Annotated in this window: 46 protein-coding genes (1 of these 46 only partly in view); 23 read left to right on the top strand and 23 right to left on the bottom strand. The window is 48.3% G+C overall.

All coding sequences use genetic code 11. The features are described 5' to 3' along the window. Positions 1–489, top strand: the 3' portion of a protein-coding gene (locus ACJJJA_RS15990; protein ID WP_252082408.1) for a class I SAM-dependent methyltransferase. It extends 129 nt beyond the left edge of the window; 489 of the gene's 618 nt are visible here — the last part of the coding sequence; its start codon lies beyond the left edge, outside the window; its stop codon occupies positions 487–489. Here the strand turns inward: ACJJJA_RS15990 and ACJJJA_RS15995 are convergent. From ACJJJA_RS15995 to gloA, 8 genes are all read right to left on the bottom strand, one after another. Next, on the bottom strand, positions 424–1533 hold the full coding sequence (locus tag ACJJJA_RS15995) for a prenyltransferase/squalene oxidase repeat-containing protein (RefSeq protein WP_444902737.1): 1110 nt from the start codon (positions 1531–1533) through the stop codon (positions 424–426). The genes ACJJJA_RS15990 and ACJJJA_RS15995 overlap by 66 nt on opposite strands. Next, on the bottom strand, positions 1530–2282 hold the full coding sequence (locus tag ACJJJA_RS16000; RefSeq protein ID WP_444902738.1) for a class I SAM-dependent methyltransferase: 753 nt from the start codon (positions 2280–2282) through the stop codon (positions 1530–1532). Before ACJJJA_RS16000 ends, ACJJJA_RS15995 begins: the two co-directional genes overlap by 4 nt. Continuing rightward, positions 2282–3625, bottom strand: a complete 1344-nt coding sequence (locus ACJJJA_RS16005; protein WP_444902739.1) for a glycosyltransferase family 4 protein — start codon at positions 3623–3625, stop codon at positions 2282–2284. Before ACJJJA_RS16005 ends, ACJJJA_RS16000 begins: the two co-directional genes overlap by 1 nt. Positions 3626–4225: 600 nt before the next feature. Beyond that, complete coding sequence (locus ACJJJA_RS16010; RefSeq protein WP_252082416.1) at positions 4226–5611, bottom strand: glutamine synthetase family protein; 1386 nt, start codon at positions 5609–5611, stop codon at positions 4226–4228. 123 nt (positions 5612–5734) lie between these two features. Then, positions 5735–7141, bottom strand: a complete 1407-nt coding sequence (locus ACJJJA_RS16015; protein ID WP_286036970.1) for an aspartate aminotransferase family protein — start codon at positions 7139–7141, stop codon at positions 5735–5737. Between the two features lie 339 nt (positions 7142–7480). Beyond that, positions 7481–8152, bottom strand: a complete 672-nt coding sequence (locus ACJJJA_RS16020) for a GntR family transcriptional regulator (RefSeq protein WP_252082419.1) — start codon at positions 8150–8152, stop codon at positions 7481–7483. Beyond that, complete coding sequence (locus tag ACJJJA_RS16025; RefSeq protein ID WP_444889820.1) at positions 8149–9255, bottom strand: hypothetical protein; 1107 nt, start codon at positions 9253–9255, stop codon at positions 8149–8151. Before ACJJJA_RS16025 ends, ACJJJA_RS16020 begins: the two co-directional genes overlap by 4 nt. 60 nt (positions 9256–9315) lie before the next feature. Next, positions 9316–9756: a lactoylglutathione lyase gene (gloA, locus tag ACJJJA_RS16030; RefSeq protein WP_444902740.1), complete on the bottom strand. Its 441-nt coding sequence runs from the start codon at positions 9754–9756 to the stop codon at positions 9316–9318. 77 nt (positions 9757–9833) lie between these two features. Between gloA and ACJJJA_RS16035 the strand changes: the two genes are divergently transcribed. The 3 genes from ACJJJA_RS16035 (at position 9834) to ACJJJA_RS16045 (ending at position 12989) form a co-directional block, all read left to right on the top strand. Beyond that, complete coding sequence (locus ACJJJA_RS16035) at positions 9834–11003, top strand: hypothetical protein (protein WP_444902741.1); 1170 nt, start codon at positions 9834–9836, stop codon at positions 11001–11003. A gap of 127 nt (positions 11004–11130) precedes the next feature. Continuing rightward, a complete protein-coding gene (locus ACJJJA_RS16040) occupies positions 11131–11877 on the top strand; it encodes an aspartate/glutamate racemase family protein (RefSeq protein ID WP_444902742.1) in 747 nt (248 codons plus the stop codon). 401 nt (positions 11878–12278) lie between these two features. After that, positions 12279–12989, top strand: a complete 711-nt coding sequence (locus tag ACJJJA_RS16045) for an SIMPL domain-containing protein (protein ID WP_444902743.1) — start codon at positions 12279–12281, stop codon at positions 12987–12989. 60 nt (positions 12990–13049) lie between these two features. Here ACJJJA_RS16045 and ACJJJA_RS16050 read toward each other — a convergent pair whose 3' ends face one another. Next, positions 13050–14411: a metal-dependent hydrolase family protein gene (locus tag ACJJJA_RS16050; protein ID WP_444902744.1), complete on the bottom strand. Its 1362-nt coding sequence runs from the start codon at positions 14409–14411 to the stop codon at positions 13050–13052. 90 nt (positions 14412–14501) lie between these two features. Between ACJJJA_RS16050 and ACJJJA_RS16055 the strand changes: the two genes are divergently transcribed. Further along, positions 14502–15113 carry a glutathione S-transferase family protein gene (locus tag ACJJJA_RS16055; RefSeq protein ID WP_444902745.1) on the top strand — a complete coding sequence of 204 codons (612 nt, stop codon included), beginning with the start codon at positions 14502–14504 and terminating at the stop codon, positions 15111–15113. Between the two features lie 135 nt (positions 15114–15248). On the opposite strand, the gene ACJJJA_RS16060 is transcribed toward ACJJJA_RS16055, so the two are convergent. Both ACJJJA_RS16060 and ACJJJA_RS16065 read right to left on the bottom strand, forming a co-directional pair. Then, a complete protein-coding gene (locus ACJJJA_RS16060) occupies positions 15249–18068 on the bottom strand; it encodes a M16 family metallopeptidase (protein WP_444902746.1) in 2820 nt (939 codons plus the stop codon). Between the two features lie 250 nt (positions 18069–18318). Continuing rightward, positions 18319–19407, bottom strand: a complete 1089-nt coding sequence (locus ACJJJA_RS16065) for a Glu/Leu/Phe/Val dehydrogenase dimerization domain-containing protein (RefSeq protein ID WP_444886761.1) — start codon at positions 19405–19407, stop codon at positions 18319–18321. Between the two features lie 350 nt (positions 19408–19757). Between ACJJJA_RS16065 and ACJJJA_RS16070 the strand changes: the two genes are divergently transcribed. The 4 genes from ACJJJA_RS16070 to ACJJJA_RS16085 all read left to right on the top strand — a co-directional run bounded on the left by ACJJJA_RS16070 (position 19758) and on the right by ACJJJA_RS16085 (position 24472). Further along, a complete protein-coding gene (locus ACJJJA_RS16070; protein WP_444902747.1) occupies positions 19758–21725 on the top strand; it encodes a VacB/RNase II family 3'-5' exoribonuclease in 1968 nt (655 codons plus the stop codon). Between the two features lie 116 nt (positions 21726–21841). Then, on the top strand, positions 21842–23314 hold the full coding sequence (locus ACJJJA_RS16075) for an aminoacyl-histidine dipeptidase (protein ID WP_444902748.1): 1473 nt from the start codon (positions 21842–21844) through the stop codon (positions 23312–23314). Between the two features lie 296 nt (positions 23315–23610). Further along, positions 23611–24123: a hypothetical protein gene (locus tag ACJJJA_RS16080; protein ID WP_444902749.1), complete on the top strand. Its 513-nt coding sequence runs from the start codon at positions 23611–23613 to the stop codon at positions 24121–24123. A gap of 55 nt (positions 24124–24178) precedes the next feature. Next, positions 24179–24472 (top strand): YceK/YidQ family lipoprotein, encoded by a 294-nt coding sequence (locus tag ACJJJA_RS16085; protein WP_353505491.1) that lies wholly within the window; start codon positions 24179–24181, stop codon positions 24470–24472. Positions 24473–24619: 147 nt separating this feature from the next. On the opposite strand, the gene ACJJJA_RS16090 is transcribed toward ACJJJA_RS16085, so the two are convergent. The 3 genes from ACJJJA_RS16090 to ACJJJA_RS16100 all read right to left on the bottom strand — a co-directional run bounded on the left by ACJJJA_RS16090 (position 24620) and on the right by ACJJJA_RS16100 (position 27557). Next, positions 24620–25522, bottom strand: a complete 903-nt coding sequence (locus ACJJJA_RS16090) for a polysaccharide deacetylase family protein (protein WP_444886764.1) — start codon at positions 25520–25522, stop codon at positions 24620–24622. Between the two features lie 5 nt (positions 25523–25527). Beyond that, complete coding sequence (locus ACJJJA_RS16095) at positions 25528–26400, bottom strand: GNAT family N-acetyltransferase (protein ID WP_444900273.1); 873 nt, start codon at positions 26398–26400, stop codon at positions 25528–25530. Positions 26401–26474: 74 nt separating this feature from the next. Beyond that, positions 26475–27557 (bottom strand): bile salt hydrolase, encoded by a 1083-nt coding sequence (locus tag ACJJJA_RS16100; RefSeq protein WP_444902750.1) that lies wholly within the window; start codon positions 27555–27557, stop codon positions 26475–26477. Positions 27558–27999: 442 nt separating this feature from the next. Here ACJJJA_RS16100 and ACJJJA_RS16105 point away from each other — a divergent pair, with 442 nt between their 5' ends. The 5 genes from ACJJJA_RS16105 (at position 28000) to rdgC (ending at position 32554) form a co-directional block, all read left to right on the top strand. Next, positions 28000–28398: a VOC family protein gene (locus ACJJJA_RS16105; RefSeq protein ID WP_444900271.1), complete on the top strand. Its 399-nt coding sequence runs from the start codon at positions 28000–28002 to the stop codon at positions 28396–28398. A gap of 424 nt (positions 28399–28822) precedes the next feature. After that, a complete protein-coding gene (locus ACJJJA_RS16110; RefSeq protein WP_444902751.1) occupies positions 28823–29923 on the top strand; it encodes an alpha/beta hydrolase family protein in 1101 nt (366 codons plus the stop codon). A 90-nt stretch (positions 29924–30013) separates the two neighbouring features. After that, a complete protein-coding gene (locus ACJJJA_RS16115) occupies positions 30014–30517 on the top strand; it encodes a hypothetical protein (RefSeq protein ID WP_444902752.1) in 504 nt (167 codons plus the stop codon). Positions 30518–30527: 10 nt separating this feature from the next. Next, positions 30528–30866 (top strand): hypothetical protein, encoded by a 339-nt coding sequence (locus ACJJJA_RS16120; RefSeq protein ID WP_444902753.1) that lies wholly within the window; start codon positions 30528–30530, stop codon positions 30864–30866. 695 nt (positions 30867–31561) lie between these two features. After that, a complete protein-coding gene (gene rdgC, locus ACJJJA_RS16125) occupies positions 31562–32554 on the top strand; it encodes a recombination-associated protein RdgC (protein ID WP_444884256.1) in 993 nt (330 codons plus the stop codon). A gap of 104 nt (positions 32555–32658) precedes the next feature. Here the strand turns inward: rdgC and gnd are convergent, their stop codons facing one another. Beyond that, on the bottom strand, positions 32659–34179 hold the full coding sequence (gene gnd / locus ACJJJA_RS16130; RefSeq protein ID WP_252082477.1) for an NADP-dependent phosphogluconate dehydrogenase: 1521 nt from the start codon (positions 34177–34179) through the stop codon (positions 32659–32661). Positions 34180–35312: 1133 nt separating this feature from the next. On the opposite strand from gnd, the gene ACJJJA_RS16135 reads away from it, so the two are divergent. Next, positions 35313–35795 carry a PraA/PraB family alkane oxidation protein activator gene (locus ACJJJA_RS16135; protein WP_444884255.1) on the top strand — a complete coding sequence of 161 codons (483 nt, stop codon included), beginning with the start codon at positions 35313–35315 and terminating at the stop codon, positions 35793–35795. Positions 35796–36111: 316 nt separating this feature from the next. On the opposite strand, the gene ACJJJA_RS16140 is transcribed toward ACJJJA_RS16135, so the two are convergent. Then, entirely contained in the window at positions 36112–39123 is a 3012-nt protein-coding gene (locus tag ACJJJA_RS16140) for a TonB-dependent receptor (protein WP_252082482.1), read from the bottom strand. A gap of 609 nt (positions 39124–39732) precedes the next feature. Next, positions 39733–40248, bottom strand: a complete 516-nt coding sequence (locus ACJJJA_RS16145; protein ID WP_252082484.1) for an RNA polymerase sigma factor — start codon at positions 40246–40248, stop codon at positions 39733–39735. Between the two features lie 786 nt (positions 40249–41034). On the opposite strand from ACJJJA_RS16145, the gene ACJJJA_RS16150 reads away from it, so the two are divergent. From ACJJJA_RS16150 to ACJJJA_RS16175, 6 genes are all read left to right on the top strand, one after another. Continuing rightward, the gene (locus ACJJJA_RS16150) at positions 41035–42507 is read left to right on the top strand and encodes an alpha/beta hydrolase (RefSeq protein WP_444902754.1); all 1473 of its coding nucleotides are present in this window, start codon (positions 41035–41037) and stop codon (positions 42505–42507) included. 119 nt (positions 42508–42626) lie between these two features. Continuing rightward, complete coding sequence (locus ACJJJA_RS16155) at positions 42627–43721, top strand: PaaI family thioesterase (protein WP_252082487.1); 1095 nt, start codon at positions 42627–42629, stop codon at positions 43719–43721. 144 nt (positions 43722–43865) lie between these two features. Continuing rightward, positions 43866–44399, top strand: a complete 534-nt coding sequence (locus ACJJJA_RS16160; RefSeq protein WP_252082489.1) for a DUF2058 domain-containing protein — start codon at positions 43866–43868, stop codon at positions 44397–44399. A gap of 8 nt (positions 44400–44407) precedes the next feature. Further along, positions 44408–44965 (top strand): DUF1415 domain-containing protein, encoded by a 558-nt coding sequence (locus tag ACJJJA_RS16165; RefSeq protein WP_252082491.1) that lies wholly within the window; start codon positions 44408–44410, stop codon positions 44963–44965. 30 nt (positions 44966–44995) lie between these two features. Further along, on the top strand, positions 44996–45556 hold the full coding sequence (locus tag ACJJJA_RS16170) for an endonuclease dU (protein ID WP_444902755.1): 561 nt from the start codon (positions 44996–44998) through the stop codon (positions 45554–45556). 269 nt (positions 45557–45825) lie between these two features. Next, positions 45826–46335, top strand: coding sequence for a 6-carboxytetrahydropterin synthase (locus tag ACJJJA_RS16175; protein WP_444900263.1), 510 nt, complete (start codon positions 45826–45828; stop codon positions 46333–46335). 123 nt (positions 46336–46458) lie between these two features. Here the strand turns inward: ACJJJA_RS16175 and ACJJJA_RS16180 are convergent, their stop codons facing one another. Next, on the bottom strand, positions 46459–46941 hold the full coding sequence (locus ACJJJA_RS16180) for a hypothetical protein (RefSeq protein WP_444902756.1): 483 nt from the start codon (positions 46939–46941) through the stop codon (positions 46459–46461). A 242-nt stretch (positions 46942–47183) separates the two neighbouring features. Next, complete coding sequence (locus ACJJJA_RS16185) at positions 47184–47669, bottom strand: hotdog fold domain-containing protein (protein WP_444886779.1); 486 nt, start codon at positions 47667–47669, stop codon at positions 47184–47186. A gap of 493 nt (positions 47670–48162) precedes the next feature. Here ACJJJA_RS16185 and ACJJJA_RS16190 point away from each other — a divergent pair, with 493 nt between their 5' ends. Beyond that, positions 48163–49080 carry a haloalkane dehalogenase gene (locus tag ACJJJA_RS16190; protein ID WP_444886780.1) on the top strand — a complete coding sequence of 306 codons (918 nt, stop codon included), beginning with the start codon at positions 48163–48165 and terminating at the stop codon, positions 49078–49080. Positions 49081–49169: 89 nt separating this feature from the next. Here ACJJJA_RS16190 and ACJJJA_RS16195 read toward each other — a convergent pair whose 3' ends face one another. Continuing rightward, the gene (locus ACJJJA_RS16195) at positions 49170–51254 is read right to left on the bottom strand and encodes a neutral/alkaline ceramidase (RefSeq protein ID WP_444902757.1); all 2085 of its coding nucleotides are present in this window, start codon (positions 51252–51254) and stop codon (positions 49170–49172) included. Between the two features lie 767 nt (positions 51255–52021). Here ACJJJA_RS16195 and ACJJJA_RS16200 point away from each other — a divergent pair. After that, complete coding sequence (locus tag ACJJJA_RS16200; RefSeq protein WP_444902758.1) at positions 52022–55129, top strand: cellulose binding domain-containing protein; 3108 nt, start codon at positions 52022–52024, stop codon at positions 55127–55129. A 63-nt stretch (positions 55130–55192) separates the two neighbouring features. Here the strand turns inward: ACJJJA_RS16200 and ACJJJA_RS16205 are convergent, their stop codons facing one another. The 3 genes from ACJJJA_RS16205 to ACJJJA_RS16215 form a co-directional block, all read right to left on the bottom strand. Then, positions 55193–55609, bottom strand: coding sequence for a nuclear transport factor 2 family protein (locus ACJJJA_RS16205; RefSeq protein WP_444902759.1), 417 nt, complete (start codon positions 55607–55609; stop codon positions 55193–55195). Further along, entirely contained in the window at positions 55606–56955 is a 1350-nt protein-coding gene (gene pcaB, locus ACJJJA_RS16210) for a 3-carboxy-cis,cis-muconate cycloisomerase (protein ID WP_444902760.1), read from the bottom strand. The genes ACJJJA_RS16205 and pcaB overlap by 4 nt, the downstream gene beginning before the upstream one ends. 235 nt (positions 56956–57190) lie before the next feature. Beyond that, the gene (locus ACJJJA_RS16215; protein ID WP_444902761.1) at positions 57191–57436 is read right to left on the bottom strand and encodes a hypothetical protein; all 246 of its coding nucleotides are present in this window, start codon (positions 57434–57436) and stop codon (positions 57191–57193) included. Positions 57437–57671 lie beyond the last annotated feature (235 nt).

Raw genomic sequence — 57671 nt, forward strand, 5'->3', positions numbered from 1 at the left:
TGCGGGAAGTCCACAATCTACTTAGCCTCAGCCTGCAAACTAACCGACAGTGTCGTGTTTGCCGTGGATCACCACCGCGGCTCCGAGGAGCATCAACCGGGTGAGGAATACCACGATCCCGATTTGTTTGACCAAAAAGCCAACCTAATGGACAGCTTCCGAACCTTTCGAGCCAATATGAGAGCGGCCGAACTGGAAGACTGGGTTGTGCCCGTGGTAGCTCCCTCCTCGGTGGCCGCGCGCCACTGGAATACCCCACTGGGCCTGGTATTTATCGACGGAGGCCACTCCCTTGAAGCGGCACTGACCGACTACCGCAGCTGGTCCAGGCATATTGTGCCAGGCGGCTACCTGGCCATTCACGATATATTCCCCGACCCCGCCGATGGCGGCCAAGCCCCCTATGACATTTACAAGCTCGCTCTAGCTTCCGCTCAATTCGAGCTGGTCGAAACTGTCGACACCCTGGGCATCCTTCGCCGTATCTGAAGGCAGGCACACCGAGGTAAACAAACCGCTCGCCGGCGTCAGGTTGGCGAGTGCATCTGCCGCAAGCAGCATCGCACCCACGGTCCAGGTGGTTTTCTCCTCGGGCCAAACCGCCTGGTCTCGATAGACATATCCAGTCCAGTAGCCACCATCGCTGTCCTGCCAGCGGTGCAGGCCGCGATAAATGATCTCCGCACGTGCCCGCTGCCCCGAGGCCAATAGGGCCATAGTCAACTCGCAGGATTCCGCCACGGTCACCCAGGGCTCATCATTGACACAACGGCAACCCAAACCGGCCACCACAAACTCATCCCAGCGCTGCTGCAGTCGAGCACGCGCAGCTTCGCCTGTAAATGCGCCTGTGAGCACAGGGTAAAACCAATCCATGGAAAAACGTGCCTTGCTCTCCCAGGTACGGTCAAAACGCTCGGGTTTACTCTGTAGAGCCTCACCTAATGCCGTGCGTCCCCGCACCCATTCCGGTCGAGCCACCCCCAACACACTGGCAATATTGATCGCGCACTCAAGGCTTTTAAAAACTGAGGCACAGCCGGTAATCAGGGCATCCTCTTTAGGCTGTCCCCCGGCATCCACAGCCCAGTGAATTTCACCGTGTTCAGTCTGAAGACCCAGGACAAAATCGATAGCGCGCTCAACCATCGACCAGTACTGCTGTAGAAAACCTTTGTCGCCACTGATCAGGAAATAGTGCCAGACCCCAGTGGCTACGTAGGCGACAAAATTAGTCTCCCGGCGCTCACCGTTATCGATCTCTCCATCTTTATAAGCCGCCCACCAGCTGCCATCCGGCAATTGAATATCCGCCAACCAGCGATAGGCTTTCTCCGCGGCACCAAATTCTCCGGCGATAGCCAATCCCATGGCCGCCTCAACATGATCCCAAGGATCGGCATAGTGCCCTTTAAACCAGGGGATTGAGCCATCGGGTAATTGCTGGGAAAGGATGTAGGCTGCGCTATCACGCACAAAACCTACGGGGAAAAGGCTTGTACTCTTTTTGGGGGGCAATACCGTTTCACTCATGGGTTCACCTCCCCTGCCAAACCCAAGGGCTCAGGCGCCGGCTGCTCCGCTTTCACAAAGTAGAGCGCGACACTTTTCCCCAAAAGAGGATTCAACAGCTTTTCAGCCACACGTGTGAGTGCGGGCCGCTTCATCAAGTCCCACACTAACAAGCGATGGTAAGCTTTCACCAAGCGGTTATCTGGTTTATCCCAAAACAGACATTTCAACCACCAATAGGGCGCGTGCAGTGCGTGCGCCTTGTGCCGAGCGAAATGGCGATGTCCCAGAGCTTCAATACTCTGACGCAGCTCCCGCTCACGGAAAATACGAATATGCCCCCCCTCCACCTGATGATACGCATCGCTAAGCTGCCAGCAGACCCACTCGGGAAAATACGCCGGCACAGTAGCGGCAAAGATACCTGAGGGTTTCAATACACGGTCAATTTCTGCGAGAACCGCTTTGTACTCATGAATGTGCTCCAATACCTCGGAGCAGATCACCACATCGAATGTGGCGTCGGCAAACGGCAGCTGCAAACCATTGGCAACCCCAAGTAACAGGCGCCCTTTGGCGTGTTCAGAATTATTAAAAGGCTCTGCCCGCTCATTGGCGGTACACACATCATCTAGGCACAGATCGATGCCGTATACATCCACCTCATCAGTGATCATCAAATGAATGGAGTGACGCCCCTCGCCACAGCCCAGGTCCAAAACTTTTTGTCCCGGGCGAAGGTTCAGGTGTTGCGGATCTACAGTAATCATTAAGCAGCCTCCGCACCGCTAACATCTGTATCGACTAAGCCCGTTTCGTTCTGCTGTTGCACCACAGACTCGCCAAGTATTTCCCGGTAGTAAGCCACCAGGTTCGATGCCGCCAAACTCCAACAGAACTTATTTTCGATACGCGCCCTGCCTTGAGCGCCCATATCCGCTTGCAAAGATTCATCCGCCAGAACACGACCAAGGGCCTCCGCCAGCGCATTACTGTCACCGGCCGGGACGACGATGCCGGCGTCGCCGACAACTTCTGGCAGCGCACCTCCATCACTGGAAACCACCGGGGCCCCACAGGCCATCGCCTCACCCGCAGGCAAGCCAAACCCTTCATACAGTGATGGGCAGGCCACAACTGTTGCACTGCGGTAGTGGTTCACCAATTCTTCATTGGAAATCCCAGACACAAACTGTACAGCATCTTGCAGGTTCAACTTCTGCAACAGCTTTTCGGTAGCGCCACCTTTGCGCAAACGACCAACCACCAATAGCTCCAGCTCAGGAAAGCGCTCACGCAATCCGGCCATAGCCTGAAGTAAGACTCCAAGCCCTTTGAGCGGCTGGTCCGCCGAAGAGGTCGTCATAATGCGCAAGGGTTGGCGTTGCACCTTGTTATCGGGGCTGAAGATCTCTGTGTCGATACCGTTATAGATCAAGTGTATTTGCTCCGGCGCCACCCCGAATTGTTCGATGATGTCCCGCTCTGACTGGCGCGATACCGTGACAATATGGCGCAACTTCCTCGAAACCTTGATTTGCATATTCAGGAAGTTGTGCCAACGTCGCACCAACAAACGAAAGCGCCAGTCCGGCGCCGCATCTAGGGCTAGCTGGCGATCGCGGGTAATGGGATGGTGAATAGTGGCAACAACTGGGAGGCCGCTGCGCTCGATATCCAACAGCCCATAGCAAAGCGATTGGTTATCGTGAACTATGTCGTATTGGTGACCATGCTGACGTAAGTATTTACGCACGCGACGACCAAAAGTATATGGCTCGGCAAAACCGCCGGTCAGTTTACTCAACCATTCAAAGAAGTCTGCCCAAGAGAGCAGATGTTTTGGTCTAAGGGCACGGCTGGGTTTTTCTACTTCATAGAGATTGAGTCCGGGCATCTTGATCAAGTTCACCCGCTCATCCAGCTCTGGGTAGGGCTGGCCGGATATCACATCGACCGAATGGCCGGCATCAACCAGAGCCTTACTCAAGTAACGGAGATAAATTCCCTGGCCACCACTGTGCGGATGACTGCGATATCCCAGTAGACATATTTTTAGTGGCCGTGTCTCGCTAGCCATTGGACCGTCTGCACAATTTCCCAAGGCGGTCATAGATTCCCCATCTGCTTGTTCTGAGACCCACACTCATTAATCAAAAAGGCAGCGCCCTGCTGTGAAGCCTGGCTATAGCAATCGACCAATCCGGGGCTCTACGCTGATAAAGCGGAAGAATACACTGGCGGGGAAATGACTGCTAGGCAGAAGTAATCCACTCTCTTGGCCAGTCTGCCCTTCCGCGTGGCTTCTGAAGCCAAATAAAGTACGCGGCGAACTTCTATCAAATACATTATCGGCCGATGAACTACACCAGATCTCTGCGCTGCACATACCCCATTTAAAAATATTTTTGCCTGCGCCAGGTTTACTCTCAGCCCGTCATCAGAGGCAGAATGAATAGAAAGAAAAGTGTGACAAGAGTTTTTTGGCAAAAGAGCTGAGAAAATAGCCTATGTATTTATTTTTGACCGGCAAAAAAATGCCCGCCAAAAGGCGGGCCAGGTTTCTCGAACACACTTTCAGGAGGAGAGTTTCAAGTACGTTACGCACTTAAATTTAGGTATAGCAGAGTATCGATCTCTCCTGTATTCCTGCCGGCATTCCTGTCGTAAAAGCCGTTCAGTATTTATGCCGCCGGTACACGAGAAACCGTGATTAAACCCGATGCAAATAACTTTGGTATTCCACATCGGTAACTCGAGCGCCAATCTCCGCCATCTCCTGACGCTTCAGCATAAGGAAAAGTTCGACAAACCGAGGATCGAGATATTCTCTCCACAAGGCACTCTTATCAAAGCGCTTAAGTGCCCCACTCCAGGTATTGATCAGTTGCTCGCTTTGCACCTGATAGGCATCGCCTTCAACCGGATCGGGAGCTTGTAACTGGTTCTCAATTCCGTGGCAGACACCGGCCAAAATACCCGCCAACACCAAGTAGGGATTCACATCGGCACCGGCAATGCGGTGTTCGATACGACGAGCCTCGGGATTACTGGCTGGTACTCGCAAAGTGGTGGTTCGGTTGTCGTAGCCCCAGCACAGATTCAGCGGCGCGTGAGAACTCTCTTGGAAGCGGCGGTAGGAATTGCTGTGTGGCGCAAAGAAAGCCATCGCATCATTGGCGGTTGCCAACATACCTGCCGCTGCCTGACGCAGCAGCTCGGAGCCCTCTTCACTGCCATCATCAAAAACATTTTTACCATGACTATCAATCAAACTCATATGCACGTGCATACCGTTGCCAGCCTGATCCCCAAAGGGTTTAGCCATAGTGCTTACACGGAAGCCGTGGCTGCGCGCCACGCCTTTCAGAAGGCGCTTAAATAACAGAGTTTGATCCGCCACCTTGACAGGATCGGCACTGTGCAACAGGTTAATTTCAAACTGACCGGGCGCACACTCTGAAAGCACTGAATCAGCTGGAATACCCTGCTCCTCACAAGCGGCACGCACATCGGCAAAAAAGTGACGCTGCGCGTTCAGCTCAGACAAATCATATACATCGGTAGAGGGCACCAGTTCGGCATCGTTGTCGCTGACTGGGCGCGGGCGCGCCAAGTGATCAACGTCATCGCGCAACAAATAGAATTCCAATTCGGTGGCACAGACTGCGGTATAACCGAGCTTCTGCAGGCGATCCACCACCCGCTGCAGCTGGGCACGTGGATCGGCATAGAGTGAAGAGCCATCCGCCTCGTGCAACTGCATATGCAGCTGTGCTGTTACCTCCCGGTGCCAGGGCGCCAGACTGATCGGCGATACCGGCAGACAAACACCATCACTGTCACCACTGGCAAACACCAGAGGGCTATCTTCAATATCCCGCCCCCAGATATCCAGGCTGACAGCGCTACGGGGCATTTGCAGGCTTCCCTTCAGCAGCTTCTCCGCCGCCTCTGCTGGTAGCCATTTGCCACGGGGGACACCATTGATATCGAACATAAAGCCTTCAATCCACTTTAGGTCCGTGTGCTCTGCCAGGAATTTGCGCGACTGCTCCAACAGCTCTGGTTGGGCAGTAAATTCTTTTTCTTGTGACATAAGTTGCCTGAGGTAATCCTGTCAAACCGCAGAAGCGGCCCAGGGCGGTCACCTGCATTCTCCGTTGACGGATAGTGGGTGACAGCCTTGCGCCGCTTCCAAAAAAGGGGCTAGACCCCGAGTTTACGCTAGAGCTTTAGCGGTGTCGTCAAGCGCGCGATGCGCTTTTTCCACAAGCTCATCCACCTGCTCAGTGGTAATAATCAGTGGCGGCGCAATCACCATGGCATCACCCACGGCACGCATGACCAAACCGTGCTTGATACTCAGATCACGACATACGCCACCGGCAGTGCAGTCATCATCAAAGCGGGCGCGGCTGGCCTTGTCTTTCACCAGCTCCAAAGCGCCGACCATACCCAGGCTGCGCGCCTCACCAACGATGGGGTGCTCTGCCAACTCTGCCCAACGTTTGGCAAGGTAAGGGCCAGTCACATCGCGCACATTCTCGATAATCTTCTCATTGCGCAGGATATTAATAGTGGCCAGGCCTGCCATACAGGCCGCGGGGTGCGCAGAGTAGGTGTAGCCGTGAGTAAATTCCCCGCCCTTGCTCTTGATCACATCAGCAACGCGATCACCTACCATGGTACCGCCGAGAGGGAAATAACCATTGGTCACCGCTTTGGCGAAAGTCATCAGGTCCGGCTTGAGGCCGTAATAATCTGCACCAAACCATTCACCAGTGCGCCCAAAGCCGAATATCACCTCATCCATCACCAACAGAATGTCGTATTGATCCAATACTTTCTTCACTTCTGGCCAGTAGGTTTCCGGCGGAATGACCACACCACCTGCACCCTGGATAGGTTCGGCAATAAAGGCGGCCACTTTCTCAGGGCCCAGCTCCTGGATTTTTTCGTCGAGGCTGCGCGCGGCTTGAATACCGAACTCCTCTGGGGACATTTCCCCGCCCTCAGCAAACCAGTAAGGCTGCTGTACGTGTTCAATGTAATCCAGCGGCTGGAACTGCTTGTGCATACCGCTCATACCACCCAGGCTGGCACCGGCGATGGTGGAGCCGTGATAACCATTTTTGCGGGAAATCACAATGCGCTTCTCGGGCTTGTCCTGCAGATCCCAGAAACGGCGAATCAGGCGCAAATTGGTGTCATTCGCCTCAGAACCGGAGCCGGTGAAGAACACATTGCTCATACTGGCGGGAGTTACTTCTGCCAGGGCATCTGCCAGCTCGATAGATGGCACGGTAGTGCACTGGAAGAAACTGTTATAGAACGGCAGGGTATTCAGCTGCTCATAGATTGCATCGCTAATTTCCTTACGGCTATAACCCAGGTTGCAGCACCACAAACCAGACATGCCATCCAGTAGACGATTACCATCGATATCGGTGATATAAGCGCCTTCAGCACTGGTGATCACCCGGGTGCCCTGTTGCCCCAAGTCATTGAAGTCAGTAAAGGGGTGCAGCAGGTGCTCGCGGTCGTGTTGTTGCAGCTCACTTTTGTTCATATTTCGCTCCTGGCTTTGCTCTGGGGGCTCTCCACAGCACCGGACGAGAGCCCGCATGCATCGAATGAGTCATCCCGCAATTGATCACCTACCCTCCGGAGCCCATTAACGTGCCTTGCCGGACAGGGTATTGCTTCCAAAATTTGTGATCACATTCTAGTGGCGAGACTGACGGAAGCGCAAGATCTATCTATGCCTCAGGGTAACAATAGGGTCCAGAACCGCAGTTACCCTTAGCTTGTAGAAAATCCTGACCTGAAATTGCGGCAACAAGAACCCTTACAACAGGGATACGTGAAGACTCTCACAGTGACCTATCAAGATGGCTAAAAAGGTCGGGCTTGTTGGCCTGGGCTGGCTCCTATAAATATGGCTGTAAAAGCGCCTGCCCAAGCCCTAGAGTAATTCTTCGGCGGGAATTGAGCCGAGCCCCTCCTCAATATCCTGACGAATAGCAAGGCGCACTCGCGCCACATCGCCATCGGCAATCGCACCAAGCAGGTCCTCGTGACGGTCCGGCAACTCTTGTACACCGAAGCGCTGGAACACCAGGTGCTGCAAGGGAGCTGTTTGCAGCCATAGGCTCTCTATCAGCGAGAGGATGATATGGGGATGCCCCAGGCGATAGAGGGTAAAGTGGAAATCGAGATTGGCCGTCACATACTCCTCGATATCCTTCTCTCTGAGCGCTTTAGTGACTCGAGCATCTAGCTGTCGTAACCGCTCGAGGGCCCCCCGTCCTACAAAGGGCAGCGCCTGCTCTGCGGCCTGACACTCCAGCGCAACCCGTGCCGCACAAATCTCTGCGAGCTTTTCTGGCGTCATGGTGGGCACAGTGACACGGCGGGTATCAGACAGCTCTAGCGCTCGCTCCGAGGTCAGGCGCCGCAAGGCCTCACGGACAGGCATCGGGCTGCAATTCAAGTCCGCCGCCAAACCCCGGATAGTGACCGGGTGCCCCGGCAAAAACTTGCCACGCAGAATGGCATCTCGCACCTGAAAATACACACGCTCCTGGGTAGTGCGAAACTCCTCCTGCGGAGGGCTAAATTCCGGTGCCATCTTCATGCGGCCCCAACCTGTTGCAACTTGTGGGGCAAATCATCGGAACCCACTTCGATAAGATGATCTGCTACCCGGCCGGTCTGCCAGATTTCATAAAAGTCGTCTGCCACCTGCCGGCTCATTTCCACCACTTTTTTCCAATAGCGCACACGCTCATCCGAGGGCATCTTATAAAAGTCGTTGCGATCCGGGATCTTGCCAAATGGTAATCGCTCCACAAACCCCGGCGACGGTGCGATCAGTAGTGTCGACATCATGGCATCGCCACGCACACGTCGCCAGGACAACCCCTTGTCGAACCAACCGGGCACCATAAACGGGAAGAAATGCGGGTAGAGCACTAATCCACGTGGATGGCTGAAGCGCAAATCAAAGTGGTAGTCTGTAATCCCGCCATCGCGATAATTTCCCAAGGGTGCGCCAGCCGGGTTGCGCACACCCGCCATTACCAGTGGTATAGAACCACTGGCGAGCACCACCTCACGGACATTCTCCGGAGTGAGGGGGGCATTCGCCGTACTCAGATTGCCAAACTTCACAGTGGCCTGGGCCCGGGAGTGAAACACTACGCGCTCCCAGAAGGCTTTAAGGCTATGTCTGGAAACCGCATTGACCAACGCAGACGTAAAGAGCGCCGGGGCCAGAATAGCTCGCTTTTCACTTGCCAGGGGGCCACGCCCACGCGCTGTCACGAAGTGACTCTGCCACAAGGGATTCTCCACCACCTCGCGCGCACCACTTTCCCCTAACACTTCCTGAAGAATCGCGCCACCCGTCGCCGTAATCTCAGCCGGGGTAGGCTTGGTATCGCCGTAGCTCTGGTGAATATACCCATATTCCAGACGTTCCAGCGCCGCCAAAGGATTCTCCATGGCGTAGCACATATTGCGAAAACTACCGATTGATGAACCCAGCGTCGCAATAGGCTCACTGCGACCTTTGAAAAAAGCCCCCATAAGAACCCGATCCAGCTGACTGATAACCAGCCACTTGGGGCCCCCAGAAGCTCCCACCAAGGTTGAGAACTGCCCTTGATGTAATCCCTCCTCGCGAACCCTACGCGCCGCTTTGGCGCCGGCCAGTAAAATGCAACTGCGGTTCTTCACATAAATTCCTTATCAATTTACCTAAAAGCCAAAGTCAAATGAGAGCCTTGCCAGGGCCAATTACCACTCGCCGCTGTTCTCCATCGACTTCCAGGGTTCCCTCGGTTCCAGGGGCTCGCCATTTTGTAACAGTTCAATTGAGATACCGTCCGGCGAACGGAAAAAGGCCATATGGCCATCGCGAGGGGGACGATTGATCGTAACCCCCGCATCCATCATTCTCTGGCAGACGGCGTAGATATCATCCACTCCATAAGCCAGGTGGCCGAAGTTTCGCCCGCCACTGTAGGACTCCGAATCCCAGTTGTAAGTGAGTTCCAGCGTGGGCGCTTTATACTGGCGAGCACTATCGACATCCTCAGGGGCCGCAAGATATACCAGGGTGAAACGCCCTTTGTCATAATCTTTGCGATGTACCAACTGCAAGCCCAACTTCTCACAGTAAAACTTTAAGGATTCTTCCAGGTTGGCCACACGGACCATTGTGTGCAGGTATCTCACCCTCTACTCCTTCCTGTTGCCAGGATCTACAATCGCGGGGAATAATAAATAATTCAGCTTCGCCTCGCGAAAAGCAAATGTATAAAAAATTCTATCGTGCATTTTCTCAAGCACCCAGCGGCAGCCCATCCTCCATGCTGCACATGGCCTGTCACTCCCACCATTACTGGCCCGATGTGACCTTGGAGGCAGTCCAACAATACTGGCAGGATGCGGCACTGCTCGCCGATGACAAGTGGGGACCTATTTTCCAGGAAAAAATACCCGCCTGGCAAAGTGCCGTCGCGCGAACACTAAACCTCCCCGACGCTTCTCAAATAGCTATTGCCCCCAATACCCACGAGCTTGTCTACCGGCTACTTAGTGCCTTTCCCATCACTGAACCCCTGCATATCCTCACTACAGATGGAGAATTTTACAGCTTCACCCGCCAGCTGCAGCGGCTGGAAGAATTGCCCAACATACAAGTAACCCGTATACCCAAACACCCCTTCTCCACCCTGGCAGAGCGCTTTGAGCAGGAACTGCATACGGGAGACTACCAACTGGCTTATGCCAGCCTGGTGTTTTTCGATTCTGGCGTGGTATTCCCCGACCTATTGCGAATCGTCGAGCAGAAGCCAACCCAAACCCAGTTTGTAGTCGACGGTTACCATGGGTTTTTTGCCCGCCCAATCGACCTGAGTGGTATTGCTGACAAAGCATTTTTTACTGCCGGCTCGTATAAATACCTGGGTGCCGGCGAAGGGCTGTGTTTTATGAGCATTCCTCGCAACTACTCCCTACGACCACTAAATACCGGCTGGTTTGCCGAAATTGCGGAGCCTGAAAATCGCCGTGGCCATGTCAGCTATGCGGACAACTGGCTGAGATTTGCCGGGGCAACTATGGATTATTCCTGCCTGTACAAGGGTCTTTCCATTTTCGATCTATTCCGACGCGAAGGTATCACCGTAGATAAAATCCACCGCTATGTCCTCAATGCCCAAAGCCGCTTCCTGAACACAATGGACAAAAACAGCCACCCTCTACTCAACCGGGAGCGCCTAATTCACCACGACCTGAAGGAGGGCCATGGCCACTTTTTCACGTTCGATTGCGGCACAACAGAAAACTCAGAAAAGCTACAAAAAGAGCTGAAAGCCCGAGCAGTCCTTTGCGACAGGCGCCAACATCTACTGCGCCTGGGCTTTGCTATCTACCATGACGAAAATGAAACTTATCAGCAGGTTTTTGACTCCCCCTAAATAAATTCGCGGGCACTGTTATGCTGATTAACAGGCTAAGCCAGCCGGCAGCCTCTATTGTTCAATACTTTGATCCATACTTTTGCGGACGATGTAACCTTAAAAGCGGGAGAGTCCGGACCTAATCATGAAGCTGCTTCTCCTCAACCCAAATACCACAGAATCTATGACGTCACTAATGGCGGGCGCCGCACAAAGGGTTGCATCTCCGCGCACCAAAATCGTAGCGACCACCGCCAAGATCGGCTTTCCTTATATTTCGAGCCGGGTCGAGGCCGAAATTATCGCTAGTGATATCCTCGAGACAATTGCTGAACACCACACACAGGTAGACGCAGTCATCATCTCTGCATTCGGGGACCCAGGTCTCATTGGTGCGCGTCAGTTATTCGACATTCCCGTGATCGGTGTTGCCGAGGCGGCAATGCTGACCGCTTGTGCACTTGGCCAGCGCTTCTCGATAGTCACATTTAGCGATAGTTTGGCGGACTGGTTTCGTGATGGTGTGCTGCGTGCCGGTCTCGAAAATCGCTTCACCGGCATTCGCCTACCTAGCGAGTGTTTCCAATCAATCGAAACTGTACAGGAAGAGCTTAGCGAGAGCTTGGTTCAGCTCGTAGAAGAAGCTGCATATACTGACCGGGCAGATGTCGCCATCCTCGCTGGAGGACCGCTCGCCGGTCTTGCCACAAAGATTTCTGACAGGCTGCCGATTCCTGTGGTCGATCCAGTCCCTGCCGCTGTCGTGCAAGCAGAGGGTCTTGTACGGCTCAACCCAGGTATTGCCCGCGCAGGTGGTTTCGCCCGTCCGCCCGCGAAAGACACATTGGGCCTCCCCGATAGCCTCTCCAGGCGAATAGAGCACACTGACTGAGTCTTCTTCCAAGACTTCCTTATAATCTCTACTCTCCCGATAGCTCTAGCTCAAAGAATTACGGAGGTTGGATTTAGCCAGCCAGATACAGCCTGCGATTAAGTATCCTAAAAACGAATGCAGCCACGTGTTTCTAACAGACGTCGATACCTTCTTCTCCTGAGTTTTGTTTTCTCCCAAGAAAGATGAAACTTATCAGAAGAAATTTAGCTCTGATTAAGCTGGCAGCACTTTCCCGGCCAGGTGGCAAGCCAATATTGCCAAGCAGCTTGTCTACAGCTCCCCGATGATCCGTTATGCTGACCTTCTTGCTCAGCTACGGTTCAGAAAGGCACTGATAGTATTTGGCGCCTAATGCATCGGAGTGATGCCAAATCCATAGCGATTGATAAGGAAAAATCATGAAGTTAGTAAAATTCTCGACAATCACAGTACTTACTCTGCTTATCGCCGCTTGCGGAAATGGGCAGGCTCCCTCCGAACGGGGAACCCTGGTCTCTATTGCGGCTCAAGGTGAGGCAAGACAGGCTCCCGATGTTGCCAATTTGTCTGTAGGCGTGGTAACTGAGGCAGACGACAGCAAACAAGCCATGCAAGATAATGCCGAACAAATGGCTACGCTAATGAAAGCGATTAAGAAAGCCGGTATTGCCAAGAAAGATATTCAAACCAGCGGCGTCAGTCTTTCTCCCCGCTACCATTATCAGAGAGATCAGAAGCCCAAAATCGTCGGCTATACTGCGCGAAATACCCTCAACATCAAAGTGCGCAAATTGGGTGAGCTGGGAGGTGTACTGGACGACCTCACCGCCGCCGGGGCCAACCAAATTAACGGTCCCAGCTTTGAGATTGGCGAGCCAGAACCAGTAAAAGCTGAGGCTCGCGAAAAAGCCCTATTGGATGCCCAGGAGCGCGCGACTATTTACGCTAAAGCACTGGGCATGAAGGTTCGTCGAATCGTGAGTATTTCTGAACAGGGTAGCGGCGGCATGCCCCGCCCTATGATGTTAAGGGGCCAGATGGAGTCAATGAAAGACAGTGCTTCAACCCCTATAGCCCCTGGTGAGACTACCGTAACTGTCAATTTGGACCTGGTCTTCGAGCTGAAATAATCAATTGCTTCTATACCGGCCCCGCAATTCTATGCGGTGCCGGTATTCTACTCACAACTGTCAACCATTCCCCTCATGCTCCAGAAATACCTCCACTGCCGGCTCGCTGGGGTATTTGAAAACCTTGCCTTCCTTCATGACAAACTGCACCCGTTGCAATTCGGAGATATCCTCCAGAGGGTTTCCTGCAACCGCAATGATGTCCGCGAGTTTGCCCTCGCTGATACTGCCAAGCTCGTCTTGAATCTGCAGTAATTGTGCGGCATTCCAGGTTGCAGAGCGGATGGCGTCGGCAGGAGTCATTCCCCCCTGTACCATCAAGACAAATTCCCGTGCATTCTCTCCATGCCGGGTCACACCGGTATCGGTCCCAAAGGCAATTTTAACTCCGCGTTTATATGCCTTGGAAAAAGTCTCTTGCATTAGAGGCCCCATAGTGGCGGCCTTAGGACGAACAATTTCGGGCAAAAAACCATCGATCGCAGATTTCTCAGTTACCCACTCTCCGGCCATCAAAGTCGGAACAAACCAAGTGTTGTTCCTACGCATGAGATCCATCACCTCTTCATCCATGTAGGTGCCGTGCTCAATGGAGTTCACACCGGCGCGAATAGCTCGAATCATGCCTTCCTTGCCATGGGCATGCACCGCCACGGTAAAGCCATAATCTTTGGCAGTGGCAACAATTGCCTCCAACTCATCCTGCATAAATTGTGGATTTTGCCCACTTTTGGCAACGCTCAGCACCCCGCCAGTAGCAGTGATTTTGATGAGGTCTGCACCATCCTTATAGCGCTGACGAATCGCCTTGCGCGCGGAAATAGGCCCATCCACAACACCATCGGCCGGACTGAGATTCCCTACTAAGTCATGGCGGCGACCATTCGTGGGATCAGCGTGACCACCGGTGGTTGCGATAGATTTTCCCGCAGTGTAAATCCTCGGTCCCTCAATAGTGCCTGCTTCAATCGCTCGCCGCAGACTGACGGTAACATTATCGTGATCACCCAGATTGCGGATGGTGGTAAAGCCCGCCTGCAAGGTACGGCTGGCCGCATCGACACCGCGCAGAGTGAAATCTGCCGGATTCCAGGTATAAGATTCCGTATAAGCACGAGGACCAAACTCATAAGTGAGGTGGCTGTGCATATCCATCAACCCTGGAAGCACAGTGTAATTGCGCAAGTCGACAAGAATTTCTCGCTCCCGCTTGGCAAACCCTTTTTGTACGGATTCAATACGGCCATCCACAATATGAATGGTGCGATTCTCTAACAGTTTTCCATTACTGCTATTGAAGAGTTTCCCCGCATAAATAGCGAGTTCTTCAGCAGTAGCCTGCTGGCAAAACAGACCGGCAAAAACAGCCAGCGCCGTGACTGTGCGGCGAAAGAAGCAGCCTCTCTTGGAACTTGTGGTCATTGTCGTCACCAGTAAGTCTCTTTTAGATTTGTAATGTTTTTATGGACAGCTGCTCAATTTAACGCAATCGCCGAGGCGAGAGGAAGCCCTATGAAGATCTATGAGTTTGCAAGCGCCCCCAATTGTCGTCGAGTTCGCATGTATCTTGCGGAAAAAGGCATCGAAGTTGAATTTACCCATGTAGATATTACCAAGGGCGAAAACCTCAGCCCCGAATATCGCAGTAAAGATATCAACAAGAAAGTTCCCGTATTGGAACTGGATGATGGCGCTTATATCTCTGAGTCCGTAGCGATTCAACGATACTTCGAAGAACTACACCCGGAGCCGGTACTCTTTGGCCGCGATGCAAAAGAAAAAGCCCTAGTGGAAATGTGGAATCGCCGTGCCGACTTCAACTTAATGTTTCCAGTAGGAATGTGCTTCCAACACGTTTCTGGCTTTTTCAAAGACCGCATGAACGTCTATCCTGAATTCGGCGAGGATTCGGGTAAACGCGCGATAAAATTTATGGGGGCCCTAAACGACCACCTCTCTGATCATGAATTTCTGGTTGGAAATTATTTTTCAGTAGCCGATATCAGCATGGTGTGCAGTCTCGATTTTGGCAAAGTACAGAATCTACGCCCGGATGCCGAAAAACACCCCCACCTGATCCGCTGGCGTGAGCAGCTCAAGCAGCGCCCAAGCTTCAAGGCCTGAGGTAAATTTCTGAAAAACTATTCGGAATAGCCTGTCCAGTGGAGGGTATCAGGTTTTGAAAAAAACCACTAAACGCCCATAAAAAACGCCCCGGTTTATAAGAAACCGGGGCGTTTTTAGTATGACATCAATTTTTTATTGATCTTTTGCGGGCAGTACCTCTACAGGACCAATATCCAGGGCTTCAACCTCTCCCTTAATCTTTTCCAGATCGCCAACAATGACCCAAGTAAATTGATCTGGTGCAAGAAACTCTTGCGCAGAGGACTCTACCTGCTCCTTATTCAAAGCGGCCACCCTTTGGGGATAATCAGCAATGTATTCTTCCGGCAAGCCTTTTTCCACCTGCCAGTTGATACTGGACAATAACTGCCCTTTGGTTTGGAAGCGTGCACTCTGTTTTAGCACTTCATCGTTTCGATAGTCCTCCAACTCCTTCTCGGTAATGGGGCGGTCAGTCAAATACTCTTGATATTCTTTGATTAATTCCTTGATGGCCGGGGCTGTTTTATCGGTCTGCACTGGGGCAAACAGAATGTAAGGCCGCTGACCTTCCGTATCCATGGAAACCGCTCGGGCGCCGTAGGACCAATGCTTGTCTTCACGCAGGTTCATATTAACCCGCGAGGTAAACTTACCAGCGATCGTATTGGCCATCGCATCAAAAGCTTCAGCACCCTGCGGCTGCCAAGGCGGCATCACCAATCCAGCCATGATGAAACTTTGCTGGGCGCCTGGACGATCCAGGAGGTAAACCCTGGCCTTTTCCGGACGCGCCACCTTGGCCACATCAATTTGTGGCAACTCCTCTTTAGGCGCTTTCCAGCCACCCAGAGTTTCATTGAGGAGCGGTTCGATCTCTTTTTCTGTTACATCACCAACAATGGTGAGAGTGGCGTTATCGGGACGCACCCAGGTATTCTGGAAGTTCACCAGATCTTCGCGAGTGATCGACTTAATGCCTTCAGGTGTGCCAGAGCCGGTCAAGGGGGCGCCATAGGGATGCTCGTTACCAAAGAGCAGTGGCGGTAACTCACGCAGTGCCAATCCCTGGGGTTGTGCCTTTTCCTGGGCGATGGCATCCAGGCGATTGGACTTTACCCGCTCGAGATCGGACTCGGGGAAACGGGGCTCGGTAACCACCTTGGAAAATAACTCCAGTGAGGGTTTCAACTGTGACTTAAGGGCACTCATACTGATGGAGTTGTAATCCAAACCACTGCCACCACCAATACTTACCCCTAGCTCCTCAGCTCTGGCGCTAAACTCCAGGCTATCGAGATTGCCGGCGCCCTCATTCAACATTTGTGCCGCAACTGAAGCGAGCCCGGGTTTACTTTTGTCTGCTGAGGCACCACTGCGAAATTGCAGATTCATCAACACAACCGGCGTATCGTGGCGCTCAGCCAAAACAACCCGAAGACCATTTTTCAGGGTAAAGTTCTGCTGCTTAGGTAACTCCAACTCTACATTTTTATCCACCTCCGGGAGCTTACTGCGGTCTGCCCCCTCGGCGGCTGCAGTAAACTGCTGCTGAGGCTGGATAATCAAAGTGTAAGAGTCATCTTTCAGCCACTGCTCTGCTACATCCTGCACCTCACGAGCGGAAACCTTGGCATACTCTTCAACACCCTTCAGAAGTGCGCCGGGATCGTCATAGTAAAATTCCGAACGGGCGAGGATATCGCTCTTACCACCAAAGCCACCGGTTTTTTCCAATCCTTTTACCAGGCTGGCGAATTCACCCTGCTTAACCCGGCGCAGCTCTTCTGCGCTGACGCCGTTTTTAGCAAACTGCTGCAACTCTTTATCTAAAAGCTTTTCCACTTTATCGACAGACTGCCCCGGCTTCACATCCACCACAATAATCAGCTGACCTGCCAACTGGCGACCGTAGTAAAAAGCACTCACACTGGTTGCTACTTTTTCATCCCGAACCAATCGGCGATATAACAAGGAATTTTTACGATTTGCCAGCAGCGAAGTCATCAGCTCCAGGGCATGCTCTTCCTCACTACCAATGGCGGGGACATTCCAAACCTTGTAAATACGGGTTTGCGGTACTTGGTCGTGAACAACTTCGCGCTTTTTCACCTGGGTGGGTAACTCCCAGTTTTTGATTCGAGGTTGCACTTTAGTACTGGGAATATCAGCAAAATATTTGCGCGCCTTGGCCATCGCCTCATCAACACTGATATCACCGGCAATAACCAGGGTAGCGTTGGCGGGTTGATAGTGATCTGCAAACCACTTCTTTACATCTTCAAGGCTGGCATTATCCAGGTCTTCCATGGAACCTATAGGTGTCCATGAATAGGGGTGATCCGCAGGGAAGGTACTTTTGGCAATAATGTCAAAAGCCTTGCCGTAGGGCGCATTCTCTCCCTGGCGCTTCTCGTTTTTCACCACTCCGCGCTGCTCATCCAGCACCTCCTGGGTAATAGCGCCTTGGAAGTGGCCCATCCGGTCAGACTCCATCCACAGAGCCATATCCAGAGCCCCCTTGGGAACTGTGGCAAAGTAATTGGTGCGATCGTTACTCGTGGTGCCGTTCATATCGGTAGCACCGGAGCGCTGAAAGGGTTCAAAGTATTCGCCGGGAAAGTTCTCACTGCCATTGAACATAAGGTGTTCAAATAAGTGCGCAAAGCCGGTTTTACCCTTCGGCTCATCCTTGGAGCCCACCTTGTACCAGATGTTGGTAGAGACAACCGGGGCCTTGCGATCCTCGTGCACAATAACGGTCAGTCCGTTAGGCAAAACTTCCTTGTGAAAGGGAATATCCAGCTGAGGAGGCGGTACGAATGCTTTCTGATCCGTAGCCGCATCTTTGCTGCTGGCTGCGGCTTCCTTGTCCACGGAAAGAGCGTGGGGGGTATCATCGGTAGACTGATTACAGCCGGCAAGACCGGCAGTAGCGATAACGACACTGAAGAACACTGGACGCAAGTCCATATTGTCACTCCCTAGTAATAACCGCGGATTCAGGATGGCAAGTTTAGGCCAGTATCCAATCCATTTACCGGCTCGCCCTCCGCAGTAACGAACCAAAAACCTGACACCAGAATGAGGCACCAGGTCACTACATCAATCTTGAGACAAAAAAATGGGCACTAAAGTGCCCAAATAAATACATCACAGAGAGAAGCGATGATGCCAATCGCCAGGGATCAGGTCATCGGCACATCTCCCGTGCCGAATTAAGTTATGCTGCCACGGTGCCGGATTTGTTCTCCGTATCACCAGTCACAGAGTGGTGTCCGAAGCGTTCTTCAGCAATACGGTCGGCCACATGCGCTGTGGTCTCGCCAGTCTCGTCTGCACGCACAAACACTTCTTTCATGGTGCTGCCGATTTCTTCGATATGGGCCTTCACCTCTGCGGCGTCGTAGTCACCTTTTTGCTGGTAGTAAACATCAATAATGCCACCGGCGTTGATCACATAGTCTGGCGCATACAGAATGCCTTTCTCGCGCAGAGCCGCTGCATGGCGCTCCTCGGCCAGCTGGTTATTGGCTGCACCGGCCACAGCACCCACCTTCAGGCGGGAAATGGTGTCATCATTGAGGATGGCACCCATAGCGCAGGGAGCAAACAGATCCACATCCAGATCAAAGATCTCATCTGCGGTCACGGCAATAGCACCCAGCTCAGTTACCGCACGGTCGATATTGTCCTGGAAGATATCGGTCACAAACAGTTCTGCACCGGCGTCTTTCAGTAGTTTACCCAGGCGGAAGCCCACGTTGCCCACCCCCTGAACAGAGACCTTCAGACCCGTAAGGTCGGTTTTGCCCCAGCGGTGTTCGACAGCAGCCTTAAGGCCGACAAACACTCCATATGCAGTGGAGGGAGAGGGGTCACCGCCGAATTCAGAACCCGCGAACAGACCGGACACATACTCGGTGGTCTCGCCAATTACGCTCATGTCGGCAACACTGGTGCCGGAATCCTCTGCGGTAATATAGCGGCCGCCCAGGGTATTGATGAACTCACCCATGGCGCGCAGCAGCTCGGGAGTCTTCTCCTTACGCGGATCGCCAATAATGACGGATTTGCCGCCACCCAGCTTCAAGCCAGCCATAGCAGACTTGTAGGTCATGCCTCGTGAAAGACGCAGAACATCATTCAGAGCCTCGCCGTCATCGGCGTATGGCCACATGCGGCAACCACCCAGGGAGGGACCTAAATTCGTATTGTGTACCGCGATAATTGCTTTGAGACCACTCTTAGCATCTTGGTAAAACGCCACTTGTTCGTGCTTATCGTAGGCGGAATGGGAAAAAATACTCATTAACTGTTCCTCTCCGGAAGGCCGGTTCTACAGCTGGGGAACAACCACAGCCCTTATCTGTTTTTATTTAGGGGTAAGATTATATCTAGCTTCGGCAGATAAAGTTTGCATATTTTGCACAGAACAGCGCTGTAATAGCTAAATCCTCACACGAATTATTTTTTTTTAGGACAGCGGCCCCTGCGGAAATATACTGGGCCATACAGTCATCGATCTTGACTGCCCCTTCAACCCGGCATCTTTGCGCTTAATCAAACGGATATGATTTCTCCTTCTTTAGCCCCCTGTTACCCGCTTCATTCTGGTCTGGTAGAATCCGCGCCTAAATCGACCCCCGAGAGATCAACTCGATGCTGAATGCCGACGCTCTGAAACAACTTTCACAACTGAAAACAGATATTCGCTCCAGTAAGGAGTTTGCCGAGGGCCGGGTTCGCGGCAGCAACGGCAAATTTGGCTTTGTGGAGCTAGAAGATGGACGCGAGGCTTTTTTACCTCCCAATGAGATGGAACGGGTTTTCCCAGGTGATCGTGTCCGCGTCAGCCTCACGGAAGAGAAAAAAGGCAAGCTCAGCGCTGAGCTGGATACCCTGATCGAAAGCCAACTCGACTATCTGGTTGGGCAATATGTCCAACGAGGCCAGGGGCATTTTATCCAGCCCAGCCAGAACGGCTTGTCGCGCTGGATTTTCCTGCCTCCCAAGGCCCGCGGTAAAGCACAGCCGGGAGAGTTTATCGCCTGTAAAATCAATCGACACCCGTTCAAAGATGGCCGCGCCCAGGCAAAAGTGGAAACGGTCATTGGCAAGCCCGATATCCCCGGTATTGAGCATGCTTATGTAGTAGCGCAATTCAAATTGCCTGAGCAGTTTGGCCAGCCTGCGCAGGCCCAGGCGCAAGAAATCAGCGCTCAACTCGACGAAGTGATCTCCGAGCGCCAGGATCTGTCTGAACTGGGCTTTGCCACAATCGATGCGGAAAGTACCCGCGATATGGACGACGCCCTCGCCGTCACCACTCGCAACGAAGGCTGGACCCTACATATCGCCATCGCCGACCCCTCCAGTGTGATAGAAACCGGCAGCCCCCTGGACAAAGAAGCGTTCGAGCGCGCTCACAGCCAATACCTGCCCGGTGAAACCCTACCCATGCTGCCGCGTAATCTGTGTGAAAACCTGTTCTCGCTGGTACCCGGAGAACTGCGCCCGGCCCTGGTGGTTCATATTGATATCAACAGTGATGGCAGCCTGGGCGAGAGCCGCTATGAATTTGCTGCGATTCGCTCCCAGCACAAGCTGAGCTACATCCAAGTGAGCCAGTTCATTGAGGGCGACGAATCCGCCGTACCGGAAGAGCAAAAACAGAGCCTGCACAACCTGGCTGCCGTTTTTGAAGCTCGCTCTGCCTATCGTGCAAATCACTCCCTGGCGATGGAAGACCGCCCCGATTACGAGATTCACCTCGACGACAAGCGCAAGATCGCTCGTATCGAAAAGCAGGAGCGCAATATTGCACAGCGCATGGTGGAAGAAGCCATGCTCGCCACAAATATCAGCATTGGCGGCAAACTGGCTGAGCTGCAACAGGGCTGCTTCTCGGTACACCTGGGTTTTCGCGAGGAGCGCATGGGTGAGGTACGCAGCCTACTCAAAGAGTTACTACCGGAGCATGCAGGGCAAGACCTCGGCGAATTGCCACATTACCTAGCCCTGGTTAAGTATCTGGAAAGTCATGGCGATGCACAGATGCAAAACCTGTTGTCGATTCTGAAGCGCATGCTGCGCCCCGGCCAACTCGACAACAAAGCGGGAGCGCACCTAGGTCTGGGCCTTGAAGCCTACGCCACTGCGACCTCCCCCATTCGCAAATACAACGACCTGCATAACCACCGGGTACTGCGTGCCGCCCAACAAGACGGCCCTGCTACGGCGCTTAGTGACGAGCAGATCGAAGCCCTGCAGGACAGCCTGACCCGCGGCCGCCAGGCCAATCGTGCGCTCGAGCAATGGCTTTATGCCCAATTTATGCAGGACAAGGTTGGACAGGCGTTCAGCGGCAAGATCACCCTGGTCAATGGCGCCGGTCTCGGTGTGCGCCTGGACGAATTTGGTATTGATGGATTTGTTCGCCTAAATGGGGATAAAAAGAATCTGCCGAATTTTGACGGCAAGCACCTTACCCTTACCTACAACGAACAGAGCTACCAGCTGGAACAAACTATCAGCGTTAAAGTTTCCTCTGTAGATGTCGATAAACGCCGCATCTCCCTGGAGCTCTTACCTGAAACTTCAGCAAACGAAATGGCTATAGAGAATTAAGCCAAGCAGAACCCCAAAGAGCCCGGCACCCGCCGGGCTCTTTACTGTTATGCCCTAGCTGCGCCAATTTAAACGCAGAGCATAAAACCAACCCATAACAATGCCCGAGGCCACCAATGAGCAATATTGCTGAGCTGAACCCTAAACCGCTATGGCAACACTTCGCCAAACTCTGTGAAATTCCCCGCCCATCCAAGCATGAAGACCGCGTTGTCGAACACATTGTGGAATTTGCCAAGAATCGCGGCTTAGAAGTTCAGCTCGACGAAATTGGCAATGTCATTCTCAAGAAGCCGGCTACCCCCGGCATGGAAAACCGCCAGACACTGGCACTGCAAAGCCATGTGGATATGGTGCCGCAGAAAAATGCCGATACTGATCACGATTTTCTGACGGACCCCATCAAACCCTATATCGATGGTGAGTGGGTAACCGCAGAAGGCACCACCCTGGGGGCCGATAACGGCATCGGTGTAGCTGCCATCCTCGCCCTGATGGAATCTACAGATATCCCGCACCCAGCCCTGGAAGCACTGCTGACTATTGATGAAGAAGCGGGTATGACCGGAGCGAAAAATCTTAAGCCAGGTTATTTCGAAGCAGACCTGCTGTTAAATCTCGATACCGAAGATGAGGGGGAACTCTACATCGGCTGTGCCGGTGGAGTGGACGTTAATGCAGCCTTACCCTACACCGCCGAGCCTCTGATGGCTGATGCTCAGGCTTTCAAACTCACTGTACGCGGTCTACGCGGTGGGCACTCCGGCCTGGACATTGACAAAGGTCGCGGTAACGCCAATAAAATTGCCAATCGTGTTATTGATACCGCTCAGCGAAGCATTCCCCAATTGCGCATTGCCAGCCTCGATGGTGGCAGCTTGCGCAATGCCATCCCTCGGGAATCTTTCAGCACTCTGGTTGTACCGAATAACGCACAGAAACAATTACAGGAAATTGTTGAGCAAGAGAGCGCGCAAATTGCACGCGAATTCGACAATGAAGCATCGCTGGAGATTTGCTTGGAAGCAGCTGAAGCACCGAGCAGCGTTATGGATGAAGCGAGCCAGCTGAAATTAATCCGTGCTATTCGCGCCTGCCCCAACGGTGTAGAACGCATGAGCACCGCACTGGATGGCATTGCCGATACATCCAACAACTTGGCTCGTGTGGTAACTGTTGAAGAAAACGGCCAACATCAAGTAAAGATGCAATGCCTGGTGCGCAGCCTCTCCGACAGCGCCCGAGACCACCATGGACTCGACGTAGCCGCCATATTCGAGCTAACCGGTGCAAAAACCAAACTGGGCAATGCCTATCCCGGCTGGACGCCAAACCCTACATCACCACTACTTGCCATGATGCGGGAAGTGTACAAGGAAATGACTGGGGAACATGCAGAAGTAAAAGTCATCCACGCCGGCCTGGAATGCGGTCTTTTAGCCAAGCCATACCCCAACTGGGACATGGTCTCATTCGGCCCCACTATCCGACGCGCCCACTCACCCGAAGAGCGAGTGCATATCCAGAGTGTGACTAACTTCTGGGATTATTTTATTAAAGTTGTGCAGGCCATTCCTGCCCGTAGCTAGCTGAACGATCAACCTATAGAGCTATCTTTAACAGTATCATCCTTTTTTATTGCCTGCCCACTACAAATCATCTGAGTGGGCAGGCGACCCCCAACAAGTAAAAATCAAGTCAGCAGTCTTCTTTCTCAATCTGATTTACTTTTTTGCCCCATCAATTAATAAAATATTTTTCATTTCCCAAAGAGTGCTCAGCGCCTTTATAAAAATTCTTACTCTAGAAACCACTATGGAACTTCCCTTGAATACCTTAGGTCAATAGAATCGCTTTAACACAACATGGAAGAACTACGAAAAGTGTGATTTTTGCCAGTATTCTTTTCCCTTCCTTCGCATTCGCCTCTGCAAATCTGAATAACCACTTTAGCTTTGGTGTAGGCACACAATATGGAGGCCTTTTAGGTATCAAGTACTCAAACACCTATGGGGCCGACACTTTTTATATCGGAGGAGGGCTGGCCGACAACCTTGATGAAGAGTATGGAATAACCCTTGGATGGGAAAGAAGCTTGAACCCGAAACACTCCCTCGGCTTACTTATAAGAACAAAAGAGCTAGATTGGGAACATTATATTTATGAAAATTCAAATCTTCTCAGCGCATCGCCGAACAATAAGTCATTATCTGAATTCAAATATAAAGGACGTTATGAAAGCTTTATCGCAGGATCTTACACTTACTTCGTCAATAGATATGACGAGGCCAGCCTCTTAGGTGGTATCAGTTTGGGAAAATCCTACCTAAAAACTAATAAAGATGGCTCATTCAGAGATGGGACCGAGCTAAAACTACATTTCGGCTATCAATTCTAAACATTCACAGGGAACGATATTAATGAAAACTATCAGTCTAGCAATTTGCTCTCTTATGTTAACGGGCTGTGGGACTTTCACCACCCTCTCCAGCACAGACCGTGAAATTTCTGCAAATTTAAAACGGCAAAAATCCAACTGTGAATCCATCCCGAGAGTCTACAGCGGTCTTTCCTACAATATATGTAAAATGCATTCAGACAGTGAATCAATAAATGTCGACTTACTTCTCGGCGTGTATCTCGTAGACAGCCTCTTTTCCACCGCAACTGACACAATAGTGCTTCCATTTACCATGATTGAGCAGAGGAAGAACGGAAATATTTCAGTCTCCAGCAGTCAGTATTAGCAATGGTATTTAAGTAAAAACAGAGAATAAAAGCCGCTGGCAGTCCCATGAAGTATCAATAGCTGCCAGCCTCTTATAAATCAACAACATTTCCTATGACAGTTGAAAAATCCTATTGACCTCGACAACACAATGAGCTTAATAAGGTTAACTACTTCCCCCCGCTGAGGGATGCTGAGAAATCCAATGTTTGGCAATATCTGACCTTCTACAAATCCAAACTTTTTCATGATTTTGGATATAGTCAATAAATTGGAGTAAAGCCATCGCACGAGCGGGGTGGCCACTGATTCGGCCATGTAAACCAACCGTTAACATTTTCGCCTGACTCTCCCCTTCTAGCCAGAGAAGATCAAAAGCATCTTTTAAAATTTGAAAAAAATCTTCTGCCGAAGCGCAGCCATTTGGGAAAAGATATCGAACATCATTATTCACAAGACTATAGGGAATGATTAGCCTAGGCTTTGGGGTGTAACTCCAGTATGGCAAGTCATCACTGTAGGAGTCAGAACTATAGAGGACTTGGGAAACTTCCCCTAGAAGTTTGCGGGTATTAGCACTAGTGCGACCGATATACCAACCAACTTCTCTCTCTCCAGTTAGTCTTTCAATGCATTTATGGGTTGCTCGTATATGCTCTCGCTCAACGGCTTCATCAATATGGCGATAATCTAACCAGCGATATCCATGCCCTGCTATTTCATGACCTGCGGCTACCAATGCCTGTGCCACACTTGGGTTTAATTCCAGTGCCAACCCACAGGCGAAGGCCGTTAGTGGGAGTTTGTTCGAGTTGAAGATATTGAGGATACGCCACACGCCAGCCCGGCTACCATACTCATACATACTCTCAACACTGAGGTCTCTTTCCCCTAAACGCGGCTCCCTACCGAAGAGTTCATGTAAGTAAGCTTCCGATTGATCATCCCCGTTTAAAACACAAGATTCAGCGCCCTCCTCTATATTCAGTACAAATTGAACGGCTATTCTGGCCCCATTCGGCCATTTTGGATCCGGAGGCTGCCCTGCATAGCCTTCTAAGTCACGCACAATCATCAACCCAGCTCAAAGGTTGTTACACCGAAAATACGCTCATGAGCAATATCGGGCTTAGAGCCTAGGTACATACGCGCACAACCAAATACCTCTTTCATATTATATTTTTTAACTAAAGCTATGGCTTCTTGATTATTTTCCGGCACGTCCAAAAATACAGCCCCTCTTGAAGAAAACTTTGTCAATTCAATTAATAGCGCTTCAGCCAACTGACCGTTATTGGCAAATAAAGGGCCCACTTTACAACCTTCACCACAGCGGCGAATTACCCCATAACCTTTCAACGTTCCCGATTGCAATACTCCCAAAGCCTGAGCCCCTTCTTGATTCAGCCAAGTACGCAAGAATTTTTCCCTTCCTGCAGGAAAGCAGGTCATGTCATATTGAAGAAGCTGATCGAAAGGAATCTCTGCAAGAGGTAATATTTCAAAATTTCCACTACCATTTGAAGCCACTTTTAAAGGCACGGCCATACTAAAACGCAAGTTGCGATGAGAGAATTTAAAGCCGCCTTCCCCATAGAAACCCTGCATCTGGAATGCAGCATCCAGCCCCACTGAAGCTCCTGGGCTTAACCTTTCAAGCATTCGTTGACGACGGAAATACCAAAGTTTACGACCAAGCCCCAATCCTCTGTACTCTGGCTTCACAATAAAGAAGCCCATAAAGCCATATATTCCCTCATACGAGGTAATAGCACCACCGCCTATCATTTTGTCCTGAACCAGTGCAGCGATAAATGCTTTAGAGTCCGTTTGCCAAAAAGTTTCAGCATCATGCAATCCTGGATTCCAGCCCTCTTGAGCTGCCCAATTTACCAAAACATCGACTTCAGGGCGCTGCATATTACGTATAGTCATCGTATCTTTCATATCCCCCCCTATTTATAAAGAGACTGAGATCAACTTCATTTATAATCTAGTTAAATGTGACTTTTTAAATCCGGTTAACTCTTTGGTGCAAGAAATTTAAAGGGAGTTGCCGGCTTAAGCTGCGAAGATATTTCACCACCAATATCACTCGGGGTATCCAGCTTCATAGATAAAACCTTCGCCCCACTTTTAAAATCTAAATTACTAAAATCCAACCAAACCACCGAAGGATTAATCACGGTGTCAAAGTAATATCGCATTCTCTTTTGATCTATCACTGAACGCCACAGGGTCGAGGCAATATTAGGTTTCCCTGGATCACTCATCCCCAGTGGCACACTCACAGCGCGTATTTGTGAGAAGACTGAGGCAACTGCCTTTCGATGATCTTTAAAATTTGGTGATGACTCAAGGGCAAAGCTAGCACGGACAAAACGATCTGCTGCAGTTATGGTACCTGGCAGAAAATTCTCACCACCAATCTGGCTCCAATAAGTATTAATCGCCAGTTGTTGGCTATATATCGGAGAGTTGGTCATGACCTTATATTGTTTGCCATGATGGACCTGTAGTGCTCCATTGATATACTCGAATATCGCAGAATCCCCACTGGGATCGGAGATTGAAATATGCGCAGTAGCGGGCTTACCATCAGGCAAATCAGCTCCTATCACAGTAAATGGATCTGCCTCCATCGCTGTAACCACTTCTTCAACAGTTGCATAATTGTCCAGCATATATTGAAGCCAGGCTCCCACTGAAATGGTCGGTTTTCCGCGCTTTTGAGGGTTCCCATACTCAGCCTCGGCCAGATAAAGTAGATTCCCCGCCAAGCCCGCCTCATTAAGGCCATCAGAAGTTGCCGCCTCATAAATACTTATTACTACCGAACCGTACTTCGAAGTCCAAGTTATCGACTGTTGACCGACACCTCCATTTCTCTGCATCCCTTTTGGGAACAACCAAAAGTCCATTGCGGCTGTGGTATCACTCCAGTCCATACTTCTCCCTGTAATATAAGAACCATCACCAGCCTCATAAAAAATTCTAGTGCAGGCACTGGCATTGCTTTGGCTCAACCCAACAAACAAGATCAGAGCTGCACCAAGTAAACCGCGAACAAATTTATTGTCCATCATCTTTTCCCTGATATACATGCCATTAATTTCCTTTTAAATTTTTAAAACCACACCGATCAACCACTAATCAACCCTATTTCAATAACGATCAAGTCATCTTTAATGGCCAAGTCTAGCTTTAGCTGCTAGCAATAAACGACAACATGTGGAAAGAGACGAAAACGATTTAACTGAATATTTCCATCTAACCCTGATCTCATAAAAAGACGCTTAAACATTCATTATGAAGATCGTCCACAAGCCTTAAAGCGATCCTGAATCTCACTATCTGATAACGTGAACAACAACCGTTTGATACATCTAATTAGAATCCCTTGTATTTAGGCACGATAGGAGTATTTCTGTCATATAATTCTACGTTGTGATTTAATCAAATTCTGACTGCAGTATTATTCAGTACAATAAAGCTAGTTAATATCAAGCCCTTCTATCAACATTCAATCAGCAAAGACGGGATTTTATGAACACTATAGGAAGATTAGTTATTCTTGTTCGTGACTACGAAGAAGCTATTAATTTTTACCGCGACAAACTTGGTTTCGAAGTTTTTATTGATTCAGAGGCTCCGCCATTAAGATTCGTTCACCTTCGCCTACCCGAACAGAAAGACATGGGCATTTGGCTCTTACAAGCCTCCTCCAATAGTCAATTGGATCAGGTTGGCAGGCAGACGGCGGGTCAACCCTGTGCAGTTATTTATACAGAGGATTTTGATAATGAATATAAGCGTCTAATAAATAATGGAGTAAAATTTACTAAGCCTAGGACCTCAGATTCCAACGCCGAGTTTGCCCATTTTGAAGACCTGTATGGCAATGAGTTTATACTTGTCCAGCTACAAACAGAAGTGGTTGATTAAACTGCTTTTTCTACCAAACTTGCCACTGCTAGCACCCAACTATGGTGGCAGGGGTTCAATTTAAATCTCTCCGAACTCACTATCTGCGCCTCATTCATTCGTTAGTATAGAAGCCATACTATTACAAAACTTACTGTTTACTTCTCTTTCTCTATCACATATAAATCGGGCAAGACTCGCTCTACATGTACCAAGTCCCATACTTTTATACCTCTTGATCTAACCCGAGCTAATTACAGGTCAAATTTTCAGCATCGGAGTGTGCATAACCAGTCCAAAACTGGTGCGCCAAAGAATAAAAGGAAGTTTGTTTCTTAACATAATAAACACTCAAAACATATTGGGCCCTTCAGGCCACTGAACTACGGGCACTAACTCAAAGAATGAAGCAGCCCAAGGCTCAACGCTATCATTTGGAAGTACCATGAAAAGAAACTTGATAATGCTGGTACCAGGACTTACCCGTGTCACCAGTACTGCACAATTGTCTGAGTTTACAGAGGGGCTTATTGCCGCGAGTGAACGTATACCACTCACCCCCATAGCGGCGCCCACTATTCCCCCGGGCGTTCAGCGTTTACGAGCTACCTCCGCAGGGCAGGAAATGGAACTAGACCTGGTTGAAGCTTATTGGAACGACCTGGTACCCAGTATTACCCAACAGACATTAAAAACTCGCCTCGCCAGGGGCTTTTCACTTATCTGGTTCTGGCTCGCTAATTTACATATTTGGAAAGGAGTACTGCGGCGCAAATACCTCACCTTTGGGCTAACTCTGTCAGCACTAGCCTTTATAGTTTGGTACCTGGGTACCATTATACTATTTGTTGAAGCTATTGAACCTGCCGCTGATAATCCATTCTTCTCTCTGGTAGAGGAATTGAAAAGATCTGTTGAATATATTGGTGGCTGGCGTATTTGGGCAGTGGCAACAGCGATTGTCGCTCTCATGCCCGTATCTCTACTGGTTGATATCTCAGATTTTTGTAAGCGCTATCTAACCAATGAGCCCGCGGCCAGAGGTAAACCCGCTGTGCGCTTTGAGATTATCAGACGTGTGCGCGAGCAACTGCAAAGCAGCCTAGCCTTAGAAAACTATGAATCAGTTACAATAGTCGGGCATAGCTTTGGTAGCGTAGTTACTGTGGATCTCTTTGCAGACCTTCCTTCCTTTGGCACGCCAGTGCGAATTCTAACCATGGGCTCATTAATCGAAGTTCTGGGTAAACAGGCCCCATGGCTACAAAACGAAGTTCTAGAGTTATCCCAGCGCGATGATCTGATTGAATGGATTGATATCAAATCCCACTCCGACTGGTTTGCCAGCGGCTCAGCCGTACCTGAAGCTCATAATTGCTATGAGAGGGTAATCCGTTCTTATGGCACTTTTCCAGATAAAATCGCGGCTAAAGTACATTCCCGCTATTTCGACAATCAGGAAGCAGTCAGATTTCTATTGTCATATTTTGAACGGCAGGACTCAGCTAAAGTTTGTACAAATGAAGAAGCCTTAGAACCAGCTTAATGAAAGTTGAGCGATAGCAGCCATCCAACTATCGCTTAGTTGAAGCAACAGTCAGAATACCCGTAAACGTCAACAGCAAGGAGAGTACAGATGTTGTCCACCCCACCCAAGGTAGCATCCGCTCTGTTATACATAGTTCTAGCTCTAGCCATCAGCAGTTGCTCCCAGCTAGCTCCAAGATATGATGCGGAACTCTATTCAGGTCTCACTGAGGTGAATGCAGAACTGATGCAGTTCTTTTCCTCAGTTTCTCATGGTACAGATAAAGACTCCTATGCTAAAAGAGACCAAAACTACCATGCATTAATTGGCCAGATTGACGCCTTGGCGATGCAATCCAACACCCGGCCAATGCCCAATAAAGATACACTCAAGAAAATCAACAACTATTTGAGTTCTACAGGAGCAGATATCCTTTTCAATGAGCAGCCACCCAGTGTCAATTCACTAAAAAAAATCTCTAGCAGCCTTAATCGAATGCGCAAAGAAGACGAAGACAAGGGGCTTCGCTCTACCATTGTGGCGCTTTTCAAGAATGAAGTTGTAATTTCTATGGACCAGGCTTTAACTTACGAATCCTTCTTAAACCGCTGAGGACTTTGCCATGTCACTGGACGTAACCCAATTGATCTCAGATATTAAAGATGCAGCCTCTACCGTTATTGAGCATAACATCACAGAAATCCGTGGCTTCTCAGAGCGCCAGTTATCCGCTCTAGCCCTTCAGGCAAAATTGATTGCCAAAGCCATCGCGGAAAACGAAATCGGTGAGGACTTGAGAGATTACTTTCTTGATTCTATCGAGGATATGGCTTTGAATTTTGCCAGAACCCTCCGCGGCCTTCTCGCTGTAACCATAGAAAAAATCTGGAATGCCGTCGTGGGAGTAATTTGGACCGCATTGGAAGCCTGCACAGGTATTTCATTAAAAATTGCTTCCTGAGCATTCAGTAATTATATAGCCCCACAAATGTCACGGACTGACTGTGGGGAATGCCATGATGTAATTGTTTTTATATTTCAAGCAGTTTTACGGAAATAGCATTCTTCATTACCGCCACACTGCCCCTCTAAATCAGCTTCAGATTCCGCGAACAATTCAAGTAGCCATCCGGGAAATACCGAAGTAATCCTTTGCTAAAGATAAGTCAATCCATTTACTTCTTCCTCTTCAAGGTTAATATCGATAAGCGCCCAGCGGCTTAAAGACACATTACCAAACAGAGAATAATAATTGGCCTTGCTGAAATATGGGGTTAAGGTTGGACTACTGGCGTGGTGTGACCGGCTCAGATAAATCTGGCCAGCAGCCCTGCCCCCTACTTTTAAACGGTTAGGGGAGTTCTCCGATGACCCTACCCTTTAACAGAACCAGGTGTCTGCGACTGCACTCAAACTATTGCAGCTCAGCCACAAAGGCTTTCACAGAGAAAACGGCCCCGTTACGACCATCCTGCTGAAAGAACAATAACCTACAATCTCTGCAGGCATTGATGCTGAACATTCTATCCTGCCCAGCCAAATTTTCGGACAAAAAACAACCAATTCGTCATTTGGAAACAGCTCACTAGCTGCCGCGCCCCAGTTTCCGCATAATTAACGTCCGCACACGCAACTGAACACCAAATGGCCTGATGTATGTGGTTTAAGAACCTTCGTATTTACCGCTTAACCAAAGAATTCTCTCTGGATGCCGAAAAACTAAACGAGCTACTGGAAGCCCAGGCATTTGTGCCTTGCGGTAGCCAGGACAGTGTCCGCTACGGTTGGGTCTCCCCCCTAGGCAGACACGGCAGTCAATTGGTACATGCCACCAATGGCTACCTGATGGTCTGCGCCAAGAAGCAAGAAAAAGTTCTACCAGCAGCCGTTATCAATGAGAAAGTAGAAGAAATGGCCCAGGCCATTTCAGAAAAAGAGGCCCGACAGGTGGGCCGCAAGGAACGTCAAAACCTCAAAGATGAGGTACTGCTGGAAATGCGCCCCAAGGCTTTTGCACGGTCCCGCTTGCACTTCGCCTATATCGCCCCGCAGGAGGGCTGGGTAGTGGTTGATGCTTCCTCTGCCTCCGCCGCTGAAGAGTTATTGGAAAATCTACGCGAAGCCATTAGCAGCCTCGCGGTAGTCCCTCTATCAGCCAAAAACCTGCCACAACAAACAATGACCCACTGGCTCACCGCTCCCGAGGCCCCCGCTCAATTTGATTTCGGACACGAATGCGAACTGCGCGACCCAAAGGACAGCGGCAGTGTGATCCGCTGCAAAAACCAAGACCTATGCGCCGAGGAAATTCACAACCACTTGGTTGCTGGCCTGCAGGTACACAAGTTGGGGCTGGTTTGGCGCGGCGGGGTCGATTTCCTGGTGGACGACCAACTCTCCGTGAAACGGGTAAAGTTCAGCGATGAGCTGCTGGAAAAGGCAGATAACACCGATGCCGAAAGTGCGGCGCAGCGCTTCGATGCAGATTTTGCAGTAATGGCACTGGAAATTTCAGCCCTAATCAAGGATCTACTCAATGCCTTTGGTGGCGTTAATACCGAATCTGCCAGCGTAGAGGAGATGGTCGCTAAAGCCTCCCACTCTGAAGCTGAAGAGCTGGCGCGAGAAGTAGAAGAAGTGGTCTTCTGATAGCCCTGTTTTACTGCAAAAGAAATGAATGGAGCAGTGAACAATAACCTGACCCTGAGCGGGACGAAAGCCCCGCCCAAGGTCAAAGTGTCGCTTTCTGAAGCTCAGATCTCCACGACTGGTCGGCCCGGCTCACCCCACAACACATGGTATTTGCGCTGCTCGGGCTGATCTACCCGTGAAAAGGTGTGCGCACCGAAGAAGTCCCGCTGCCCTTGCAGCAAGTTGGCTGGTAGGGACTCTGAACGGAAAGCGTCGTAATAGCTCAGAGCTGAAGACAGCGCCGGTACCGGAATGCCATTGAGAGTTGCACTCGCCACTGCCTGGCGCCAGTTAGCCTGGTGATCGGCGATCTGCTGGGTAAAGAAGTCATCTAATAACAAATTAGAGAGTTTGGAGTCTCGATCGTAGGCGTCACTAATCGATTGCAGGAATACCGCACGGATTATACAGCCGGCACGCCAGATTCTCGCAATTTCCGAGAAGTTCAGCTGCCAGCCCTGCTCCCGCGCAGCCAGTTTCATCAGGTCAAAACCTTGGGCGTAAACACAGATCTTGGCGCAGTAAAGGGCATCGTGCAGCTGCTGGATCACTTCCTCACGCTGCTCTGCCGCTACCTGGGTGAGAACTGGGCCCTTGAGTTTCTGCGCGGCGCGGGTGCGCAAAATTTTGCGAGTAGATAGGGAGCGGGCGTAAACCGCTTCGGCAATGCTCGGCGCAGGGCAGCCTACTTCAAGACTGCTGATAGCCGTCCAAAGGCCGGTCCCCTTCTGACCCGCACGATCCAAAATCACATCCACCAGCGGTTGTTCGGTAACAGAATCTAGGGTGGAAAGCACTTCAGCACTGATATTAATCAGGTAGCTGTTTAACGGGCCTCGATTCCACTCACGGAACACTTCGGCAATCTCCGCCGGTGACATCGCCAAGGCACTGCGCATCACATGGTAAGCCTCGCAGATCATTTGCATATCCGCGTACTCGATGCCGTTATGCACCATTTTTACATAGTGCCCAGAACCAATAGGGCCGATATAAGCCGCGCAGGGCTCACCCTCTTTCACCGGATTACCCGGCTCAAAGCGCTCTATAGGCTGGCCACTGGCCTTGTCCACTTTGGCCGAAATCGCGTGCCAAACGGGCTCGATACGGCTCCAGGCGTAGCGATCGCCACTGGGCATCAGAGACGGCCCAAATCGCGCACCAACCTCACCACCGGATACTGCTGTTGTAAAGAAGATCAGCTTACCTTCATAGCGCTTGGCACGCTCTACGGAGTCAGTCCAAAGGCTGTTACCCGTGTCCACAACAATATCATCAGCCTTGAGGCCAGCATCCAACAGTTTGCAACAAACATCATCTACTGGCGCCCCTGCAGGTACAGAAAGAATGATCAAGTGCGGCGCTTTGACCTTAGCCAACAACTCAGTGTATGAGTTACAGGTTTCCACGCGCGCAGGCCGATCACCACGTTCCTTTTTATCCTGTTCTAGCAGTGCATTGAGCCGGTTGTGATCCAAATCGAAGGCACAGACCCGATAGCCATTATCAGCCAAGTTCAAGATCAGGTTCTTACCCATCACACCAGCGCCAATAAAGCCAATGTCGCACTGTGAATCAGACATCAAATTCTCCGTCATAAGATAGGGGGGCTTTCAAGGGCGCGGAGTATAACAATATGAGTCCGGGGCAGGGAGAGAAAAACCAAACAAAACCGTCCCCGGTCACAGTGAAAAACGGCTTGTGAAGTAGAAACTGGTACAGGTTATCCCTTCGCCAAGGACTTCCTCAAATTAGCCAGTAACGTGATAGCTTTTATCCTTTAATGCCAAATACACGCTCAGCAATCCCCACAAAAGCCTGTCCGAGTTAATTTAGATATTTAAAACACTACAAAAAGACCTATGCAAAATTACACGCTGTCCGTTGATGTGAATTCAATCCACAACAAGACATTTACTGGAAGCCTCACGCTTTTCATCGGGTTCCTAACTATTTAGATATTTTCAAATATATTTCCTTTAATTCCTAACTCAAGTGAAAATTAGACTAACGAAAGTCTATAAATAGTCGATATTGCCTTAACTGCTCAAGACTGGAAATACACCGGCAGCTTAAATCGATCCACTAGAAAAATCACAATCAATAAAACCTTCCCAGAACTAGGGACCCAGCCACCGATAGTGATTTGTTATTAGCAGTCATAACACTCCCGAGGAACCATCTCATAAAAAACCATGAAATAAGAATTGAAATAAAGTTAAGAAAACTGACAAACCAAAAGCCATATAAGCACTTTTAACTCGTTGAATTTAATGAGAGAACAATTCCTAAATCCCTATATCTTTGCACAACTCAAAACACATCAGAAATCTTAATAAAGATCTACAAAAAAATAATATAAATCTGCGAATGTCACTATCAACAATATAATACCTTTTTCTTATGTACGCCAACCTACCCCACACGATTCATAAATAAAACCAACCTATTAATAGATTGAGTTTGAGGATAGGAAATACGCCCCACAAATAAATCTGCGTCTATTTGGGCTAGACATCCCCCCAACGGTCGTCCCAACTCGTCTTTATAAATGGAAGGGGTTGGAACTGGGTCGGCTCCTATTATTGAGGTCAACTAAGTTTCATCACTTTCCAGCGATGATGAACGCTTCAAAAGGTAGCGCATATAAATTGACCAAGCATCAAGTAATGTGCCTGCATTAATAATTAACAGAAATATTAGGAACACCATTATTATGAAAAAGATCCTTACCGCTGCTTCTATCTGTTTGGCCTCTTTTGGGGTAGCCGGGCTGGCGAATGCAGAAACCTGGTCTCCCCCAGGTGCAATCGCCCTAGCGAGTGATGGTAACCTCGAAGTAGAGAAAGGTATCCTGCTTCAATGTAAACTTTCTGGAAGTGTCGACTCTACAGGAGCAGATGCCTCAGTTGGAAGCCTGGCCCTCTCGGGAGGTTTCCTTAACATTTGCGGCACTATTTCTTTTAGCGGGCTACCATATGCCCTTGTAGGACATGCAAACAATACTGTAACCCTAAAAAATGTAAACGTAGCAGCTGTATCAGGTAATTGCGCGGGAGATTTGAATGGAAGTTTCGACCAGTCAACAGGCAAAATTACCTTTAATGATGCCCAAATACCTAGTACTGGATCAGGATCTCCCTGTGTTATAAATGGCGTTGTATCTACCAATCCACAATCATCATTCACTGTACCCTAGATAGCCCCTATAATTTAGACGCACGGGGTACTATCAGCAATCATGATGGTGCCCCTTATACAATTAATTGACTTATAACAAAACACCCACCTAACCTAACTACCCTCAACTCACCCATCACCAGCCAAAGAACCTAAGCTTTAGCAATCGGCTAAAAATTCATAAAGAAATATTCAAAAAACTGGCAAATTATCAAATAGCAAGTTTACATTTAAAAACGCACCTCAATCTGTCAGAAGAACCTATCCAACAGATCAAGGCGCTCTTAAAGAGGCAATTAACATTTAAATCTGTCAATCAACCATAATCGCAGAGTTTAAAACCCTTTACTAATACTGAACCCAACAATACGAGGCTCTAAAGTAAATACATTTGTGGTGAGACCTGAATCATCACTATTAGTAAACATATCTGTGATCGGTGCATCATCAAATATATTCTTCACATAGAGCTGCATATACAATTCTGAGTTAGGATGACTCAAACTGACTGAAGCATTGAGGTTACTCCAGGCCTTTAAACGGTCATACTCTGTATTGTAAACCCTTGCGTAACTCTCTGATTGACGATAATAGTCAGTTCGCAAAGTTAGGTCCCAATCTTCGATAGGAATTGTATGCTCCACTCCCAAATTTACTGTGAACCGTGGGGCATTTGGCAGTTCATTGCCACTTAAATCGGCGGCAAAGCCTCTCGCTCCATTCGGTGCATCAGTGAGCGGGTTATAGGGGTCGATATTTAGCCACTCATGGAAATACTGGCTAGACTCTATTTCCGGTGTGAAAGAACCCCATCTACCCGTAGTATCACATAAAGCCCAAAGCATTAATGGGTATGGTATTGCAAATGTCGCCTCCACTACATCTTTCGGCGCAACACAGTTAGAAGGAACTTGAAGACTTGGACGAACCACTAACCAATCCTCATGTCCTTGAGTACGGTTCATTACATCAATAGACTCTTCACCATCTGCAATACGGGTCTTTAGGTAACCCATATTCATATCTAGCCGAGTGTTATCTGTAAGCTGCCATGCTAGTTCCAGCTCAATCCCCATACTCTCTGCATCAAAGTTTTCGTTTAACGAAATACGGTCAACAATTTGGGAAACTTGATAGTCGCTATAGTCATAGTAAAAAGCATTAGCGTTGAGAGTTAAGCTGCCATCAAGTAAAACATTCTTTGTTCCAATTTCAATTGCATTAACAAATTCAGGCTTAAAAGTTTCATCTAAAGGTTGGTATTGCACAACGTTGGGATCAATATCTGCGCGAGGGGGATTGGTGCCGCCCCCTTTGTAACCGTGGGCAAAAGAGAGATAAAGCATAGTTTCATCGGTAAAGGGCGTATCTGTACGCCAGTCTAGTACAGCGCGTCCAGTGTACTCCTTCCAGCTTTGAGTAACGGCATCACCCTCCGGATACCCTTTATAAACCAGCCCTCCAGAGGCAGGGCCAGGAACGATCTCACCGGTATCATTATCAGTTTCTGTTCCCAGTAATAACTGACTGGGCACCGGTGTGGAACGCTTGCGATCATTCGTGTAGCGTAGACCAGTGGTAAGCTTTACATCATTATTAATTTGCCAGTAGGTTTCACCAAAAATAGCCCAGGATCGTGTTTCCACTAGATTTCGACTGAGGAAATAATTATGACCTTCCTCATCAATATTCTCTAATGAGTTGTAATCCACATACATACAATCTTGAAAACCCTCAATGTTCTGAGGGTCCGTGCAATTCTCTGTACCCAAACCAGCCTCAGGATCATCAACGCCATTGTATACATGCTCGGCAATCAGGGAGAACATATTATTAAATACAAAATAATCATCCTGAGTTTTAAAATCTAGATAATTAGCTCCCACAACAAAATTCCAAGGGCCATCAAAGGATGTTTGCAATCTGAATTCTTGACTCCACTGTTTGTTATCAGATCGGCTGATATCCACTGCCAAGACGCCATCCGAAGGACCTAACTGTGGATCGGTGTAGATCCCATTAGGCGTAGGGCCAGGATCCAATCCATATTCAGTAGAATCACTAAAAATCGAGTCTGACACATACCGGTTGTAATCTTGGGAAGAGTAATAGTCGTCCTTGGCATAAGTCGACTGGGAATAAAATGTAAGAGTATCACTCATTTCCCATGCAAAATTTAACTGTACCAAGTCATTCTCAGCGCGAAACACAGGATCAAAACTGGTAGCAATTTCACGCAAATCCCTGGACTGCTCAGCATTGGCATAAGGATTTGGAAGAAATTCCTTCATTACCGGATAATAGCCTTGAAGAAGTGCTTGTGGAGCAACAACAAATGCAAGCCCCTTAGCATTGGTTGTACCATATGCTTCATCACTATAGATTGAGCCGGGTAAACAACCTTGACTAAAAAAACCTGTGAAATTTTCTGGTACTTCAACATCTCCAATCATTGAAACGCCTGGATCTGTCGTGCAGAGCTGCTTCCCTGTACGTGAACGCTTATCATCCTCCTCAAAATGCTGCCAAATTAGATTGGCGCTAAATGTTTCTGAAGGCTCCCACTCAAAAATTGCCCGAGTGGAATAAAGATCACGATCATTAACGTCATTGTCTGTATAGGTATTAGTATCAAATCCATCGCGCTTGGTCATAGCACCGGAGAGGCGTAACCCCATGGTCTCCCCAATGGGTAAATTAAACATACCGCTAGTACGCTTCGAATTATAACTACCTATCTCCGCTTTAATTTCAGAGGAAAACTCATCCTCTGGCATAACCGGCAACATATTAACCACACCAGCTGTGGCATTACGACCATACAATGTGCCTTGTGGTCCGCGTAGCACTTCCACCCGCTCAACATCAAAAAACTCTTGCTCAAACAACCTGTTACGAATCAATGGAGCATTATTAAAACTCACTGCCACTGCAGGATCTGTGGCGGCAGAAACTGCCTTGGTGCCAACACCGCGAATGGAAAAGTTATAGGTACTAAAATTTGATTTGGAGAAATTTACATTCGGTATCGCCCGTAGTAGTTCCTCACCACGTTCGATCTTCAAGGCATCCATGCTATCCCCAGAGAGTGCCGAAACTGCAATAGGAACATCTTGGATACTCTCCTCAATTTTCTGGGCCGTTACCGTCACTTCCTCGATCGGCTGTTTGGAGCGGCTACTTCTTTCCGTATCCTGTTCCTCCTGGGCTAGGGCCGCAGTGGAAACGGTAGACATCACCAGACAGGCTATTGCAGCGCTGTACCAGGGCGTTGTTTGATTGAGCGGATTGGTGGCACGAATCGCTTGTGCAATCAAATTTTTTTGCTTACGCAGGCTCATCATCATTCTGATTCTCTCTATTATATTTTCTCTGTTTTTCTGTCAGCCAAACACCACCTTATCTCAGGCCTAACTAGGTTTAAGACGCATTTACAGCACTGTCGGGGGGATCTAACCCCAGATTTTTTAGATCCACATTTACTAAATATTCGCCCCCAGAAATCAAGGAGATTAAATAAAACAACAATTAACACAACCAAACAATAGCGGTGACCAAAAGTTACAAACTCCGCCTTCTCAGCGTTACACTCACTAAAAAGGGCAACTTATTTCAAGCTGGAGGCTCTCACCTTTCATAAATAAAAAAGACTAGCCTCCAAAAGGTCTTTTCGAGTGTAGTTCAAGTAAGTGCAAGCGGATTTACAATTGGGGATAAATATAGCTTTTTAGAAAATCTTTAAATCTGCAAAAACCATCTGAAGATGAAGGAGACTATAAAAGTAGAGAAGTTTTCTATTTGAGAGGCAAACATCAATATGCTTAGGTGAATAGGCGTAAATTCAAGTACTAGATTCTAAAATTTGCACAGATAGACTTAACCTGCAATTTAAAATACTTGTACTTAACCAATCTTTAATTGGATGATAGCCTGATTAAATATCCAAGAAAAACAGGTTATGAAACCTCCTCCACTGCCCGCCTAACCCTAATTAATGCGCGCTGGATAAGTTCCTTTACAGATTCCTTGGAGATCCCCATGCGTTCGGCAATATCCTGGTAAGTCAACCCCTCAAAACGGTGAAATTTAAATGCCGCCCCTGCACGTGGTGGCAGCCCCAGAATTGCTTTTAAGACGCACCGACAATCCTGCATACCTATTACTGTACGCTCCGGTGTAATAACATCGGGAATTTCATAATCAAGGGAAAGTGACTCATGGAAGGCTCGACATCGAGACTTGTGGTACCGACTGTGACTAACCAACAGATTTTTAGCTACCGTATAGATATAGTTTCTTGGATTTTCTATCTCTATATCGGACTGATTAAGGTGCCAGTGCAACTGAGCAAAAACCTCTTGCACTAAGTCATCAACATCAGCTGAAGCTACTCGAGAAGAAAAGTATCGTTTTAATCCTGGGCGATACTTATCCACCCAAGCTGAAATATCTTTTTGATAAAAATTATCCATAGTGAAACACACATGTGATTCAAATGATATTTAGTGCTCCCCCGACACAGAAAAGATTAGACAAACAACCAATGCAAAATCCACGAAATCCAGAAATTTATTCTTGTTATTTATCTGTAACAACTCCCCCCTAAGAACCAAGCCAAGCAAAACACAAAAACTACTTGGTCACAGTGAAAGGAGATTAAAAACAACCAAGTTAAGGAGAGTTAACAGAATAACCTCACAAAATTTTTTGATAAATGCTTGAAAGGACTATTTGAGCAAAATGAAACGCCTTTTTATAACTGAGAGCAAAAAACCAAATAATCTCCAAAACTAATTTCCTACTTCTCACCCTCAAGCTGAGTATCAACGAAATTAATCGAAGTTAATCTACCAATCGAGGACCTTTCAAGCAAACTGTGCCGCCCCCACCTTGTTCCAACGAGAGATTCCCAATGCTCATCAACTCAGAATTGCCAATCATTCTATGCAAAGCCGTCCTCACATATAGGTAGCGCCAACCAAACAAATCACAAGATGGTACAAATGCATACCCTTCGGAGAGTAAAGAGTTATGAAATCAAGCCATAGGGCCATCGATTGAAGTAAGAGGTAGAATTGAATGACAATTCATAATCTCAATAACATTCAAGACTGAAAGCTCCAAGCTTACGAATATGAAAGGGTTTCAATCATTTCAGTAAAGGTAAGAGACCCACCTCTTTTACCATCAGCTGGCTCAATCAAGATTTTTCAAGTATAAAAATACAAAAAATTCACTCTAGGGAAGGATGGTAGTCAATGAGTTTTACTTTCACTCTCCATTTTTTAAAGGTCTTTCTATTTTTAAGTCTCCTTGTTGGTACAACAACCACCCATGCCAAATCTCCTGTTAATGAAGAGGCATTTACTTTCACGACCTGGAATAAGCAGACTGCAGAAGGCTATAAGGGCTTCTTTGAGGTAATTGAGAATCGTAGTAATCCGGAGAGCCGCTCACTGAAACTTCACTATGTGCGTTTCCCTACAACCGGAAAAAAGTCGGGCCCGCCGATTATTTATCTTGCCGGTGGCCCTGGTGGATCGGGCATCATGGCCGTCAACTATCGTTTTGATATGTTTATGGCTTTGCGGGAGTACGGCGATGTGATCGCCCTGGACCAGCGTGGCACCGGCCGCTCCAACGATCTGCCTCACTGTGAATCTCGGCAGGTTGTTCCCGCCCTGAAAAAAACAACTGATAGCCAATACATCGAATATCATCGCGAAGCTCTGCGTGAATGCCTAGCATTCTGGCATCAAAAGGGGGTCGATCTAGCCGGTTACAACACCCTGGAAAACGCTCGCGACCTGGAGGCGCTGAAACAACATCTGGGGGTAGAGAAGATTGTGTTATGGGGCACTTCTTACGGCAGCCACCTTGCTCTAGCGGCAATAAGTGAGATAGAAGACTCCATAGACAGAGTGATCCTTTCCAGTGCTGAAGGCCTGGATCAAACTGTTAAATTACCCGCGCGAACGGGTTCTTATTTAGATCGACTGCAACTCGCCCTGGACCAGCAACCCGCAGCCAAAGTGGCCTACCCTGACATCAAGGTTCTTATCGATAGAGTGCACACAAAGCTGGAGCGAGCCCCAGTCAAAATCCAGATCCCTCAGCGGGAAGGCCACACTCTGGAGTACCTGCTTCAGCGTAGAGACATGCAACAAATTGCCTCCGCTTTTATTGCCGACCCCAAAAGTGTCGCCCACTTGTTAGGCTTCTATCGAACTCTTGATTTGGGGCATGTTCCGGCTTTCGATCGAGTTCCCAGGCGCTACTTTCCCGATGGATTCTTGAGTCCAGGCTCTCCAATTTCCCTGAGTGCCATGCCAACGGCAATTGATATAGCCTCAGGTATAAGCACACAGCGAAAGTCTGAAGTGAAGGAGCAAGCAAAAACCGCCCTGTTAAGTGACTATCTCAACTTTTCTTATCACTACCATGGCTTGGCTGAGCAGCTGGACCTGGGTGATGCTTTTCGCAGCAACCCCCATAGCAATATTCCCATTTTGCTATTCAGTGGCACTCTTGATGGCAGAACTTACATAGAGAGCCAGCATGAGGCAATGGCAGGACTTAGTAATGCCACACTGGTAACAGTAGAAAATGCCGGTCACAATTTATTTATGGCATCCCCAGCGATACAAGACACCATCAACTCGTTCATGGAGGGGCGCCCAATCGAAAAAACCACTCTTACGGTGGATTTACCAGATTTTTCACCACAATAAGGCTTGCCCACCCAGATAGCGGCAGGTCAATAGTGCCTGCTGCCATATCCAGCCCACATTCCCTCGTTTACCCAGCCCTTGCACATTAATCTTTCAATAGATGAAATTGGAGGCGGGGGATGACCAATATCACCGACGAAGTTCATCGTGGTGCCATCTGCGACCTGCGAGCGTTGCAACAACCCGGTCTACAGACTTTCAAACGATATATTCGTGGAAGTTTGCCGGGACCGCCCTTTTGGCGGCTCACAGGTATGCAGCCAACGGAAGCAGGGTTGGGCAAAGCCACTTACTCAATGCCCATCACTCCCTGGCTGGCAGACGGCACCGGGGTCTACTGGGGTGGTATTTACGCGATGTTCGCCGACGCGCCCCTCGCCTCTGCAATTTGGACGACTCTCCCGGCCGGTAAAGTACTTAGCACTTCTGAGTTGAATATGTGTTTTATCCGGCCAATTACCAGTAATACTCAGAATATTGTTGGCCGGGCCACGACTGTGCATTCCGGTAGCCAGGTGGGGCTCTCCAGCATTCAGATCAACGATCAAGATGGCAGAACCCTCGCCTATGGAAGTACCCGCTGCCTAATTGCAGACTTCCCAGTCAATCCTGATCAGGAGCTACCTCTGCCAGACCTGGGACCAACCGATCCCCCAGACCCCTATCTCAGACCGCCACCCAAACCCTATTTCTGTGATATGGGGCATCTGCCGGAACAGGTACCTATTGAGCTTCAGCGAACTACCATCAATGAGGGTCGCATTCACCCCGTATGGTTGCTCACCGGTTACCGCGCCATCGAAATCGAGAACGGCCGCTGTATTTCTACCATGCCCTCATCCCCCTGGTTCTCTAACGGCACCCTGTCTATCTACGGAGGACTGCTGGCCTGGGCGGCGGACTTCACTATGGGGGCGGCCGTATATTCCACCTTACCGGCGGGCAGTATATTTGCCACCTTAGATATGCATATCCGCTTTGCCAGACCGGCCAAGCTCAACAGTGGGGACCTGATCCTCGAGGCGCAAGTTCTTCACCGCGGCCGCCAGCTACGGGTTTCCTCTTGTAATATCGATACCCCCAGCGGCAAACGCGTGGCAATTGCCACGGGCTCAGCACTAATGATTCCAGGGGGTGCACAAATGTTGAGCGATGGTAAAGAGCCCGATGAGATCATTGCTACCGCTACCTCTGGTAAGCCCTGGACCCCTTAAATCAAATTCCCTGCCAGCACCGCGGCTATCTTCAGGTAAAATGCCCCACATCTATGAAAGGGGTAAGTCCCCAATTACACTTTGACCAAGTAGCCACCAAACTTACTGGCGGCACAATCCAATTACTATTGCAGGAAACATACTATGGCCTCACTGCAAGACCAGCTGTTACAAGCAGGACTCGTCGACAAGAAAAAAGCCAAACAGATCGGTAAGGAAAAGCGCAAGCAACAGAAAGTTGCAAAGAAATCTTCACAACCACAGGTAGATGAAACGAAGTTAGCCGCGCAGCAAGCGCGTGCGGATAAGGCTGCACGGGATCGCGCCCTGAATGCCGAACGTGACGCTGCGGCTCAACAGAAGGCCATCGCAGCACAAATCAAGCAGCTGGTGAACAACAACCGCCAGCCCTACTCAGGTGAAACCGCCTATAACTTTACCTTTGATAAAAAAATCAAAACTATCTATGTCAGTGAAATCCTGCGGGATCATCTCATTGCCGGCCGGTTGGTGATTGTCGCCCAGGGTGAACAGTTTGAACTGGTACCCAGAGTGATCGCCGACAAAATTGCCGAGCGCAATACCGAAATCATTGTCAAACCTACCGAAACTTCGACCTCGGTGGACGAAGACGACCCCTACGCCGACTTCCAGATCCCCGACGACCTGATGTGGTAAGCCGGTACATGGAGCAACAAGTTACACAGACAGTGGAACAATGGCTCACCGATGTTGTGGTGGGCCTAAACCTCTGCCCTTTTGCGCGCAAACCACTACGCGCAGGCCAGATTCGTTATAAGGTCTGTAAGGCAAACAACGAGGATGCTTTACTAGCAGACCTCCTTGCTGAGCTTCAACGACTCGACAGTACGCCGGAAAACGAACTCCTGACTACCCTGCTGATTATTCCAAATTACCTAAAGGATTTTGCTGACTACAATCAATTCCTCGATCAGGCCGAATGGCTACTGAAGCGCAACCATTACGAAGGTATCTATCAGCTGGCCAGCTTCCACCCGGACTATCAATTCGCAGGTACTGCCCCAGAGGATGCCGAGAACCTCACCAATCGGGCACCCTACCCGATTTTGCACCTGCTGCGGGAAGAAAACCTAGCCAAAATGATTGATCTTTACCCAAACCCGGAAGCTATTCCGGAAAATAATATCCAACGGGTAGAGTCTCTTACTCAGGAGGAGAAGCTAAAACTCTTTCCTTACCTTTTCCAGCAGCTGAAAAAATAAACGATGAAGCCCATCGCAGAACTTCTTCGCTTGAAGAAGAAACTCCGCATTATTGGCTTTGACGATGCCCCTTTCCAAAAAGAGCGGGGCTCACCTGTAAACATCAGCGGGATAATATGTACCGATACCCGCTTTGAAGGCATGCTCTGGGGTGAGGTACAAAAAGACGGCATGGATGCTACTGAAGTTATCACGCAAATATTGCAAAGCAGCAAGTTTTACCCCCAGATTAACGTGGTACTGATTGATGGCGTCGCCGTTGGAGGCTTTAATATCATAGATCTCCCCAAACTGGCTGAATCCTTGAAGCGCCCCTGTATCGCGGTAATGCGTAAACCACCGGATATGTCAGCCATTAATAAAGCCCTGAAAAACTTCCCTGATTATTCACTACGCAGGGAGATTCTACTTAAAGCAGGCAAGGTTTATTCTCACCGTAATTTTTACTTTCAGGTACAGGGCTGTGTCCCGAACATTGCCGCCCAGATACTTGAGCAAGCTACTGATAACGGCAATGTGCCTGAAGCCCTGCGTTTAGCGCATATGATAGGCGCAGCAGTAATGACTGGACAAAGTGGGAACAGAGCCTGAAACATCTCTTTAATGTATTTTCTTATCCTTGGCACCTTTGAATTTATTCTTTCCACAATCCAATTAAGGCTAAGAGTGAGGACATCTTTCATTGGATACCAAACTATTATCGGCGACCTGTATCTCAAAATAGGCTGTTAGGAATTCTTTTATCGATCTTTCTGCTCAGCTCCTCTCCCCCATATTGATCAACCCTCCCAAGATATCTCAAAATATCTATTATACTCAGCAGCACGCAATAGTAATCTGAGTAAATCAGGATCACTCCAATGCCTCAATACTTCAATATCACCTACTGCCTTGACCTCAATATCACCAAGAAAGTAAATTACGCCTATATAGAGGATAATAAGCTGGAAGAAGGCTTTGTTGGTTACAGGTATCGAGTGGAATGTACATGCAGAGCAAAATACCAAGATCCTCCCACCGACATGTCATTCTTGAAAAAAATATTTAAAGCTGAGATTCAGGATCTCTGCGATCATGCTACGATTATTGATTATCAAGACCCCTTTTTAAAGGAAATTATTAACTCCATAGAATACATGGGCATAATCCATCAACAACAAAAAAAGGCACAATTTATTCAAGCGAACTCCAAAATTGGGAAATTGTGTATAACACCCTTTAAACCAAGCTCCGAAAACCTCGCTAAAGCTTGGCATGGTGCCATTCATCAAAGAGTTGCCGCCAATAGCTCAGACCTAGATATTAATTTCGAAAAGATCAAAGTCTGGGAAACCAACAATTGGTATACAGAGTTCTCTGTAGATCTGTAATTAAAATAGTGGATACTGATAGCAAAACAAGTTTCACTTAGAGTGGACCACTCGGGTACATTTCAAGGCTATTTTCACTGGTTTTTAATGAAAGTAGCCCTGAATATTAAAAGGTACTGCAATCTACAGAATAACAGCGCTATCCCTCGAGCCAGAGGTGAAAAGAGCGACTAAAGAAAACTGGCTAAACCCTTGATCCGTTGAAAGAAACTCCTTGCACCAAAAGTGTAAATCTTCAGAAAATGCAGCCATAGCGGATTGTTTATCGTCATCAGTTTTAAACTGAGATTCTTGAAATTGCTTTTCCAGCGCGGTGAAGTGACAGCGAACAACAGCCTGGGCATCATTCTTTCTTTGGTCATCCGTGACGGTCAGGGTTAATTGCGAGCTGATGGGTTCCCACTGAATAAGAAAATAACGAGAACTGTCATTTACATTTTTACTTAGCTTGGAAATAGCCAGCTCAAGGCTTTCGGCAAGATCCTGATAAATACCCTCACTGCTTAATGCCTGACTTTCCGCATTATATATTTCATACTCCGTATTATCCCCCTCTACCGCTTCAAAGGGGGAAATCGAATGACTCATATCCCAAATTAAACCCATAACTCCTCCAGCCAGTCGATCGATTACTCTTACAAGTGAACTATTTTACGACGTTCACGGCCTCCGTACATCCACTTACGAGGTTCAATTGACTGTATAGATTATAAGCAGTGATCTAGGCCAAGACTGTTATATTTCAGATACTCAGAAAAGGACTATGAGGACTACCTGCCCTCAATTTCGGTCAATTTCCGTGACTTGTGACAGTCTAAAAACCTAACCCCATTTGCCAACCGCAGCCTTTACTTGTTTGTGGGGCGCTGAGATACACGCATGGTGATGTCCGCGTGAAACACTTCCTCACCGTTAGCATCGAAGACACCCACGGGCATAACCACATCACCAACCTGAATAGATGCAAAATCTGGATACTCACAAACCGCACGCAGGTTGGTTTTTGCCATTTTCAGGTACTTAACTTCCATCCCCACGGGTATCCAACGAAAGCGGCGATCCAGAGAAACATCCAAGCAGACCCCGCCGGCTAGTTCGGCAGCATTACACATCGCAATCGCATGCACTGTGCCTATATGGTTTGTCACTCCCCAACGTTTCTTCAGCAATACTTCTACACGCCCCGGTGATACCTCAGCAAAGCAGGGCTTAATAGACCTAAAGTAAGGTGCTTTGAAAGCGACCACCTTCGAAACTGTCCAACGCCCAAACGCCGAACCACCAAACTTCTTCCAAAGCTGCAAAACTGCACTCTTCGAGGACTGATACTCCATCTTGTCTCACTACCTTAACCGTTTACTGATAAGCCCTTTGCTAAGGGGCTTGTTAACGGGGGCACTATACAACATCTCTTCTCTAAATCAGGTAATCAGAACTATCAGGGTAATTGACCCTCAAGTGAGCCTAGGGGTTGCCCAAAGACAAAGGAAGCGGAAGATGACCTGTACTCAAGCCTGTGTAGGCTCTCATCCACAGTTTAACCATGCATGCCAACCCTGCACTGAAATTAGCATTTAAATAGAAAGTAAAAGTCGAAAAGCTAAAAACACATTCACTGGAACTTAAATATCTATCTATAGCTTGTGAATTGTGAGAACCATTTCTTATCGACAACATGTAATACTTGAAGAAATTTTACCTATGAATCTACAGCAAAATCAAAAAAACCTAAAAACCATCTTTAACTTGTATACTGGTTATTGTTTAATTTCGTAAGTTAAAATCATAAAAGTCTAAATACTAACATTTAATAAAAGAGGCTTGCCAATGCCTATTGAGCGATTAAGAACTCCCGAAGAGCGCTTTTCCCTTCTGCCAGGCTTTCCCTATCAACCAAAATACATCGATACTCTGGATGGATACGATTCAATGCGTATGGCCTACATTGATGAAGGCACCTCTGATGCAGAAACAACATTTCTTTGCCTACATGGAGAACCAACCTGGAGCTATCTGTACCGAAAAATGATTCCAGTATTCATAGAAGCTGGGCACCGGGTTATTGCTCCTGATCTCTTTGGTTTTGGTCGTTCCGATAAACCAACAGATGACAATACTTACACCTTTAATTTTCATCGCAACAGCCTGATACAACTTATTGAACACCTAGACCTAAAAAATATCACTTTGGTATGCCAGGACTGGGGTGGACTTCTAGGCCTCACTCTGCCAATGGATATGCCGGAAAGATTTACACGATTACTGGTAATGAATACTGCGATTGCAGCGGGGGATGGCGCTTCGGAAGGTTTTTATCAATGGAGAAATTTTTCTGTCAGTGTTCCAGAGATACCGGTAGGCGGCTTAATTGCCACTGATGCCAGATCGGAAATCAATCTATTTGATATAGTAGCTTATGATGCTCCCTTTCCCGATAACCGCTATAAGGCCGGTGTTCGTCGCTTCCCCTCAATTGTTCCCGTTGATCCCGACATGGAGGGTGTAGAACTGGGTCTAGAGGCCAGAAATTTCTGGTCCAAGACCTGGGAAGGCGATAGCTTTATGGCAATTGGAATGAGGGATGCCGTACTCGGTGAAAAAGTAATGGAAATGCTTAGGGGGATTATCAAAAATTGTCCTCCGCCTCTCAAGCTTGAAGAGGCTGGTCACTTCGTACAGGAATATGGCAAGGAAATTGCTGAAAAAGCCCTATCTCATTTTCAGCTACAAAAACCTGCCCAATAGATAAGAGTTAAAAAATTAGTGTTCATTGCATCTAAATCAGGCCGAATTAACGGCCTGATTTACTAATCGAATAATTTGATCAACACAACTCAGTTATTGACAGTAAAACTGCTCGACTTGCCTGAGTAGCTGCTAACCTTCCCTGTCCAGCCACTTTTCCAGTTTCCCTTGTGTTTTATGCGATAAGTACCCGCAGGAGTATCCTCACCAATTACCCACTGCCCTTCAGCAAAGGAGCAGGCCAGGCAGTCTACCGCAGTATCCCTTGTCCAGATAAAGCGAGTATCCAAGTCATTGTCAGTAAGATAGGTTTCCCAGTTGCCATTTACCTTACGTTGAATCTCTATAAAGGTATCTCCCGTTCTGAAATCGTTACGGGGATGACCGGAGCGAAAACTCGCGGAGACAGTATCACCAACAGAATAGTTGCTACGTACATCATTCCAAACTTGGCCGAAGGATTCCCATAGGCGCTTATCATCGTAGACGACACCAATGACATGAATAATTTGGTCATTCGATAAATCTGTTGGTGTCGGCCCTGCATCCACCGCCAGATTATTATTCATGGCGTTGGCCATACCTGTATAAATCTGTTGATAAGCCGCCAAGGTATTGGGCCCATAGATCGTGTGCCCCCCCTCATAGTGTTGTCTGTCAAATTCTTCATGAGTGGTCACATAACCGGTATAAGCATTGGCCAAACCGGCAATAACTACCCTGGTAACACCGTGCCCCTGCATTGAGGCCAATACCTTTTCTTCCAGGCGGCGACCAGCCATAGTGGTCATTTCACTCGGCGCGGCCACTAGGACCAGGGACCCAATGCGAAACATCTGAAATGGCAGATAAGGGGTATACAGCTGCTGCCCTACTACTTTACGCTCAACAAAAGTGGGTTTGGGATATTGGCAAGGATCATCCTGTGTATCCTTATAAACGGCAGCCGCAGAGAAAGCGTTCATTAACCCAAAGAGCGGGAAACCTCTGATCACTGATTCGAATAGGCTTTCGCTGCGGTCCCACTCAGTGCCTTCGTTTTCAACTGACATCCCCTCGAAAATACCATCAATCCCACTGGGACCATCCCAGGAAGAGCCAGCTGTGAATGACCAGCCCACGGCACCTTCGCAAATGTTTTGCTGCCCTTCGCCAGTATATTCCCCGGCTACGGTATAACCGGGGAAATATATGTATTGATGGCGATAATCAAGATTGTTCAATAATTTATTGTTCGAGGTGCTGTAAAGAGACTTCGCTTTGTTTGCCTGTTTTTCTGCAGCCAACTCAAGACTCTCATATTCACTGGAGCCACAACCATTCCCTGGGCCACAAATATTGGGAGAAGCGTCACCTAGATTACTATTGGCAAAGGCCGCAACAAGATTTCCTGTCGAGTCTGTCTGATTTAAAGCCCATTGCTCAAATAAATAACTGGCAGCCCCCTTGTGATCACTACTCAACTGACGTTGACTTGTACCGAGTGAAACATTGTGTAGCGCAAACCAGTTAATAATACCCAATGCTTTATTATTCGCATTAACCAGCTTGAGCTGCGTCATAGTTTTGTTGGTATCGTATTGGTAATTGCCCGTATCCGGATTTTGCGCGTAGGGCTCCGGGTTGCGGTTGACACTCGTGTTCAGCAAGGTACCTTGCTCCAGGTAAATGTCGCCCTCTGCCAAACTGCTATTTGCCATAACAATAGATTGGTAGATACCTTCTACGATCGAGTTATAGTTATCTTCTGCATAACCCAGTGCACTCATATTGAGCATCACATAGTGATCATAACCTCCAGGGCCTACGTGGGTGTGGGTGGCCGTGAGCATCACATTTTCATCTGTAAAGCGGTGGTTGCCGTACCTACTCTTGAGCTTGGCAACCACACCCTGTTTAACACCTTGAGTAATACTCTGTAAATCGGCGGAAACAAATACCAGACGCTGACTATCCTGAGGATTGGCGATTACAAAAGCACGGGACCACAAGCGGCTATGAATTCCTTTGGTTGTCTGACTGGTTTCTCCATAACCAACCATACCAACATCGGCGGCTGGCCCAGTGATATCGTATTTACCCGTACCTAATAGCCACTCTGCACTAAGAGCCAGGGGGGAGAATCCAAGCAGTATAAAAAATGTGGTATACCACCGAATTATTTTTGTCTTCATTTTTTCTCCATAATTTTTATACGAAAAGTCCTTTCAAAGGCCCTCTATCCTTGATTTCAAGGCGCCAAGAAGCCAGTCCCTTCCGAAAAAATCAGCTTGATATTGTGTGATAAAAACTGGCCGAACCAGTGGATACCTGTGAGTAATTACCAACTACTCACAACGGTTTTCTCTTCCTGATACCGCTGCCTTAGCATTCTAGAAACTGCGAAGAATGATCGGCAGGGTCGATGTCCTTGATCGCACCAGGCGTTTATTATTTTGTAAAGGCACGCAGGTGCCAGCATACTCTAATTATCCCAGTCAGTGTGGTTAACAGAACTCAACGGCCGCCAAAATAAATCTGACATGATAAATTTCAAAGTAATACCAACCCAATAAAAAACAGAAATAACAATTAATTATTTCTGTTTGCGCCAACTGACAGCACTATTCATCTTATAAAGCGCAACAATAAAAAGATGACTCGCGCGTTCTAACAAACACCTGATCAGCCGCTCAACTACCATGGCGATAAAGGGCGTAATGAAAAAAATGACCGATAAAACTCATAGGCTTCCAGTAAAAAATCACTGAGGAATGCTGGGAAGGGGATCAAAGTATGGCCAGGTCTTTTACGGATAAAATGACCTACAAATGGGAGAAAATAGAGAAAAATATACCTTGGCTATTTAGTCATGAAAATCCCGATATTCCAGAAAGAAACTTTATTGCCCAGAAAGGGCCCTAAGATGAGTTGCAAATAATGAATAAGCAGTGGTTAGCAAATGCGTATTAAATTACTCAAAGCGGGTTTCACCTCCCTATTCTTACTCGGCATCACACCTCTCTCCATGGCCGCAACCAACTGTAAGGTCAATATGGTTGTCCAAAGTCAATGGGATAAGGGCTATATGGCCTCTGTAGTGGTCCGCAATACTGGCACAGAGCCTATTAATGGATGGAACCTTAACTGGCAATGGCCCGGAGACCAGGTAATTGACGGCTCCTGGAATGCCAAAATTTCCCAAAATGGCAATACTGCAACAGCGGAAGGTACAGGTGACTTTGCCAATATTCCCGTGGGTGAGGCTCGCTCTTTTGGCTTTAATATCGCCTACTCTGGAGGAACACAAGTCCCCTCCAAAATCAATGCCAGTTGTCAGAATCAGCAAAACCCTCCACCGACAACATCAGAGCCACCGAAAACCAACCCGCCCTTATCAGCAATAGAGAGCTACAACTATATTTTGGGCACCCAGACTATCAGCCCTAAGTACAGTTTCACAGGCGAAGGCTCTCTAGTCGAATCCGCTAAAGCCATCCGCGCAATGGGGTCCAACCTACTTAAGATCGCCCTGTCTACCGGCTTGTACGATGAGCTTAACGGCTTGGGCCTTGACTACCAGTTCAAACGTATGCTGGAAGAAGTACCCGCTTACCGAGAGGTGCTTGATATGGACTTCTCCCACTATATGTTCTGGGTGGAGGACTCCGGATCTTGGATGGACAATAAAGGCATGTCTCAGGAAGAGCTCACCTGGCAGTACGATAAGATTTATGCGATGGCCGAGTATCTGTTAACGAAATACAGCGGCTCAGGTAAAACGTTTATGATCGGTCATTGGGAGGGCGACTGGAACCTCGTGCAAAAAGCCGATGGAACACGGGACGACAACCAAGTGAAGATTGATCCGCTGCGTATTCAGGGATTGATCGACTGGCTCAATATTCGCCAAAAAGCCATTGAAGATGCCAAGGCCAATATTCCCCACTCCAACGTCAACTTGTATCACTATGTAGAGGTGAATCGGGTTGAATCCGCAATGCAGGGTAAAGAGCGCATCACCAACGCCGTGTTACCACACACCAATGTCGACCTCGTTTCCTACTCAGCCTATGATCTGACTACCAAAGAGAAACATTCTGATTTTGCCACCCTACACGCCGAGCTAACCAAAGCACTGGACTTTATTGAGTCAAAACTGCCGCAAAAAACTGGCCTGCCCTTCGAAAAGCGGGTGTTTATCGGTGAATACGGTTACGGTGAATCTTGGTTTAAAGACTGGGGCACCCGCTCTGGTGAAGCGCAAGATATGTTGTCTCGCAATGTAATTAAAACCTCTCTTGAGTGGGGCTCTCCCTTTATTCTTTACTGGCAGATGTACGGGAACGAATACGATAGCTGGATTAAAGAATTTGTCGGTTACTGGTTGATTGATAACAATGGCAATAAAAAGGAGATTTATCAAACCCACAAGAATTTTTACACTGATGCCAAGAGCTATCTAAATAACTATCACACCAAGCAGGGGGCTTTACCCTCAGAGTCTGAATTCCGCGCTTTTGCCCTAAAATGGTTTGAATCCTCTACTGCTACTAAACCTGACAACACCACTGAGCCCACATCAGGTACGAACACTGGGAACGGCACTAATACTGGAACTGAGCCAACACCCGCAGAACAACCCCAAGCCTCAGGTCAATGTACGGTGGAATACGCCATTCAAAATGACTGGGGTAATGGATTTATGGCCAATGTTGTCATACGCAATACCGGGGATCAGCCACTGGATGCTTGGCAAATAAAATGGCAATGGCCGGGCAACCAAAAAGTAACCCATTTTTGGAATGCTGAGGTGGTTGACCACTCTGGCTCAGTAACCGCTAGCGGCCAGGATGTTATTCCACCAGGAGAGGCACGTGCCTTTGGATTTAATGGCGAGTATAGCGGAACCAATAGTCAGCCAACTCTTACTGCCACCTGCCAAGCCAGCGGTTCATCCCAGGTTGGCACCGGCAATCCAGCAACTCCCCCCGTAGCCGGAAACCAACCCGACGATAGCGGAAGCTCCTCTCAGGATGGTGCCGGTAAAATCAAACTTTGGTTTATCGGGGATTCAATCACCTATGGTATGACCACCCTGCCCTACAACTCAATGGGGTTCCGCTCACAAATCTGGCAGCAAATCGTCGAGGCCTCTGATGGGAAATCCAGCTTTCCCCTAAGCAGTAGCGATAATAACGGCAGCCTGACCATTAGCTATAATGGTCAGCCCGTAGAAACTATTGGTACTGTGAGTGGCCCAACCGGACCCGATGGAATAGAGAAGAAGACTGGAAATTACTGGCATACCGGAATTCCTGGAGCAAGTACGAGCGATATGCAGTGCTTTCTTAATCCTACAGGCCATCAAATCCCAGCAAGTTATAGCTCTGCCAGCTGCGCAGATGCTATTGCCTACTTTAATTCTGTCGTTACTGAAATGTGTCGTGAAAGTGATAACAGCGCAGGGTGGTTAGACAACCAAACCTGCCCATTAAACCTAAATCTGGCGGCATCAGATGCTATTATTGTGCCTATCCAGCTGGGCACAAACGATATCACCCATCTCAACCGGAATGGTGCTACCCAATGTAGTGCGGCTCCGAAGGCTGGGAGTCTAACGGCCAAGCGCCTAGACGAAGTAGTGGAAAGCATTATCTCTAGCAATAATACTCGAGATAAAACAACGTTGGTGGGCAAAATATACAGCCACCTAAGTGCAATGGGTATACCGGATAATAAAATTGCCTTTGTAATTTCCACCATTCCCCGTAGAACGAATTTGGATGGCCAGGACCCTTCCAACCATTGTACAGACTATTACAACACGAAAATCAAAAGTACTATTGCTAGCATCACTCCTCCGGTAAAGATTCTTCTTGTTGATCAGGGCAATATTGTACCGACAGGTGATTCTGTACACCCAACAACAGCCGGACATAAAGTTATGGCCTGCAACTTGCTGTATGGCTATAACTATGGGCACTCAGAAAATTTTAACTGTCCTACCCCTAATAGCACACCAAAAACTGGATTACTGCAAGCTTTTGCTGCTGTATCAGTAAAATAGCCCCTATTAGCTATTAGAAAGGAGTTCTAAAAATTCTAGTATCCATTAAAAAATAGAAGTGATTTATTGCGGAGCATTTTTGCAAGATATAAAGTCCCCATGAATTGGTGCGGTATCATAAATAATTGTTACAGCCATAAAAGTACTGAAATCTTCCGTTAAATCGAAGAGGTCTACCACATCAATTGTGGCCGGACCTCTTCCTTCTACTGACCGGGTATAGCTAAGATGTAATGCAACTTGGTTAGTCTTTAACACACCCGAAAGTATATTATTCAGTTTCATAGCACGATCACTAATTGACTGAAAAATATAGGAATAAAAACTCTCTACTGAGCATTTCCCAAAAATTGGCGAATAGACCAAAGCATTTTCTGAAAACAATGAAAGAAGTGTATCCAAGTCCCCCCGCTCCAAGGCAGATAGATATTGGTAACAGAGCTGCTCGGTCTCTTTAATATCTACAGATTTCTTCATCATTTATCTTGCCTAGCCAAAGTTCGATCCACCATCTCACCACAAAGCCCAAGGTAATTATTGGGATCAAGCAGCTTATCCACTTCATTATCGGTTAAGGCCTTAGAAACCTCATTATTCTCCTTTAATAGATCCGCAAATGGTCGATCAGTTTCCATTGCTTGACAGCAAATTTTGTAAACAAGATCGTGAGCTTTCTCACGGCCAATCTTTGGGCCTAGCCCCATCATCACCGCTTCAGAAGAAACCAAACCTCCAGTCATCTGTAAATTTCGCATCATATTATCTGGGTGTACATTGAGACCCCGCAACGCGAACTTCGCCTGTGCCAATGCCGCAGCGGATAAACAAAAGATTTCAGGAAGAACCACCCACTCAATCTCCCAGGTTCCCGTCGCACGCTCGTGATCTTCCTCCATAGCATTGAGTAACGCCGCCACCTGTTGTCGCACAATGGGCACTATTCCACTCATATATACTGAGGAAACTGGGTTGTGCTTTTGCGGCATAGTGCTAGAAGCACCGCGCTCCGCAGTGAAGGGCTCCGTGACCTCCCCGACTTCTGTCTGTGCCATCAGTTTGATATCTAGGGCTATCTTACTCAGAGTGCCGGTGATTAGCCCCAATAGACAGGCGACTTCAGCTATCCGATCACGCATGGTATGCCAGGCGATAACAGGTATAGCGAGATTAAGCTCCGTCATAAGTCCAGCCTGCACCGCTAGGCCTTGATCTCCCAAGGAGGCTAGGTTTCCCGCAGCACCACCAAATTCCCCGACTAGGACTCGTTTCTTAATTTCTGCAAGCCGTTGCTGGTGCCGATGAAAACCCGCTAACCACACAGCTGCTTTATAGCCAAAGGTAATTGGTACAGCTTGTTGAAGGTTACTTCTCGCAATCATTGGCGTATCCCGGTAATCCTCGGCTAGAGCGGCCAGCGCACCGGCGATTTCATCTACTTCCGCCTCCACAAGCTTTAATGCTGCACGAATCTGCAATACAGTAGCGGTGTCGGTAATGTCCTGAGTTGTTGTGCCCCAGTGGCACCACTGCCCTCCCCCCCCCTTACAACGCTCAACTAACTGCTGTACAACTCCAAATACCGGATAGCCAATTAACTCTGTCTGGGATCTCAACTGCTCAAGGTCAATTTCTTCAGCACGACAATGTTGGCAAATCTCATCTGCTGCCTCTTTGGGAATGATTTCAAGTCTCGCCTGTACCCTGGCCAAGGCAGCCTCTACATCCAAGTAGTACTGAACTCTTTGCCGGTCAGAAAAGATCTCACTCATGGCAGAAGTGCTAAAGAGACCAGAAAAGACCTGCGAGTCTATAAGAGTTGCAGCCATTGTTAACCTCCCAAATAACAGGTAACAGCAGCGCTTTAAAGCAAAGTGTAATAATCAAGAAGAGCATAAAATGAGACAAATACAAGCATCAGTGTGCATATGCCACATTTTCTTTAAAGAGTAGACAATAGTCCCAACTTTCAGAGACATTGGTATGATCCATAGCTGGTAAACTTAACCGGGTCAAATTAAGAAACTATGTAATCAAATTGAAGCAAAGTTGAGATATTCGGCGCTAACCAGCACCTAGGCCAAATGCTAAGTATCCGGTAATAGCCAACAGGAGCAGAAGCCCAATTAATCCCGCCCGACCAGGTAATTCTGTAGGTGATGACTGTATGTTTTTTTCACGTACATAGGTGTTAACAATTATTCTTGCTTCTTTAAGATTAATATTCTTGTATTCACGCAGAAGCTTCATAGCTTGAATCATTTGGCCACTTTCAATTGCATCAACTACATCTTCTTCCAATTTCATCATTGGTCCAATTACCGCTCAAGGAACTATAATTTTGGCATATAAAATATGAAAATTCATGGAAACTACTATAGTTATGTCGAACCATTCCTATTAGTGTAATTGGTTCTATAAGAACATCTCCTCAAGAACCTGACTACAAACACCCACAAATTCTTAAATAATCTTTAATGTTACTGACTGAAAAAATAAGCTATGTACTCTATAACCACCTAGGGCAAGCCGCCACTAAATCCTT

The organism is Microbulbifer mixtoriginis (SeqCode), assembly GCF_052466865.1.

Coding starts and splice junctions, on each gene's coding strand:
- ACJJJA_RS15995 (WP_444902737.1), bottom strand. CDS start 1,533: ATGAGTGAAACGGTATTGCCCCCCAAAAAGAGTACAAGCCTTTTCCCC.
- ACJJJA_RS16000 (WP_444902738.1), bottom strand. CDS start 2,282: ATGATTACTGTAGATCCGCAACACCTGAACCTTCGCCCGGGACAAAAA.
- ACJJJA_RS16005 (WP_444902739.1), bottom strand. CDS start 3,625: ATGACCGCCTTGGGAAATTGTGCAGACGGTCCAATGGCTAGCGAGACA.
- ACJJJA_RS16010 (WP_252082416.1), bottom strand. CDS start 5,611: ATGTCACAAGAAAAAGAATTTACTGCCCAACCAGAGCTGTTGGAGCAG.
- ACJJJA_RS16015 (WP_286036970.1), bottom strand. CDS start 7,141: ATGCGGGCTCTCGTCCGGTGCTGTGGAGAGCCCCCAGAGCAAAGCCAG.
- ACJJJA_RS16020 (WP_252082419.1), bottom strand. CDS start 8,152: ATGAAGATGGCACCGGAATTTAGCCCTCCGCAGGAGGAGTTTCGCACT.
- ACJJJA_RS16035 (WP_444902741.1), top strand. CDS start 9,834: ATGTATAAAAAATTCTATCGTGCATTTTCTCAAGCACCCAGCGGCAGC.
- ACJJJA_RS16040 (WP_444902742.1), top strand. CDS start 11,131: ATGAAGCTGCTTCTCCTCAACCCAAATACCACAGAATCTATGACGTCA.
- ACJJJA_RS16045 (WP_444902743.1), top strand. CDS start 12,279: ATGAAGTTAGTAAAATTCTCGACAATCACAGTACTTACTCTGCTTATC.
- ACJJJA_RS16050 (WP_444902744.1), bottom strand. CDS start 14,411: ATGACCACAAGTTCCAAGAGAGGCTGCTTCTTTCGCCGCACAGTCACG.
- ACJJJA_RS16055 (WP_444902745.1), top strand. CDS start 14,502: ATGAAGATCTATGAGTTTGCAAGCGCCCCCAATTGTCGTCGAGTTCGC.
- ACJJJA_RS16060 (WP_444902746.1), bottom strand. CDS start 18,068: ATGGACTTGCGTCCAGTGTTCTTCAGTGTCGTTATCGCTACTGCCGGT.
- ACJJJA_RS16065 (WP_444886761.1), bottom strand. CDS start 19,407: ATGAGTATTTTTTCCCATTCCGCCTACGATAAGCACGAACAAGTGGCG.
- ACJJJA_RS16070 (WP_444902747.1), top strand. CDS start 19,758: ATGCTGAATGCCGACGCTCTGAAACAACTTTCACAACTGAAAACAGAT.
- ACJJJA_RS16075 (WP_444902748.1), top strand. CDS start 21,842: ATGAGCAATATTGCTGAGCTGAACCCTAAACCGCTATGGCAACACTTC.
- ACJJJA_RS16085 (WP_353505491.1), top strand. CDS start 24,179: ATGTTAACGGGCTGTGGGACTTTCACCACCCTCTCCAGCACAGACCGT.
- ACJJJA_RS16095 (WP_444900273.1), bottom strand. CDS start 26,400: ATGAAAGATACGATGACTATACGTAATATGCAGCGCCCTGAAGTCGAT.
- ACJJJA_RS16100 (WP_444902750.1), bottom strand. CDS start 27,557: ATGTATATCAGGGAAAAGATGATGGACAATAAATTTGTTCGCGGTTTA.
- ACJJJA_RS16105 (WP_444900271.1), top strand. CDS start 28,000: ATGAACACTATAGGAAGATTAGTTATTCTTGTTCGTGACTACGAAGAA.
- ACJJJA_RS16110 (WP_444902751.1), top strand. CDS start 28,823: ATGAAAAGAAACTTGATAATGCTGGTACCAGGACTTACCCGTGTCACC.
- ACJJJA_RS16115 (WP_444902752.1), top strand. CDS start 30,014: ATGTTGTCCACCCCACCCAAGGTAGCATCCGCTCTGTTATACATAGTT.
- ACJJJA_RS16120 (WP_444902753.1), top strand. CDS start 30,528: ATGTCACTGGACGTAACCCAATTGATCTCAGATATTAAAGATGCAGCC.
- rdgC (WP_444884256.1), top strand. CDS start 31,562: ATGTGGTTTAAGAACCTTCGTATTTACCGCTTAACCAAAGAATTCTCT.
- gnd (WP_252082477.1), bottom strand. CDS start 34,179: ATGTCTGATTCACAGTGCGACATTGGCTTTATTGGCGCTGGTGTGATG.
- ACJJJA_RS16135 (WP_444884255.1), top strand. CDS start 35,313: ATGAAAAAGATCCTTACCGCTGCTTCTATCTGTTTGGCCTCTTTTGGG.
- ACJJJA_RS16140 (WP_252082482.1), bottom strand. CDS start 39,123: ATGATGATGAGCCTGCGTAAGCAAAAAAATTTGATTGCACAAGCGATT.
- ACJJJA_RS16145 (WP_252082484.1), bottom strand. CDS start 40,248: ATGGATAATTTTTATCAAAAAGATATTTCAGCTTGGGTGGATAAGTAT.
- ACJJJA_RS16150 (WP_444902754.1), top strand. CDS start 41,035: ATGAGTTTTACTTTCACTCTCCATTTTTTAAAGGTCTTTCTATTTTTA.
- ACJJJA_RS16155 (WP_252082487.1), top strand. CDS start 42,627: ATGACCAATATCACCGACGAAGTTCATCGTGGTGCCATCTGCGACCTG.
- ACJJJA_RS16160 (WP_252082489.1), top strand. CDS start 43,866: ATGGCCTCACTGCAAGACCAGCTGTTACAAGCAGGACTCGTCGACAAG.
- ACJJJA_RS16165 (WP_252082491.1), top strand. CDS start 44,408: ATGGAGCAACAAGTTACACAGACAGTGGAACAATGGCTCACCGATGTT.
- ACJJJA_RS16175 (WP_444900263.1), top strand. CDS start 45,826: ATGCCTCAATACTTCAATATCACCTACTGCCTTGACCTCAATATCACC.
- ACJJJA_RS16180 (WP_444902756.1), bottom strand. CDS start 46,941: ATGGGTTTAATTTGGGATATGAGTCATTCGATTTCCCCCTTTGAAGCG.
- ACJJJA_RS16185 (WP_444886779.1), bottom strand. CDS start 47,669: ATGGAGTATCAGTCCTCGAAGAGTGCAGTTTTGCAGCTTTGGAAGAAG.
- ACJJJA_RS16190 (WP_444886780.1), top strand. CDS start 48,163: ATGCCTATTGAGCGATTAAGAACTCCCGAAGAGCGCTTTTCCCTTCTG.
- ACJJJA_RS16195 (WP_444902757.1), bottom strand. CDS start 51,254: ATGAAGACAAAAATAATTCGGTGGTATACCACATTTTTTATACTGCTT.
- ACJJJA_RS16200 (WP_444902758.1), top strand. CDS start 52,022: ATGCGTATTAAATTACTCAAAGCGGGTTTCACCTCCCTATTCTTACTC.
- ACJJJA_RS16205 (WP_444902759.1), bottom strand. CDS start 55,609: ATGATGAAGAAATCTGTAGATATTAAAGAGACCGAGCAGCTCTGTTAC.
- pcaB (WP_444902760.1), bottom strand. CDS start 56,955: ATGGCTGCAACTCTTATAGACTCGCAGGTCTTTTCTGGTCTCTTTAGC.
- ACJJJA_RS16215 (WP_444902761.1), bottom strand. CDS start 57,436: ATGATGAAATTGGAAGAAGATGTAGTTGATGCAATTGAAAGTGGCCAA.